At 74.5% G+C, this 57,671-nt stretch carries 37 protein-coding genes and 5 pseudogenes; 15 read left to right on the forward strand and 27 right to left on the reverse strand.

The features are described from left to right. Nucleotides 1-109, forward strand: a pseudogene (locus IEZ04_RS35820) (taurine dioxygenase); the annotation flags it as partial. Nucleotides 110-223: 114 nt separating this feature from the next. Further along, the gene (locus IEZ04_RS21025) at nt 224-424 is read left to right on the forward strand and encodes a type 2 periplasmic-binding domain-containing protein (RefSeq protein WP_189218485.1); all 201 of its coding nucleotides are present in this window, start codon (nt 224-226) and stop codon (nt 422-424) included. A gap of 27 nt (nt 425-451) precedes the next feature. Here the strand turns inward: IEZ04_RS21025 and IEZ04_RS35625 are convergent, their stop codons facing one another. Beyond that, entirely contained in the window at nt 452-580 is a 129-nt protein-coding gene (locus IEZ04_RS35625) for a hypothetical protein (RefSeq protein ID WP_268245680.1), read from the reverse strand. A gap of 190 nt (nt 581-770) precedes the next feature. Here IEZ04_RS35625 and IEZ04_RS34925 point away from each other — a divergent pair. Next, nucleotides 771-995: pseudogene (locus IEZ04_RS34925) on the forward strand (hypothetical protein); the annotation flags it as partial. Between the two features lie 271 nt (nt 996-1,266). Here IEZ04_RS34925 and IEZ04_RS21035 read toward each other — a convergent pair. The 4 genes and pseudogenes from IEZ04_RS21035 to IEZ04_RS21050 form a co-directional block, all read right to left on the reverse strand. After that, nucleotides 1,267-1,530: a hypothetical protein gene (locus IEZ04_RS21035; protein ID WP_189218486.1), complete on the reverse strand. Its 264-nt coding sequence runs from the start codon at nt 1,528-1,530 to the stop codon at nt 1,267-1,269. A gap of 58 nt (nt 1,531-1,588) precedes the next feature. Further along, a complete protein-coding gene (locus IEZ04_RS21040; RefSeq protein WP_189218487.1) occupies nt 1,589-3,268 on the reverse strand; it encodes a sodium:solute symporter family protein in 1,680 nt (559 codons plus the stop codon). Further along, nucleotides 3,265-3,936, reverse strand: a pseudogene (locus tag IEZ04_RS21045) (nucleoside/nucleotide kinase family protein); the annotation flags it as partial. The gene IEZ04_RS21040 and the pseudogene IEZ04_RS21045, both read right to left, overlap by 4 nt. Before the next feature lie 79 nt (nt 3,937-4,015). Next, nucleotides 4,016-4,918: a sugar phosphate isomerase/epimerase family protein gene (locus IEZ04_RS21050; RefSeq protein ID WP_189218489.1), complete on the reverse strand. Its 903-nt coding sequence runs from the start codon at nt 4,916-4,918 to the stop codon at nt 4,016-4,018. A gap of 192 nt (nt 4,919-5,110) precedes the next feature. Between IEZ04_RS21050 and IEZ04_RS21055 the strand changes: the two genes are divergently transcribed. Beyond that, nucleotides 5,111-6,325 (forward strand): ROK family transcriptional regulator, encoded by a 1,215-nt coding sequence (locus IEZ04_RS21055; protein ID WP_229821150.1) that lies wholly within the window; start codon nt 5,111-5,113, stop codon nt 6,323-6,325. A gap of 269 nt (nt 6,326-6,594) precedes the next feature. On the opposite strand, the gene IEZ04_RS21060 is transcribed toward IEZ04_RS21055, so the two are convergent. The 7 genes and pseudogenes from IEZ04_RS21060 to IEZ04_RS35985 all read right to left on the reverse strand — a co-directional run bounded on the left by IEZ04_RS21060 (nt 6,595) and on the right by IEZ04_RS35985 (nt 23,817). Then, nucleotides 6,595-7,782 (reverse strand): glycosyltransferase, encoded by a 1,188-nt coding sequence (locus IEZ04_RS21060; RefSeq protein ID WP_189218491.1) that lies wholly within the window; start codon nt 7,780-7,782, stop codon nt 6,595-6,597. Next, nucleotides 7,779-8,612 (reverse strand): alpha/beta fold hydrolase, encoded by an 834-nt coding sequence (locus tag IEZ04_RS21065; protein ID WP_189218492.1) that lies wholly within the window; start codon nt 8,610-8,612, stop codon nt 7,779-7,781. The genes IEZ04_RS21060 and IEZ04_RS21065 overlap by 4 nt, the downstream gene beginning before the upstream one ends. A 4-nt stretch (nt 8,613-8,616) precedes the next feature. Next, nucleotides 8,617-8,943, reverse strand: a complete 327-nt coding sequence (locus IEZ04_RS21070) for an acyl carrier protein (RefSeq protein WP_189218493.1) — start codon at nt 8,941-8,943, stop codon at nt 8,617-8,619. Further along, the gene (locus IEZ04_RS21075; protein ID WP_189218494.1) at nt 8,940-13,568 is read right to left on the reverse strand and encodes a type I polyketide synthase; all 4,629 of its coding nucleotides are present in this window, start codon (nt 13,566-13,568) and stop codon (nt 8,940-8,942) included. The genes IEZ04_RS21070 and IEZ04_RS21075 overlap by 4 nt, the downstream gene beginning before the upstream one ends. A 20-nt stretch (nt 13,569-13,588) precedes the next feature. After that, nucleotides 13,589-20,674, reverse strand: a complete 7,086-nt coding sequence (locus IEZ04_RS21080) for a type I polyketide synthase (RefSeq protein WP_189218495.1) — start codon at nt 20,672-20,674, stop codon at nt 13,589-13,591. Nucleotides 20,675-21,039: 365 nt separating this feature from the next. Then, entirely contained in the window at nt 21,040-22,881 is a 1,842-nt protein-coding gene (gene asnB / locus IEZ04_RS21085) for an asparagine synthase (glutamine-hydrolyzing) (protein WP_189218496.1), read from the reverse strand. Between the two features lie 382 nt (nt 22,882-23,263). After that, nucleotides 23,264-23,817: pseudogene (locus IEZ04_RS35985) on the reverse strand (SDR family oxidoreductase). Between IEZ04_RS35985 and IEZ04_RS36245 the strand changes: the two are divergent. From IEZ04_RS36245 to IEZ04_RS21110, 5 genes are all read left to right on the forward strand, one after another. Further along, entirely contained in the window at nt 23,768-23,938 is a 171-nt protein-coding gene (locus tag IEZ04_RS36245; RefSeq protein WP_229821185.1) for a hypothetical protein, read from the forward strand. The pseudogene IEZ04_RS35985 and the gene IEZ04_RS36245 overlap by 50 nt on opposite strands. 351 nt (nt 23,939-24,289) lie before the next feature. After that, a complete protein-coding gene (locus tag IEZ04_RS21095; RefSeq protein WP_189218497.1) occupies nt 24,290-35,692 on the forward strand; it encodes a non-ribosomal peptide synthetase in 11,403 nt (3,800 codons plus the stop codon). Further along, nucleotides 35,689-37,581, forward strand: a complete 1,893-nt coding sequence (locus IEZ04_RS21100) for a class I adenylate-forming enzyme family protein (protein WP_189218498.1) — start codon at nt 35,689-35,691, stop codon at nt 37,579-37,581. The genes IEZ04_RS21095 and IEZ04_RS21100 overlap by 4 nt, the downstream gene beginning before the upstream one ends. Before the next feature lie 76 nt (nt 37,582-37,657). Continuing rightward, nucleotides 37,658-38,434, forward strand: coding sequence for a hypothetical protein (locus tag IEZ04_RS21105; RefSeq protein WP_229821151.1), 777 nt, complete (start codon nt 37,658-37,660; stop codon nt 38,432-38,434). Between the two features lie 39 nt (nt 38,435-38,473). Next, a complete protein-coding gene (locus IEZ04_RS21110) occupies nt 38,474-38,728 on the forward strand; it encodes an MbtH family protein (RefSeq protein WP_189218499.1) in 255 nt (84 codons plus the stop codon). Between the two features lie 46 nt (nt 38,729-38,774). Here IEZ04_RS21110 and IEZ04_RS21115 read toward each other — a convergent pair whose 3' ends face one another. Next, nucleotides 38,775-40,031, reverse strand: a complete 1,257-nt coding sequence (locus IEZ04_RS21115) for an MFS transporter (protein ID WP_189218500.1) — start codon at nt 40,029-40,031, stop codon at nt 38,775-38,777. A gap of 168 nt (nt 40,032-40,199) precedes the next feature. Between IEZ04_RS21115 and IEZ04_RS21120 the strand changes: the two genes are divergently transcribed. From IEZ04_RS21120 to IEZ04_RS21135, 4 genes are read left to right on the forward strand one after another with little or no spacing between them, the layout of a single operon-like run. After that, entirely contained in the window at nt 40,200-40,937 is a 738-nt protein-coding gene (locus IEZ04_RS21120) for a class I SAM-dependent methyltransferase (protein ID WP_189218501.1), read from the forward strand. Further along, the gene (locus IEZ04_RS21125) at nt 40,934-41,743 is read left to right on the forward strand and encodes a Rossmann-like domain-containing protein (protein ID WP_189218502.1); all 810 of its coding nucleotides are present in this window, start codon (nt 40,934-40,936) and stop codon (nt 41,741-41,743) included. Before IEZ04_RS21120 ends, IEZ04_RS21125 begins: the two co-directional genes overlap by 4 nt. Before the next feature lie 23 nt (nt 41,744-41,766). After that, on the forward strand, nt 41,767-42,780 hold the full coding sequence (locus IEZ04_RS21130; protein WP_229821152.1) for a GHMP family kinase ATP-binding protein: 1,014 nt from the start codon (nt 41,767-41,769) through the stop codon (nt 42,778-42,780). Then, entirely contained in the window at nt 42,738-43,748 is a 1,011-nt protein-coding gene (locus tag IEZ04_RS21135) for a pyridoxal-phosphate dependent enzyme (RefSeq protein ID WP_189218504.1), read from the forward strand. The genes IEZ04_RS21130 and IEZ04_RS21135 overlap by 43 nt, the downstream gene beginning before the upstream one ends. A 52-nt stretch (nt 43,749-43,800) precedes the next feature. On the opposite strand, the gene IEZ04_RS21140 is transcribed toward IEZ04_RS21135, so the two are convergent. The 7 genes and pseudogenes from IEZ04_RS21140 to IEZ04_RS21170 form a co-directional block, all read right to left on the reverse strand. Next, nucleotides 43,801-44,826, reverse strand: coding sequence for an ABC transporter substrate-binding protein (locus IEZ04_RS21140; protein ID WP_189218505.1), 1,026 nt, complete (start codon nt 44,824-44,826; stop codon nt 43,801-43,803). Next, nucleotides 44,817-45,629: an ABC transporter ATP-binding protein gene (locus tag IEZ04_RS21145; RefSeq protein ID WP_189218506.1), complete on the reverse strand. Its 813-nt coding sequence runs from the start codon at nt 45,627-45,629 to the stop codon at nt 44,817-44,819. The genes IEZ04_RS21140 and IEZ04_RS21145 overlap by 10 nt, the downstream gene beginning before the upstream one ends. Before the next feature lies 1 nt (nt 45,630). Further along, nucleotides 45,631-46,779, reverse strand: coding sequence for a FecCD family ABC transporter permease (locus IEZ04_RS21150; RefSeq protein WP_189218507.1), 1,149 nt, complete (start codon nt 46,777-46,779; stop codon nt 45,631-45,633). 211 nt (nt 46,780-46,990) lie between these two features. Next, nucleotides 46,991-47,290 (reverse strand): hypothetical protein, encoded by a 300-nt coding sequence (locus IEZ04_RS21155; RefSeq protein ID WP_189218508.1) that lies wholly within the window; start codon nt 47,288-47,290, stop codon nt 46,991-46,993. 174 nt (nt 47,291-47,464) lie between these two features. After that, nucleotides 47,465-48,097 (reverse strand): SpoIIE family protein phosphatase, encoded by a 633-nt coding sequence (locus IEZ04_RS35990; protein ID WP_189218641.1) that lies wholly within the window; start codon nt 48,095-48,097, stop codon nt 47,465-47,467. A gap of 134 nt (nt 48,098-48,231) precedes the next feature. Beyond that, nucleotides 48,232-48,591, reverse strand: a pseudogene (locus IEZ04_RS35995) (SpoIIE family protein phosphatase); the annotation flags it as partial. Between the two features lie 22 nt (nt 48,592-48,613). Then, nucleotides 48,614-49,189 carry a TerD family protein gene (locus IEZ04_RS21170; protein WP_189218509.1) on the reverse strand — a complete coding sequence of 192 codons (576 nt, stop codon included), beginning with the start codon at nt 49,187-49,189 and terminating at the stop codon, nt 48,614-48,616. Nucleotides 49,190-49,307: 118 nt separating this feature from the next. Between IEZ04_RS21170 and IEZ04_RS21175 the strand changes: the two genes are divergently transcribed. Beyond that, entirely contained in the window at nt 49,308-49,535 is a 228-nt protein-coding gene (locus IEZ04_RS21175) for a hypothetical protein (protein ID WP_189218642.1), read from the forward strand. A gap of 17 nt (nt 49,536-49,552) precedes the next feature. On the opposite strand, the gene tatA is transcribed toward IEZ04_RS21175, so the two are convergent. Further along, complete coding sequence (gene tatA / locus IEZ04_RS21180) at nt 49,553-49,753, reverse strand: Sec-independent protein translocase subunit TatA (protein ID WP_189218510.1); 201 nt, start codon at nt 49,751-49,753, stop codon at nt 49,553-49,555. A gap of 141 nt (nt 49,754-49,894) precedes the next feature. Here tatA and IEZ04_RS21185 point away from each other — a divergent pair, with 141 nt between their 5' ends. Next, nucleotides 49,895-51,439 (forward strand): LCP family protein, encoded by a 1,545-nt coding sequence (locus IEZ04_RS21185; RefSeq protein ID WP_189218511.1) that lies wholly within the window; start codon nt 49,895-49,897, stop codon nt 51,437-51,439. 25 nt (nt 51,440-51,464) lie between these two features. Here the strand turns inward: IEZ04_RS21185 and mgtA are convergent, their stop codons facing one another. The 6 genes from mgtA to IEZ04_RS21215 all read right to left on the reverse strand — a co-directional run bounded on the left by mgtA (nt 51,465) and on the right by IEZ04_RS21215 (nt 57,530). Continuing rightward, nucleotides 51,465-54,122, reverse strand: coding sequence for a magnesium-translocating P-type ATPase (gene mgtA, locus IEZ04_RS21190; protein WP_189218512.1), 2,658 nt, complete (start codon nt 54,120-54,122; stop codon nt 51,465-51,467). After that, nucleotides 54,115-54,480, reverse strand: coding sequence for an ArsR/SmtB family transcription factor (locus tag IEZ04_RS21195; protein WP_189218513.1), 366 nt, complete (start codon nt 54,478-54,480; stop codon nt 54,115-54,117). Before IEZ04_RS21195 ends, mgtA begins: the two co-directional genes overlap by 8 nt. Before the next feature lie 213 nt (nt 54,481-54,693). After that, nucleotides 54,694-55,197 carry an NUDIX hydrolase gene (locus IEZ04_RS21200; RefSeq protein ID WP_189218514.1) on the reverse strand — a complete coding sequence of 168 codons (504 nt, stop codon included), beginning with the start codon at nt 55,195-55,197 and terminating at the stop codon, nt 54,694-54,696. After that, the gene (locus IEZ04_RS21205; RefSeq protein ID WP_189218515.1) at nt 55,194-56,453 is read right to left on the reverse strand and encodes an MAB_1171c family putative transporter; all 1,260 of its coding nucleotides are present in this window, start codon (nt 56,451-56,453) and stop codon (nt 55,194-55,196) included. The genes IEZ04_RS21200 and IEZ04_RS21205 overlap by 4 nt, the downstream gene beginning before the upstream one ends. Next, a complete protein-coding gene (locus IEZ04_RS21210) occupies nt 56,450-57,037 on the reverse strand; it encodes a toxin (RefSeq protein ID WP_229821154.1) in 588 nt (195 codons plus the stop codon). The genes IEZ04_RS21205 and IEZ04_RS21210 overlap by 4 nt, the downstream gene beginning before the upstream one ends. A gap of 22 nt (nt 57,038-57,059) precedes the next feature. After that, nucleotides 57,060-57,530 (reverse strand): hypothetical protein, encoded by a 471-nt coding sequence (locus tag IEZ04_RS21215; RefSeq protein WP_189218516.1) that lies wholly within the window; start codon nt 57,528-57,530, stop codon nt 57,060-57,062. Nucleotides 57,531-57,671: the final 141 nt, after the last annotated feature.

The following is a 57,671-nucleotide window of genomic DNA, read 5'->3' on the forward strand; positions in this document are numbered from 1 at the left end:
CAGCACGTCCCACTACGCCAACCGCGACTACGGCGAACAGCACCGCGTCATGCACCGCATCACCCTCCGCGGGGACACCCCCGTGGGCCCCGTGCCGGCCGCCCGCTGACACGCCTCCGCCCCGGTGAAGCGGTCCGGGCGATGGTCCACGCGCGGCGACAGCTCCGTGCCGTCCTGGCGCGCCACCACGGACAGCGGATGGTGCGTGCCGTCGTGGACCTCGATGTCCCGGACCGACCGGATCACCCTGACCCGGCGCCGCCTCTTCGACCCGCTGGGACCGGCCCTCGGCCTGCGCGAGGTACCACTGGCCACGGAGTCACCGAAGCCGGCACTGGCCATGTTCCGGCATCCGCGCACCGAGCGCTCCCCGGAACGCCAGTGGCCGCGTGAGCGGTTGAGGCGGGTGGCGGCGGAATCGTGAGGCGCGAGCCGGAGCCGCCACCTCGCGTCAGGCCGCCGCAGCGGCGGCGTGCCGCGAGCGCAGGTAGGTGTACAGCTCCCGCGCGAAGTGCGCGACGATCGCCTCGGCGAACGCCATTCCGACCCGCGCGAGCACGCCCACCACGAAACCGCCCATGGTTCCTCTTCTCCGTTCCGGCTCTCCGGTGCCCGCCTCTCCGGCGGCCCGGGTGCCGCTCGTTTTCCGAATCTCCCTGGGTGATGCCCTCGTAGACGTCCTCGGCACCACCTCCGGGCGACGAGCGGATGAACAGGCCGGGTGGGCGCGTCGGTCCGGGGCCGGCTCGGACGACTGAAAAGGCCCGCACGTGCCACGCGTCCCCGGAGGTGACCTCGCCGGACCGGTCCGCGACAGCGGACAACGGTGCTGCCGGCTGTGCCCGGCGACAGAATCGAGGTCCGCCCATGCTCACGGCCATCGCCACGGCGGCCGGCGCGCCGCTCACCGTCACCGAACGCGAGGTATCCGAGCAGGGACGGGCGAGGTCCTCGTCGGGATCACCGCGTGCGGTGTCTGTCACACGGATCTGGATCTGCTGCGGGGCCACTGGCCCGGCGCCCGTTTCCCGGTCGTGCCCGGACAGAGATCACGGGCGTGGTGGCCGCGGCCGGTCCCGGCGTGTCGTCGACCGTGCCGCCGCGGACGACGTCGCCGCCGTACGGGGAGGAGGGGAGAGACCGGCTCGCCACCCCACCGCCTGCCTCCCGCACGGCAACCTGTTCCCCAGTCACTCAAGCGGCGCCGGCCCGGCGCGCCGCTCGCCGCGGGGACGTACCCGCGGCGAGCCGGCGGGGCCTCCCGGTTCAGCGGCCGGTGCCGTCGCCGCCCTCGTCGGGGCCCGGTGCCGCGTGCTCCGCCGTCAGCGGGCGCAGGCGTGCCCACAGGCCGAAGGCGGCGGCCACCACGAGCAGGGCGATGCCGATCCAGAGGTTCACGCGCAGCCCGTCGGCCTTGGCGAGGTCGGCCTCGGAGTCGGTGACGCCGACCAGGGTGAGGACGACGCCGTAGAGACCGAGCAGGCCGGCGATGAGGATGCGCACGTCGAACCCGGCGCGTCGGCTGGTCATGCGGACCGCCTCCTTCGGACGAGGGGGTGCTGGTGGACGGTACGGGCGGTGCCGGTGCTCATACCGCCGTCACCAGCCAGACGCTCAGGGCGAGGGTGCAGACGAGGACGACGGAGCCGAGCACCACCGGGGAGCGCCACCAGGGCTGGCGCCGCCCCGCCTCGTGGGCGTCCGGCGAGTCGGGGTCGGGCAGGCCCCACACCAGGCCGCGCAGTTCGGACTCCGGCTTGGGCCGGGTGAACAGGGTGACGGCGACGGTGACGATCACGTCCACGACGAACGCGAAGCCGGCCCCGTAGAAGTTGGCCATCTGGGCGTTCATCTCGGCGCTCATGTCGCCGCCCGGGTAGAAGAACGCGAGGTGGCCCGCGGTGAAGTGGGCGGCGGCCGCGGCGGCGGTGCCCGAGAGCATGCCCCAGAAGCCGGCCCACGGTGTCACCCGCCGCCAGAACATCGCCAGCAGGAAGGTGGCGAACAGGGGCGAGTTGAAGAACGAGAACAACATCTGCAGGTAGTTCTGGATGTTGCTGTAGTTCGAGGCGATGAAGGCCGTACCGACCGAGAGGGCGATGGCGGCGACCGTCGCGACGCGGCCCGCGTTCAGGTAGTAGCGGTCGCTGCGGCCCTTGACGACGTACGGCCGCCAGATGTCGTACGTGAACACGGTGTTGAAGCCGGAGATGTTGGCGGCCATGCCCGCCATGAACGCCGCGAGGAGGCCGGTGAGGGCGATGCCGAGGACGCCGTTGGGCAGGTAGCGCTGCATCAGTTCGGGGATGACGTCGTTGTACGTCGGTCCGCCGTCCTGTCCCAGCTGGGGGATCAGCAGCAGGGCGGCCATGCCGGGCACCACGGTGACCAGCGGCAGCAGCATCTTGGGGAAGGCCGCGATGATGGGGGTGCGGCGGGCGGCGTTGAGGTCCTTGGCCGCGAGCGAGCGCTGCACCTCGGCGAAGTTGGTGGTCCAGTAGCCGAAGGCGAGGACGAAGCCCTCGCCCATGGCGAGGCCGATCCAGTCGCCGAGCGGGTTGGACCACCCGCCGACCTCCGTGCCCTGCCAGGTCTTGAGCAGGTTGTCGTCGATGCCGGCGATGCCGTCGCGCAGTCCGTCGAAGCCGCCGACCATGTGCAGCGCGATCCACACGATCGGGACGAGTCCGGCGAGGATGACGAAGAACTGCAGCACCTCGCCGTAGATCGCGCCGGCCAGTCCGCCGAGCGTGATGTAGACGAGGACGAAGACGGCCGACAGGACGATGGACAGCCACAGCGGCCAGCCGATCAGCAGCTTGATGATCAGCGCGAGCGCGAAGAGGTTGACACCGGCCAGCATCACCTGGGCGACCGCGAAGACGACGCTGTTGAGCAGGTGGGTCTGGCTGTTGAAGCGGCGCCGCAGGTACTCGGAGACGCTGTGCACGCGCGAGGAGTAGTAGAACGGCATCATCACGACGCCGAGGAACACCATCGCGGGGATCGCGCCCAGCCAGTAGAAGTGGACGGCGGCCGCGCCGTACTGGGCGCCGTTGGCCGCGCCGCCGATGATCTCCAGCGCGCCGAGGTTGGCGGAGATGAACGCCAGGCCCGTGATCCAGGCAGGCATGGAGCGGCCCGCGAGGAAGAAGTCGCCGCTGGTGGTGACGGCGCGCTTGGTGTAGACGCCGATCGCGATGATGGCGGCGAAGTAGACGGCGAGCAGGAACCAGTCGACGAGGTCGAGGTCCAGGGTGCCGGTCACGGGCCCACCTCCGCCGCGCCGGGAACGGGCGCCTCGCCGGGCGCGAACCGGACGACGAGGTCGGCGCGGCCGGCGCCGGCCGCGACCCGGCGGGCGTTGGCCTCGTCGGAGCCGAGGACGAAGGCGCGGGCGTGTTCGGGGCTCTTGCCGAACAGCTCGTGGCGGGCGACCAGACGGCGCACCCGTTCGTCCGGGTCGAGCTCCACCCACCAGCAGGCGTCCAGCAGCGGGCGCACCGGGCGCCAGGCGGGTTCGTCGAGCAGCAGGTAGTTGCCCTCGGTGATGACCAGGGGGACGTCGGGGGGCACCGGTACGGCGCCGGCCAGCGGCTGCTCCAGGGTGCGGTCGAAGCCGGGCGCGTAGACGGTGTGCGGGCCGTCGGGTCCCGGGTCGCGCAGCCGGCGCAGCAGGGCCGTGTAGCCGTGCGCGTCGAAGGTGTCGGGGGCGCCCTTGCGGTCGGCGCGGCCGAGCCGGGCCAGTTCGACGTCGGCGAGGTGGAAGCCGTCCATGGGGACGAGGACGGCGCGTCCGGGGCCGAGGGCGTCGACGAGGTGGCGGGCGAGGGTCGTCTTGCCCGCGCCGGGGGGACCGGCGATACCGAGGATGTGGCGCTCACCCGTCGCGGCCAGCGCCTCGGCGCGGGTGAGGAGTTCCTGGGGAGTCATGGTGGGCGTGCTTCTTCGTGGTCGTGGCCGTGGGCCGTGCGGACGGCCGCGCCGGCCGGTGGTGGGAGGCGGCGCGGACCGGTCAGCCGGCCAGGCCCGCGCGTGCCGCCTTCAGCTGGCCGGCCATGAAGGAGCGGGCGTGGGCGGCCAGGTCGGGCCCGTCGGACCACAGGTTGCGCCACACGGCCAGGTCGTTGGAGAGACCGGGGGCGACGACGGCCGAGGAGAAGGACTCGAAGGTGATCGGGCCGGTGTAGCCGATGGTGCCGAGCGCGTGGAAGAACTGCTGGAAGTCGATGGTGCCGGAACCGAGGTAGCCGCGGTGCGAGTCGCCGACGTGGACGTAGCCGAGGCGGTCGCCGCAGTCGAGGACGGGGCGGGTGAAGTCCTGCTCCTCGATGTTCATGTGGTAGGTGTCCAGGTGGACCTTGACGTTGTCCGCGCCGACCTCGTCGATCAGGTCGAGGGCCTGGCGGGCGGTGTTGACCAGGTTGGACTCGTAGCGGTTGACGACCTCCATGCCGAGGGTGATGCCGCGGTCGGCGGCCTGTGCGGCGAGCCGCCGCAGCGCCCGCACCGCGTGCTCGCGGCCGCGCGCGGTCGGCGGGCCCGCGTACTTGCCGAGGGCGCTGTACAGCACGCCGCAGAAGTAGCCCGCGCCGAGGTCGCCGGCCAGGTGGAGGGCGCGGCTGAGCAGTTCCTCGCCGCGCCGGGCCGTGTCCGGGTCGTCGGAGGAGACGTCGGCGTCGAAGGCGAGGCCGCGCGAGCAGGCGACGTCCAGACCGTGTTCGGCGAGGGCGGCGCGAGTGGCCCGGACGTCGACCACGTCCATGTCGTGCAGGGAGATCTCGACCAGGTCGTACCCGGCGGCCCTGCTCTGCCGGGCGGCGAGCCGGGCGCCTTCCGGGGTCCAGTCGCCGGTCCACACGAGGGCGTGCACGCCGAGGGGGTTGTCCGGGGTCTGCGGAGTGGTGGTGCTGCTCATGGAACGCTTCTTCCTCACCATCGAGTGCTTTCTTGCTTCACTATGCAACAACTTCTGCGTAGCAGTAAAGCAAAAGATGCCGTCGCCTCCCGCAGATGGCGCGGTAAGGTAAGGGCGCCGCCCCTGGCGAACCCGGAGGGACGGCCACGCGTCACCCGTCAGCAGGAGTCGGTCAGGAGGCAGGAAGGCCCGGTGTCACCGAACGCGCGCATCCCCGAGGGCGCCCCTCACCCCACCGGCCCCGGCGCCGTACTGGACCTGATCCGCAGCGGACGGGCCACGACCCGCGCCGAGCTGATGGCCGCCACCGGCCTGTCCCGTTCGACCATGGCCACCCGCCTCGAGGCGCTGACCGAGGCGGGCTACGTGGAGGAGGCCGGCACCGGAGGCGCCACGGGGGGCCGCCGCGCGCAGTCCTTCCGGCTGCGCCGGGACGGCGGCGTGCTGCTCGTCGCCGACATCGGCGGCGCCCATGTCCGCACCGCCGTGACCGACCTGGCCGGCCGCGTCCTCGACGGCCGCGAGCGCACCGACGACGTCGGGCTCGGACCGGCCCCGGTCCTGGACCGCGTCGCGGACGACTTCCGCGACCTGCTCGCCGCCGCCGGGCACACCGCCGACCGGGTGCGCGGCATCGGCATCGGTGTGCCGGGGCCGGTGGAGGCGGAGACCGGCCGCATCGTCAGTCCCCCGATCATGACCGGCTGGGACGGCTACCGCGTCCCCGACTACTTCGCCGGCCGCTACGACTGCCCCGTCCTCACCGACAACGACACCAACCTGATGGCGCTCGGCGAGTACCGCACCGCCCACGCCGGCGAGGAACACCTCGTCTTCATCAAACTGGGCACCGGCATCGGCGCGGGACTGGTGCTCGGCCGCCGGCTGCACCGCGGTGCCGGCGGCGCGGCCGGCGACATCGGGCACAGCCCCGCCCCCGGCGTCGACGAGAACGCCCCCGACGCGCTCGTGTGCCGCTGCGGGCTCACCGGCTGCCTGGAGGCCTACGCCTCCGGCTGGGCCCTCGTCCGCGACCTGCGGGAACTGGGCCACCGGGTCGACACGACCGCCGGGGTCGTGAGCCTGATCCGGGACGGGCACCCGGACGCCGTCCGCCTCGTGCGGCAGTCCGGCCGGCTCATCGGCCGCGCCCTGGCCGACACCGTGAGCCTCCTCAACCCCTCCAGTCTCGTCATCGGCGGCGAACTGGCCTACGCCGGCGACCACCTGCTGGCCGGCGTCCGCGAGATCACCTACCGCCGCTCCCTGCCCCTGGCCACCCGCGAACTCACCGTCACCACCTCCCGCCTCCGGTCCCGCGCGGGTACGGTCGGCGCGGCCGGCGCGGTCACGGACGTGCTCTACGCACCCGCCACGGTCGACGCGGCGCTGTCCCGCAACCCGTAGGGGGCACCCCGCCCACCCGCCGGACCGGGCCGGGCACCGCGACGGTTGCCCGCCTGCTCCGCGGCGTCGGCGGCGCGGACGAGGAGGAACGAGCCGAGGGGGACGAACCGGTACGGCCGGGCCGCCGGAGCAGCGCTCGCAGCGGGTGGTCACCGGGAGACGGCGGACCGTCGGGCGCGGGCGGGGGCCCGGGCCTCCTGTGGCTGCGGGCGAAGCCGGTCGGGCTGTGTACAGCAGGCGTTCCACGGTGGCCCGGGGATGCCACGCGCTCAGCGGCCCGCGGAGGCCGCCGGGCGCGGGGGGACGAGCTGTTCGAGGAGGTCGGCGGCGGCGTGCCGGCCGCCCGCGGCGCGCAGCGACCTGCCGATGGCCGCCGCGGCGGTACGGTGCCCGCCGGCGTCGTCCAGGATCGTGGTCAGCGCCTCGGCGAGCCCGGCCGCGTCCACCCGCCCGAAGCGCACCCGGACGCCGGCGCCCGCCTCGACCACCTGGCGGGCCACGATCGGCTGGTCGTCGCGGATCGGGGCGAGGACCATCGGCAGCCCGTGCCAGAGGCTCTCGCAGACGGTGTTGTGACCGCCGTGGCCGATCACCGCCCGCGCACGGCCGAGGAGTTGGATCTGAGGCACGTACGGGCGGACCAGGACGCCGGCCGGCGGGGCGGTGAGGTGGCCGCCGGGGTCCGCGACGACGCCCTGCACACGGTCGGCGAGCAGGGCGAGCGCCTTCGCGGCCTCGTGGAGGAAGCGGGCTCCGGCGTCGGTGTTGGCGGTGCCGAGCGAGACGAGGACCAGCTCGCGGGAGGGGTCCAGGGTGTCCCAGGGGAAGCCGGTGTCCCGCGGCCGGTCGGTGACGACCGGGCCGACCAGGTGCACCCGGTCCGAGGGCAGGGGCGCGTCGCCGAGGAGCTCCCGGCCGGTGAAGGCCAGGGTGCCGTACGGGGAGAAGCGCGGATCGTACGCGGCGGCCGGGTCCCCTGTCGCCTCCCGCAGCGAGGTCAGCCGGCCGGTCAGCCAGGCGGCCACCTTGGGCAGTCCGTCCAGCGGGCCGACGAGCTCCGCCGAGGTGCTGGCCGAGGTGAGGTACGGCACGCCGAGGCGTTCGCAGACCAGGGCGCCGGCCACCGCGTGCTGGTCGGTGACGACGGCGTCCGGGCGGAAGGCCCGCACCGCGTCCTCCACGGCGGGCGCCATCGCCTCGGCGAGCGGGACGAGGAAGTCCTCCCAGAGGAAACGGAAGGCGGCCGGTCCCGTCAGGCCCGGCGGGCGGACCGGGGCGCCGGTCCCGGGCAGGGCGGCCGGGTGGACCGCGGCGGCGGGCCCGGCCACGGCGCGGACGCGGTCGGCGCACCCGCACCACAGGGTCTCGTGGCCGCGCCGGGTCAGCTCGGCCGCCACTCCGACCAGCGGGCCGATGTGCCCGGTCAGGGGCGGGACGACGAGCAGGAAGCGGCTCATCCCACCGCCCCGGCCGGGGTGCGGGACCGGCGCGCGTGGTGCTCGCGCACCCAGTCCAGGACGAGGTCGCGGATGCGGGCGGGCTGCTCGACGAGGACCGAGTGGCCCTGGCCGGGAAGGACCGCGGTGCGGCACTCCGTCAGCCTGGCCTCCAGCTCCGGCGCCTGGGCGGCGAGTCCCGAGTCGCCGCCGAAGAGGGCGAACAGCGGGCGGCGCAGCGCCGACAGGTCGTCCGCGATGAGCCGCCCCGCCGGGACGTCCTCGGCCAGCGTGGTGGTCGCGAGGATGCGTCCCGCCGCACGGGAGAGACGGGCGGTGTGCGCCCCGTGGCGCTCCCTGATCCAGTCGATGGCCTCCTCGTGGACCAGCTCGCGGCGGGCGTGCGCGAGGCCGTCCCCGATGCGGCCGGCCCACGCGGCCACCGGCGGCTCCCCCTCGATCATGGTGACGGTGGCGGTGCGGCCCGGGTGCCAGGCGGCGAACCCCGCGGCGACGGTGCCGCCGAAGGAGTTGCCGGCCAGGTGCACCGGGCGGTGCTCGCCGAGGCCGTCCAGGAGCAGTGCCAGGTCCTCGACGAAGTTCTCCAGGCGGTAGCCGGTGGCGGGCCGGTCGGTGCGGCCGTGCCCGCGCAGGTCGTACATCACCGTGTCCATGCCCGCCGCGGAGAGCGCGGGGCCCAGGGTGAAGTAGTGACTGGCGAGGGAGTCGGTGAGCAGGCCGTGCACGAGGACGACCACCGGGGGTTCGCCCTCGGGGACCGCGCCGCCCACCGCGCCCGCGGCCAGCTGCTGCACGTGGGTGGTGATGTCGCCGGTGCGTATCTTCGCCATCCGCTCAGCCCTCCGCGGCGGTCGCGCGGAGCGAGGCGGTGACGTGGTCGGCGAGCTGTCCCACGGTCAGCGCGATGATCTCGTCGAGTTCCAGGTCCGCGATGAAGAGGGCGAGGTTGACGCGGTCTCCGTAGATTTCGCGCAGGGTGCCCGAGAGGGTGACCAGGTCGATGCTCTCCAGCTCCAGCTCGTCGTGGAAGAGGGTGTCGCGGCCGATCTCGGCGTCCTCGAGGCCCGCGTCGGGCAGCTCGCGCAGCACCGTGACGATCCGCGCGAGCACGGTGTTCCCGTCGGCGTCGCGGGGCGTGGTGGTCGTCGCCTCAGTGGTCATGCCGGTCCTCCTGTGTGGCCGACTGGCTCGGCGTCGCCCTCGGTCCAGGCGACGACGTAGATCCGTTCGGGCAGCCCCGCGGGGGCCGCCGCCTGACGGCAGCGCACCTCCCGGACACGACCCGCGTGTTCGACCCGCAGCAGGTCCGGGCGGGCGGAGATGACGCGGTAGTCCCGGGGCCGTCCGCCCAGTCCGGTGCCGCGCTCCTTGGCGACGGCTTCCTTGGCCGCCCAGAAACGGGTGAACCACACGTCTTCGCCCTCGTCGCCCGCGGCGACGGCACGGGCGAGGAGCTCGCGCTCCTCGGAGCCGCAGGCCGCCGCGACGGCGGCGGCGGACCGGGCGGTGACCTCTTCGAGGTCGATGCCGCAGGGGCCGCGTCGGGCCAGCGCGACGGCTGCCTCGGCGCTGTGCGCGAGGGAGACGGTGAGACCGGGGCCGATGTCGCGGCCGTGTACGCCGGTGACGACCGGGCGGCCGTCGGCGTCGTTGTGCAGGGCGATCTCGGCCGGGTAGATGTCCCCCTCCCCCTCCGCCCACAGCAGGCGGCGCACCGCGTCCTTGGCGGCGATCCGGCCGAGCAGGTGGCGGCGCCTGCGGGCCGGGGACTGGCTCCCGTAGCGCTCGCGTTCGGCGCCGCCGAGCATGTTGCGCATGATCAGCTCGCGGGTGGCGGGGTCGCGCCAGCGCTCGTGGACGAGTGTCCAGCCCTCGGGGCGCGTCTCGGAGAGGGTGCAGCGGCCGGGGAAGCGGTCCACCGCGCGGATACCGGGATCGGTGTCGAAACGGCGGTCGGTCCAGCCGGTGCACTCGGCCCGGACCCGGCCCTCGTGGACGAGCTGCATGTCGGCGGTGACCGTGGTCGGGGTGACCTCGCGGATCCGGATGTGGCAGTCCAGGGCGGTGCCGGCGGCCGGTTCGGGGCCGTAGAGGCCGATACGGGCCATACCGACCGGGAAGACGGTGGTGCGCTCGGTGAGGGTGCTCATGACCCAGTAGCCGAGGAGCTGGCCGGCGTTGTCGAGCAGCGCGCCGGGCGCTCCGGGGACGGTGAGCACACCGCGTACGTGGCGTTCGCCGAGCGCGGTCAGTTCGGTGACGCCCCGGAAGCGGGGGCCGTGGAACATCCAGCGCTCGGTGTAGAGCTGCTCGGCGGTCAGCTCCGGAACGCGCTCACCGGCCGGGTCGGCCGGCCACACGGCGGGCGGCGTTCCGGGCCGTTCGGCGAGCTGGAGCACGGCGCCCGCGAAACCGGTGAGCCGGACCTCGATCCGGTCCGCCCCGAGGCGGCGCACCTCGACCGGCACCTCGGACGCGGGCACGGCCTCGATCCACCTCCGCAGCCGCACCTGGTGCACGGCCACCACCCGCTGTCCCGGCACGGCCTGCTCCGCGATGCGCATCAGGTGGTCGATGACGGTGGTCGCGGGCACGACCGGCCACCGGTCGGCGTCGTCGGGCCAGCCCGGACGCTGCCGGAAGAAGCAGTGGTCGAGGAGGTGGGGCATCTTCTCGACGTCGATGCGGAGGGTGGGGGGCACGGGGGTGAGGGGGGCCGTGGCCCGGGGACCGGCGGGCCGGGGCGGCACTGCGGCTGTGGGCCGCCGGGTACCTGGCAGCCCGTGGGCCGGGACACGAAGTCCCCGGCGCGGGGTGCGCGGGGCCCGGCGCGTCGCGTCCAGGAGTTCCCCGGCGACCGCGGCGGTGTCGGTGAGCAGCGCGGCGAGCTCCGCGGCCATGGGGTCGCCCCGGGCGGCGCGGCCGAGTCGGCCGAGGGCGTCGGAGTGCGGGGCTCCCGCAGCGGCGTCCGCCGTCGGAACGGCGAGCAGGGCGCGTCCGGTGGCGCCGGCGGTGGCGGAGAGGCTGATCAAGGCGCCGCCGAGGTCGAGCCTCGTCCCGGCGCCGCGCACCGGGCGGGCGGCCGGCCCCGCCGTGGTGGCCGGGGGGTCGAGCGGCGTGACGTCCGGAGCGGCGCCCTCGGTCCACAGGGCGGTCGTCACCCGGCGGAGCTGGGCGAGGCCGTCGCGGGAGGTGGAGTGCGCGGGGACCACCAGGCGGTCCCGGCCCTCGAGGGTGTTGTCGACGAGGGAGCCCAGCCGGCCCGCGCCCAGGGTGAGGAAGGCGCGGAAGCCCGCCGCGTACATCCGGAGGATCAGCTCGCGGAAGCGGACCGGTTCGAGGAGGTGGCGTACGAACAGGTCACGGACCGCCTCCGGTGCGGCGGGGAAGGGCGCGGCGGTGGTCGCCGACCACAGGGGCGTGTGGGGGACGTGCACGCCGTACCGGTCGGCCGCCTCGCGGATCGGGTCCAGGTACGGGGCGAGCATCGGGGTGTGGAAGCCGGAGCGGAAGGGCAGCACCTGCGCGATGACGCCCTCGGCGCGGAAGGCGCCGACCAGTCCGGCGACGGCCTCCTCGGGGCCGCAGATCATCGACTGACCGGGGGCGTTGTCGTGGCTGAGGACGACGTCCTCACGGCCGGCGAGCCGGTGCAGGACCTGGTCGGCGGCGGTGCCGAGGACGGCGTAGGCCACGCCGGGCACGCGCAGCGCGTCCGGGTCGAAGCCGGCCAGGAAGGCGTCCACCTCCTCCGGGGCGTGCACCCCGGCCGCCGCCATCGCGGTCCACTCCCCCACGCTGTGGCCCGCCACGGCGTCGGGCACCACGTCCAGGCTGCGGAGCGCGGTGTCGAGCAGGCGGCCCAGCCGGAAGACGGCGGCACCGTGCCGGCCCACGTCGCCGACCCGGGTGGCCCCGTCGTGGGACCAGTCCAGGCCGAGGCGGGCGGCGAGTTCGTCCACCCTCGGGGTGAACTCGGCCTCCAGTCCGGGGAAGACGAAGGCGGTGCGCCCGCCGGCCCGGCCGAGCACCGGGCGCGGGGTGAACCACACGTCGTTGCGGCCGCGCCAGGGTTCGCCCCTGGCGACCGCCTTGCGGGCCACCCGCAGCCGGCGGGCGGTGGGGTCGACGATGCCGAGCCGTACCGGGCGCGCGTCGGCCACGCCGATCCCCGGCAGGCCCGCGGCGAGCACCGCGCCGTCCTCGGCGGCGAGTTGAGCGGCCAGTTCCTCAGGACTCCCGGCGGCGAGGCGCAGCACGCGCTCCGGTTCGGCGACGGTCACCCGCGGGCGGCGGGCACGGGCCGCCGCCGCGGGCTGTTCGAGGACGACGTGCGCGTTGATGCCGCCGAAGCCGAAGGCGTTGACGGCGGCCCGGCGCGGGGCACCGCCGGCCGGCTCGTCCCAGGGGCGGGCCGTGGCCAGTGTGGTGAACCGCGTCTCCGCGAGTGCCGGGTTGGGGTCGTCGCAGTGCAGGGTGGGCGGGAGCGTCCCGTGGTGCAGGGCGAGCACGGCCTTGATCAGACCGGCCGCCCCGGCGGCCGGCATGGTGTGCCCGATCTGCGACTTGACCGAGCCGATGACCGCACGCCCCGCAGGATCCGCACATCCCGCGGAGCCCGCGGAGCCCGCGGAGCCCGCGGAGCCGAACACCTCGGCCACCGTCGCGAGTTCGGCGCGGTCGCCCGCGGCGGTGGCGGTGCCGTGGGCCTCCAGGAGCTGCAGCGCGTCGGCGGCGCGCGGGTCGAGCCCGGCGGCCCGCCACGCCTGGCGCACGGCACGGATCTGGCCGCCCGGGTGGGGGGTGAACAGGCTCGCGGAGCGGCCGTCACCGGCCACTCCGGTGCCGCGGAGCACCGCGTAGATCCGGTCGCCGTCGCGCTGGGCGTCCGCGAGCCGCTTGAGGACGACCACGCCGGTGCCCTCGCCGATCAGGACGCCGTCCGCGTCCCGGTGCAGCGGGCGGCTGCGCTCGCTCGGGGAGAGCGCGCCCAGCTGCGTGAAGACGCTCCACAGGGTGAGGTCGTGGCAGTGGTGCACCCCGCCCGCGAGCATCACGTCGCAGCGCCCGGAGGCGAGTTCGCGCACCGCGTGGTCGACGGCGACCAGCGAGGAGGCGCAGGCCGCGTCCACGGTGTACGCGGGTCCGCGCAGGTCGAGCCGGTTGGCGATGCGGGAGGCGACCAGGTTGGGCACCAGGCCGATCGCGGACTCCGGTTCCTCGGGCCCCAGCCGTTCGCAGAACCCGGCGCGTACCGCCTCCAGTTGCGCCTCGCCGAGCTGCGGGGCCAGCTCGCGCAGGGTGTGCACGAGCTGGTTGGCGGTGCGCACCCGCTGGTCGAGGCGGACCAGGCCCGGCGTGAGGTAGCCGCCGCGGCCGAGCACGACGCCGGCCCGTTCGCGGCGGGCGGGCAGCACCGACCCGCCTCCCGCGTCCAGGAGGGCGCGGTACGCCACGTCGAGCGCGATGAGCTGGTCCGGGTCGGTGCCGGGCACCGACTTGGGCATCATCCCGAAACGGACCGGGTCGAACTCGGCGCCGCCGTCCACGAACCCGCCGCGGCGGCAGTAGAAGCGGTCGCTGTACCGGCCGGCGGCCCGGGCGGACGGGTCGTGGAACAGCGGGTCCCAGCGGTCGGCGGGCACCTCGGTGACCGAGTCCACGCCGTGCGCGATGTTGTGCCAGTAGGTGGCCAGGTCGGGGGCGCCGGGGAGGAGGACCTCCATGCCGACGACGGCGGCCGGCTGCTGCCGCGCCCCCGGCCCGGCGGGGGGAGGTACGGGCATGGCGTCGGACGTCACCGGGCTCACCACCCGGAGGCGGTGTAGACGACGGTGTGCTCGTCCGGGGCGCCGTGGGCGAGTTCGCGCAGCAGGCTGAGCGGGCCCTCGTCCGGGTCGATCAGCCCGATGCCGCGTGCCGCGTAGGAGCGCATCAGCTCCGCGCCGACCATGCCGCCGCCGCTCTCGGCGGCCGCCCAGGGGCCCCAGTGCACGGTCAGGCCGCGCCGCTCGGCGCCGGACCAGCGGCGGCCCAGCTCCTCCAGGGCGTCGTTGGCGCTCGCGTAGTCGCTCTGGCCGCGGTTGCCGAGGGCGGCGGCGAGGGAGCCGAAGAGGACCGCGAAGCGCGGGCTCACCGGCAGCCGGTCCACCGCGTCGAGGACGGTGCGGGCACCGTCGGCCTTGGTGGCGAAGACGCGGGCGAAGGACTCCGGGCTCTTCTCCGCGATCAGCCTGTCCTCGATGATCCCGGCCGCGTGGACGATGCCGTCGAGCCGTCCGTACCGGGCGTACACCTGCTTGACGGCGGCGTCGACCGCCTCGGCGTCCAGCACGTCCACCCGCCGGTACTCGGCCTCGCCGCCCAGTTCGCGCAGGTCGGCGAGAGTGGCGCGGACCTCGCGCTCGGCGAGCAGCGCGGAGACGCGGCGCTCGGTCGCGGCGGGGGTGGTGGTGAGCTGCGCGGCGAGCAGGGCGCCGCGCAGTGCGGCGCGGTCGGTGGCCCCGGCCGTGGCCGGGTCCTCGGCCGCCGAGGGTTCCGGGGTGCGTCCGAAGAGGACCAGGCGGCAGCGGGCGGCGGAGGCGAGGGTACGGGCGAAGCGGGCGGTGATGCCCCGGGCGCCGCCCACCAGGAGGACCACCGACTCGTGGTCGAGCCCGGCGGCCTCGGCCACGGCGGCGCCGTCACCGGCCGGTCCCGCGCCGCTGGTGGCGATCGCGCCGAGCGGGGCGGGCCGCAGCCGGAGGGCGCGGCGTCGGCCGCCGGCGTCGAGGAGCACCACCGGCTCGTCCTCGGGGGCGGCGAGTTCGGCGAAGAGGGCGCGGGCGGCCTCGGCGGCGCCCGCGCCGTCCGGGAGTTCGGCCAGGGTGGCGCGGATCCCGGGGTACTCGCGGGCCACCGAGCGGAAGAAGCCGCGCAGTCCGCTGGGTTCCCCGGCGCCCCGCCGGTCGGCGGCGAGCAGGCGGCGCGGGCCCGCCGCGAGGATCGACCGGTAGAGCGGGAAGGCGGCGGGCAGCACGGGGCCGCCGGCGTCCAGCGGCGTCAGGTGCACCACCGTCTCGGCGCCCGCGGCGGGCAGTTCGCCCTCGGGGCCGCCGGAGCCGCCGGGACCGCCGGGGCGTTCGGGACCGCCGGGGCCGTCCGGAAGAAGTTCGGCCTCGATGCCGGCCTCCGCCAGCAGCGCGGCCAGCTCGTCGGCGGTCTCGCCGCCGCCTATCAGCTGTACCCGGCCGCCGGGCTCGGGCGTTGCGGTGACCGGCTCCAGGACGCGTTCGGCGAAGACCAGCCGCCGCGGGGCGGTGATCACGGGCTGCGGTCCGTCGACGGCGGTGGAACCGGACGCGGGAGCGGGGCCGGAGACCCGGGAGGCATCGGGGACCGGAGCGGGACCCGAGACGGCAGCGGTGCCGCGGACCGGAGCGGAACCGGAGACCGGAGCGGAACCCAGGACGGCAGCGGTGCCACGCACCGGAGCGGAACCGGAGACCGGAGCGGAACCCAGGACGGCAGCGGTGCCACGCACCGGAGCGGAACCGGAGACCGGAGCGAGGGCCGCGGCGGGCGCGGGGCCCGAGCCGAGGGCGGCTTCGAGGAGTTGGCCGAGCTCGGCGACGGTACGGGCGCCGCTGAGCGCCTCGATCTCGGCCCCGGCGGTGTCCGGCACGAGGCGGGCGCCGAGCTCACCGGCGATCTCGGTGCGTTTGATGGAGTCGATGCCGAGGTCGGCCTCCAGGTCCAGGTCCGGCTCCAGCATGTCCACCGGGTAGCCGGTGCGCTCGGCGACCACGTCGAGGACGGTGTCCAGGACCGGGAGGCCCGGGGCGGCGGGCACGGTCGGCGCGGTGGCCGGCGACGGCATGGTGACCGGGGCGCTGTGCGCCGCCGCGGGGGCCGTATGCGCCGCAGGTGTCACCTGCGCGGTCATCTGCTCCGTACCGGCGGGCGGTTCGGGCGGCGCTCCCAGGTAGGAGAGGAGGACGTCGCGCTGGGCGGACACCATCTCCCGGCTGCCGCGGAGGAATTCCGCGATCAGCGCTTCGGGACCGGCGGCCGGTACGGAGGGGTGCTGGGGGTCGGACACGGTGGACTCCGTCACGGGTCGGGCGGGACGCAGTGCGTGTGGGGGGAAGGTGCCGTCGGCGCGGCGCAGCAGATGGCCGTCGACGGTGAAGCCGGCCCGCCGGACGGCGGTGGCGGTGGCCGGGTCGGCGGTGTCACGGCCGGTGAACAGGGGCCGGGTGCGCAGCTCGGCGCCGCCGACGGCGAGCCGGGCGAGCGCGGTGAGGAAGCCGGGCAGTCCGGCGTCGCGGCCGTCCTCCAGGGGGACGGTGCGGTGGGGCCGGTCCCCCAGCACGTCGGCCACCAGCCGGCTCAGCACCCGACCGGGTCCGGCCTCGACGAAGACCCTGGCCCCGGCCGCGTACATCGCCTCGATCTGCTCGGCGAAGCGGACCGGTGAGCCGATCTGGGCGGCGAGTTCGGCGCGGATGCCCTCGGCGTCCCGCGGGTAGGGGGCCGCGGTGCGGTTGGCCCAGACCGGGAAGGCCGGGGCGGGCAGGTCGAGGGCGGCGAGGTGGGCGCCGAAGTCCTCGTCCGCGCCGGCGAGCAGCGGACTGTGGAAGGCGCAGGCCACATCGAGCGGCCGGGCGGTGCACCCGGCGTCCCTCAGGTGCGTGACCGCCGCGGCGACCGCCTCGCCCGGGCCCGAGACGACCGTCTGGGCGGGCGAGTTGTGGTTGGCGGCCACCACGTCGCGGTCCAGCCCCGCGAGCCGCAGCACCTCCTCGACGCGTTCGGCGGGGGCGCCGATCGCGGCCATGGTGCCCGCGTCGCCCTTTGGGACCCGGCCGAGTACGGCCCGGGCGCGGGCGGCGCTGGCGGCGAGCAGTTCGTCGGGGGTGAGCACGCCGGCCGCGGCGAGCGCGGCGAGTTCGCCGTAGCTGTGCCCGCCGGCCATCGCGGGGCGCACGCCGAGACGGCCGAGCAGTTCGGTGACGGCGAGCGCGGTGATGCCGAGGGCGGGCTGTGCCACGGCGGTGTCGGTGATCCGGGCCCGGGCGCGGGCGGCGGTCCCGTCGTCGAACGCGGCGGGCGGGAAGAGCATGTCGGCCCAGCGGGCGCCGAGGTGGAGGTGGCGGTGGAGCTCGGGGAAGGCGACGAACAGCGGCGCGAGCATTCCGGGGCGCTGGCTGCCCTGGCCGGGGAAGAGCAGCGCGAGCCGTCCGTCGCGGACCTCCCGCGGTACGGCGCGCGCGAGATGGATGCCGTCGGCGGGGGCGTCCTCGCCCTCGGCGGCGCGGCGCAGCAGCCCGGGCAGCTCCTGCAGGGTGGGGGCGACGACCGCGACGCGTACGGGCTCGCCGCGTGCCCCGGCCCGGTCGGCGCGCTGCGCGGCGTGCCGGGCGAAGTCGCGCAGCCGGCTGCGGCCGCCGTCCCGCTCGATCAGGGTCAGGAGGGCGCGGACCGCCTCGGCGGCGGCCTCCTCGTCACGGCCGCGGAAGGTGAACAGCTCGGCCGGCCAGACGTCGAGGGCGTGCGCGGCGGGCGCCTGGTCGTAAGCGCGCAGGACGACGTGGAAGTTGGTGCCGCCGAAGCCGAAGGCGCTGACGCCCGCGATCCGGCCGGCCGGTCCGGCGGTCCAGGGGGCGGCGGAGGTGTGGAAGACGAAGGGGCCGGCCGTCGCGTCCCGGGCCGGGCCGGGGTCGCTCAGGTGCAGGGTGGGCGGCTTGACGCCGTGGTACAGCGCGAGGGTGGTCTTGATCAGCCCGGCGAGTCCCGCGGCGCACTTGGTGTGCCCTATCTGTGATTTGACCGATCCGATGGCGCAGGAGCCGGGGGCCGCACCGTGCTCGGCGAACACCTCCGTCAGGGTGGCGAGTTCGGTGCGGTCGCCGACGACGGTGCCGGTGCCGTGGGCCTCGATCAGACCGACCTCGGCCGGGGAGACCCGGGCGTTCGCGTAGGCGCGGGTCAGGGCGGCGCGCTGGCCCCCGGGTGCGGGCGCGGTCAGGCCGAGGGCGCGGCCGTCGCCGGCGCTGCCGACGCCGTCGATGACGGCGTAGATCCGGTCGCCGTCGCGTTCGGCGTCGGCCAGGCGCTTGAGCGCCACGCAGGCGACGCCCTCGCCGAGGGCGATGCCGTCGGCGCTCGCGTCGAAGGGGGCGGAGCGGCCGGAGGGCGAGAGCGCGTGCACCGAGGAGAAGAGCAGGTAGTCGTTGATGCCGTTGTGCAGGTCGGCGCCGCCGCACAGCACCAGGTCGCTGGTGCCGGTGGTGAGTTCCTTGCAGGCGGCGTCCACGGCGGTGAGCGAGGAGGCGCAGGCCGCGTCGACGGTGTAGTTGGCACCGCCGAGGTCGAGCCGGTTGGCGATGCGCCCGGCGATGACGTTGGCGAGCATGCCGGGGAAGGAGTCCTCGGTCAGCTCCGGCAGCTGCTCCGCCAGCTCCGGCGGCAGGGCGCCCAGGTAGGCGGGCAGTACGGCGCGCAGGGTGGTGGCGTTGGCGAGGTCGCTGCCCGCCTCGGCGCCGAAGATCACCGAGGTGCGGCGGTGGTCGGCGTCCGGTCTCTCGTACCCGGCGTCGGCGAGCGCGCGGCGGGCCGCCTCCAGGGCGAGCAGCTGTACGGGTTCGATGCTGGGCAGCGAGGCGGGCGGGATGCCGTGGCGCAGGGGGTCGAAGGGGATGCGCGGCAGGAAACCGCCCCAGCGGGACGGGGTGTGTCCGCCGTCGCCGTCCGGGGCGTAGTAGAGCTCCTGGTCCCAGCGGTCGGCGGGCACCTCGGTGACGCTGTCGGTGCCGGCGACCACGTTGGCCCAGAACTCGCCGAGGTCGTGGGCGCCGGGGAACATCGCGGCCATGCCGACCACGGCGATGCGCAGCGGCGCGGGTGCCTCCTCTGCGGCGGGGACGCCCGCGGCGGCGCGCTCGGCGAGGTGGGCGGCGGCGCCCTCGGTGACGTCCCGGTGCAGGGCGGCGATCGTGGTGGTCCTCGTGCGCAGCACGCTGACCTCGCCGGCCATGAACATGCCCGCGGCGCTCTGGCGGTCCTCGTCCACCGTGCGCAGTGCGTCGCCGACCCGCTCGACGCCCTTGGCGGCGATACGGAGCCGGCCGACGGTGAAGCGCTCCAGGCGGTCCCGGATCTCGCGGTCCGGCACGCCCCGGGCGGTGAGTTCCGCGCGCAGCGCGGCGAAGTCGCGGGTGACGTCGCCGGCGGCGCAGCGGGTGGCGTGGCCGGGCGCGGTCTCCAGGAGATCGGTGCGCTCGGCGGCGAGGACCCGCCGCTGGAAGAGCGGCCGGATGGCGCCCGTGCCGACCGCCTCGGCGGTGAACAGATAGGCGGTCCCCATCAGTACGCCGAAGCCCGCGCCCGCCTCGGTCAGCGGGGCGGCGACGGTCGCGGCCATGGCGGCGGACCGGGCGTCGTGGACACCGCCCGCGAAGAGCACGGTCAGCTCCGCGGCCGCCGCGGGACCCTGTTCGGTGAGCCACTCGCACAGCACCTCGGTCTGCGCCTCCCAAAGGGGGAAGCTGTTGCGGGGGCCGATGTGACCGCCGCACTCGGCGCCCTCGAGGACGAACCGGCGGGCGCCCGCGGCGAGGAACTGCCGCAGCAGCCCGGGCGAGGGCACGTGCAGGAACGCCGGGATGCCCTCCGCCTCCAGGGCGGCGGCCTGCGCGGGACGGCCGCCCGCGATGATCGCGTGGCTGGGCCGCAGTTCCCGTACGACGGCGAGCTGGGCCTCCTTGACCCGCTCGTCCGCGAAGCCGAGGACGCCCACGCCCCAGGGGGTGCCGTCGGGCAGTGTGTCCCGGGTGCGCTCCAGCATGGCGCGGGTGCGCGCGCCGTCGGCGAGGGCCAGGGCGAGGAAGGGCAGCGCGCCCTCGGCGGCCACCTCGGCGGCGAAGGCGGGTTCGTCGCTGACCCGGGTCATCGGGCCCTGGGCGACCGGGAGGCGGGTGCCGAGCGCGCGGGCCCCGGCGGAGCCCTCGGTGAGTGCGGCGGCCGCGGTGGCGGCGTCGGCACCGGTACGCGTCATGGCGTCGCGGATCCTGCGGACCGCCTCGGCGACGGTGGTGGAGCGGGCGGCGAAGGAGGCGGCGAGGTGGCCGTCCTGGCCGACGGGCAGGAGGCGCCGCGCGGGGTCGGCGGCGGTGAGGGCGCGGAGCGCGGCGGCCCGGTCGGCGGGCGGCTCGGGGGCCTGCGGCCCGCGGCGGCGCAGGAGGCGCACCCCGTCGACGAGGACGCTCTCGGAGCCGTCGAGCGAGCCGAGCGCCTCGGCGGTTTCGGCGTCCGGTTCGGCCTCGTCGAGCAGCGCGAGCTGGATGTCGAGCACGACGCCCGCGGCGCCGCCGGCCACGGCCGCGGCGGCGGTGCGCGGGCCGATGCCGCCCCAGGCCCAGACCGGGACGGTGATCTCCGGGTCGGCGAGCACCTTCTGCAGCAGGACGAAGGTGCTCAGCTCGCCGGCCCGGCCGCCGCACTCGCTGCCGCGCAGCAGCAGTCCCGCGGCGCCGTCGCGGACCGCGGCGGCGGCCCCGGCCGGTCCGGTGACCTCGACGAGGACCCGGCGGCCCGGGAAGTCGGCGGTGTTCCGCTCGGGGTCGGCGAGCAGGACGGTGCCCGCGCTCGCGGGCAGGCCCGCGAGGTCCTCGGGGCCGAGTGGGCAGCCGGGACGGACGCGCACTCCGAAGGGGCGGCCGGCGGACCAGCGGGCGGTGCGGTCCAGGAGGCCGGCGGCCTCACGCGGCCGCCCGGGCAGTTCGAGCACGCCGAGGGCGCCTGCCCGGCCGGCCGCGGCGGTGAGACGCGGCGAGGGGCGGTGCAGCGGATTCACCGCGATGACGGCGTCCGTCGGGGGCTGCGACGGCACGGGGGAGGTGAGCGTCCGCATGGGAGTCTCCGGTGTGGGGCGTGGTGCGTGACAGTCGACTGCCGCCGTGACGGGCGGTCGACCCGTGACTGAGCGTGACTCCAGGCGTCACCGCACGCACGTCCTCCGACGAGGAACCCGGAGACGCACGCGCAGCATCTTGTCCTTCCGGTCTTTGCTGCAACACCGGGCGTCTTCGCAGTGCGGACAACTCCGTTCCGCCATACGGCAGTGACGCGGTTTTTCCGTTTGCCTTACGTTTGCCTTACGGAAGCATGTGGCGGATCACAGGAGCATGCGGGCAGCCACGCAACCGTCATACCCTCGCGCACTCTCCGTGATGCGCGAGGGTATGACGGTTCCCCCGGCCCCGCCCACGGACCGGGTCAGCGGAGCGAGATCTCCGGTCGGTAGAGGTCCAGCCAGACCGCCAGGTCGAGGGTCCGCTCCAGACCGCGCCGCGCGGCCTGTGTGTTCATCGGGGTGTCGCGCTCCGCCGCCCGCCGGACCCGGTACCGGTCGACGAGGCCGAACACCGGGTGGTCGGGCCGGGACAGCAGCTCCCGGGTCTGCTCCTGGAGGGCGGCGGCGTACTTCGGGTCCTGCGTGGACGGGTAGGGGCTCTTGACCCGGTCGTAGACGGACCGCGGCAGTACGTCCGCGGTGGCCTCCCTGAGCAGGCTCTTCTCCCGGCCGTCGAAGGACTTCAGGGACCAGGGCGCGTTGTAGACGTAACCGACGAGCCGGTGGTCGCAGAAGGGCACCCGGACCTCCAGGCCGACGGCCATGCTGGCGCGGTCCTTGCGGTCGAGCAGGATGCGCACGAACCGGGTCAGGTGGAGGTGGCAGATGCGCCGCATCCGGTACTCGAAGTCGCTCTCGCCGTCCAGCCGCCGGACACCGGAGACGGCGGCGCGGTAGCCGTCGGCCACGTACGACGGCAGGTCGAGCTCCTTGGTCAGTTCGGGGCGCAGCAGGTCGGCGTCCTCACCGAAGTCCCGGCCGGACCGCACCAGCCACGGGAAGGTGTCGGCGTTCCGCGCCTCCTCGTCGAAGAACTGGAGGTAGCCGCCGAACACCTCGTCGGCGGACTCACCGGACAGGGCGACCGTGGAGTGTTCGCGGATCGCCCGGAACAGCAGGTACAGCGAGGCGTCCATGTCCCCGAACCCCATGGGCAGGTCGCGCGCCCTGACGGTCCTCGCCCGCACCTCGGGGTCGGCCAGGGCCTGGGAGTCCAGGACGATGTCCTGGTGGTCGGTGCCAGCCGAGCGGGCCACGTCGTGCACGAACGGGGTGTCGGGTGTGCCGCGCAGCTCGTCGGCGACGAAGTTCTCCGTCTGCCCGACGAAGTCCACGGCGAAGCTGCGGACCTTCTCGCCGTGCTCGGCGAGCTGCCGGGCGGCGATCGCGGTCATGGCGGAGGAGTCGAGTCCGCCGGAGAGCAGGGTGCAGCGCGGGACGTCCGCGACGAGCTGCCGGCGCACGATGTCGTCCAGCAGCGAACGGACCGTCGCGACGGTGGTGTCGCGGTCGTCGGTGTGCGGCAGGGTCTCCAGCTCCCAGTAGCGCCGGGTACGCAGGCCCTGGCGGTCCACGGTGACGACGGTGCCGGGCTCGACCTCGCGCATGCCGTCCCACACGGCGTGGCCCGGCGTCTTGATCATGGTGAAGAGTTCCCGCAGGCCGTCGAGCGTGACCCGGCGGCGGGCCAGCGGGTTGGCGAGGACCGCCTTGGGCTCGGAGCCGAAGAGCACGCCGTCGGAGGTCGGGGCGTAGTAGAAGGGCTTGATGCCCATGCGGTCGCGGATCATGACGAGCTTGTCCGCGCGGCCGTCCCAGACCGCGAAGGCGTACATGCCGTTGAGGCGCTCGGCGACGGCCTCGCCCCATTCGAGGTAGCCGCGCAGGACGACCTCGGTGTCGGAGTCGGTGGTGAAGCGGTGGCCGCGCTGGCCGAGTTCACCGCGCAGCTCGGTGAAGTTGTAGGCCTCGCCCGAGTAGACGAGCGCGACCGTGCCCCGCGGGGTGTCGGCCGTCATCGGCTGACGGCCGCCGGGCAGGTCGATGATCGCCAGCCTGCGGTGTCCGAGCGCGGCGGGCCCCTCGGCCCAGGTGCCGCGGTCGTCCGGGCCGCGGCAGGCCATCGTCTCGGTCATCGCGTCGAGTGTCGCGGTCTCGGCGCGCAGATCGCGGTCGAAGGAGACCCAGCCGGTGATGCCGCACATGCGTACCTCCTGCGTCCGGTCCGCCTCGGGGCCCGCCCAGGAGCCGCCGAGCAAACCAGTTGTATCGAGCACCTAACATCTCGAGCCTCCGCCGGAGGACCCGCCCGGGTCAACGCGGCCGTAACATCGAAACGCCGGCGCGACCCCCGGCTTTTCGGCCGGACTTTGCATGTGCGATAACCGCTGATGACCGCGCACCTGCCGCGCTCCCGGCAGAGAACGGCATCGACCGCGCGAGATCGGCCACGGTCAAAAACTTCACCAACGCCGAGCAAACCCATCCGGTATGCCCATTTTGCCATATTTCCCGTATACGACAGCCTGCACACGACACGACCGGCGCACCTGCTCGCCGGCGGCCGGCGAGCAGCACGGAGGGGGGTCAGAGCATGGAACCGCCGCCGTCGACGGCGAGTTCGGCGCCGGTGGTGAAGGTGGCCTCGAAGGCGAGGAAGGCCACGGCCCTGGCGACCTCGGCGGAGGTGTCCAGGCGCAGCACGGGGTTCTCCGCGGCCGTCTGCACCTTCGCCCGCTCCGCGGCCTCCCGGGGCATCGGCGCCTCCAGGATGCCGGAGTCGATCGGGCCGGGGCCGACCGCGTCGACGCGGATCCCCGCGGGAGCAGCTCGCGGGCCGGACCGCGGGGCATCGAGCGCCCGGCCGCCTCGGCGGCGGCGTAGGCGCCGAGCGCGGGCAGGCCCAGCACGTTCGCGACGGAGGTGGTCAGCACCACGGCGCCACCCTCGGCCAGCAGCGGAGCGGGCTTGTGCACCGTGAAGTACGCACCCTTGGCGTCGACGGCCGTCAACTGGTCGCAGAGCTCCTCACCGGCGGCCTCGAACGGCGCGAAGCCGTTGACGCCGGCGTTGGCGAACAGGGCGTCGACCGTGCCGAATCGGGATCTGCGCAGCCGCCGTCCCGACGCCCGCGTCCGCACCCTCCACCTGGACTGTGACGAGGCGCGCGCCCTGCCCGGGGGCCGGGTCGACGCGCCGGCCGTCCGCACGCCGCTGCCGGTCCCGGACGTCGGCCTGAAGATGACCGTCCTCCACGCCTGACGCACACCCGGGCCGACGGGATCCCGTGCCACGGGCTTCACCGTCTCACCGACGACCGTCCTCGACGGCCTTTCACACATTCCACGAGTGCAGCCACTGCCGTGAAATCACCGTGGCCTGTGCTTTACCCGGCCAGGTGAGGAGCGTTCCGCTCGGACCGGCAGAGCGTCTTGCCCACCAGGGTTCCTGACCCCGCGTCACATAATCGTGACATTGCTCATATTGCCCGCCCTTTACTCTCCCATTGCCTTCCGTGTTTCGATGGAACGGTCGATTCCCGGTACCGACCCGCCACATCCGACGGCAGTCGCCGACGCAACGTCGGCATGACCGATGGGGATGCTTCTTCTCATGCCCGAAAACGGCAAGGCCCTGCAGCTCTCCGACGCCCAGCTCGGCATCTGGCTCGCGGAACGCGCCGGTCTCGCCCGGCCCGGCGCCTACCAGCAGGCGGAGTACCTCGTCCTCGACGGCGCCGTCGACACCGGCCTCCTGGCCGCCGCGGTCACCCGGACCGCGGCCGACTGCGAGGCGGTCAACGTCCGTGTCTCCGGGACGGCTGACTCCTCGCCCGTGCAACGGCTCGTGCCCGGTACGGAGCACACCGCCGAGGTGGTCGACCTCCGGGAGGCACCCGATCCGGACGCCGCCGCACTGGAGTGGATGCGGGCCCGGACGGCCGCGGCCGGGGGCAGCGACGACGGGCCGTTGTTCCTCGGCGCCGTGCTGCGCGTCGCCGACGACCGCTCGCTGCTCTTCCACCGCGTCCACCACATCGCCCTGGACGGCGCGGGCATGGCGCTGTTCGCCGAGCGCGTCGCCGAGGTCTACGGCTGTCTGCTGGACGGCCGTGCCGTTCCGGGGAGCGGCTGGGGCGGACTCGATTCCCTGGTGCGCGCCGAGGCCGCCTACCGGGACTCCGCCGAACACGCCGCGGACCGGGACTGGTGGCGGGACCGGCTGGCGGGGCGGCCGGACTTCCTCAGCCTGGGCACGCGTCCGGCCCCGGCCTCGGACCGTTCGCTGCGGCTGACCAGAACGCTGTCCGAGGAGGAGTTCGCGAGGCTGCGGGCCGGTGCGGAACGGCTCGGGCACCGCTGGACCCGGCTGCTCACCGCGGTGACCGCGGTCTACCTGCACGCCGTGACCGGCAGCCGCGACGTCGTACTGAGCCTGCCGGTCGCCGGCCGTGCGCCCGGACTCGCCCGGGCCGTGCCCGCGATGACGGCCAACGTCCTCCCGCTGCGGCTGCACGCCGACCCGGCGGCCACCGTCGGTGAGCTGCTCGACCAGGTCGCCGGGGAACTGCGGCTGGTGCGCCGGCACCAGCGGTACCGGGGTGAACACCTGCGACGCGAGCTGGGACCTTCGCAAGGCACCGAGGGCGACGGTGGCCGGAGGTTCTTCGGTCCGGTGCTGAACATCCAGCGGTTCGGCCGGCCGCTGCGGTTCGGCCGGGTGACGGCGACCGTCCACAACCTGCAGGCGCCGCCGTCGGAGGACCTCTCGATCGTCGCGTACGACCGCGGGGACGGCGGGCTGCGCCTCGACTTCGACGCCAATCCCGCCAACCACAGCGAGGAGTTGCTGCGCGACGTCGCCGGCCGGTTCCTCCACGTGCTGCGGCAGATGACGGAGGCCGGCCGGGACACCCCGCTGGCACGGCTGGCGGCGACCACCTCGGGCGAGCGCCGGCACAGCGCGGCGCTGGGCACGGGCCGCGCCGTGCCGGTCCCGCGCACCGGTACGGCCGTCGGCCGGTTCGCCGAGCGGGTGCGCCGCTCCCCCGACGCGTACGCGGTGCGCTCGGCCGCGACCGGTGAGCGGCTGACCTACCGCGAACTCGACGCGCGCAGCACGGCGCTGGCGGCCGAGGTCGCCGCGGCGGGCGCGGGCCCGGAGCGGACCGTCGCGCTGCTGCTCGACCGGTCGGTGGACCTGGTCGTCGCGGCGCTCGGCGTGCTGAAGGCCGGCGCGGCGTACGTCCCCCTGCAGCGCGAGGACGCGCCCGCCCGGCAGGAGGCCGTGCTGTCCGACGCGGGCGCCCGGCTGCTGATCACCGAGCGCGGGACCGAGGGCGATCCGGTCGTCGCGCGGGCGCGTGACCTCGGTGTGCGGCGACTGGACGTCCACGCGCGCGGCACCGCGGAGGCCGTGACACCCGGGATCGCGCCGGAGACGCTGGCGTGCGTCATGTTCACCTCCGGGTCCACGGGGCGGCCCAAGGGGGTCGCGATCACCCAGGGCGACCTCGCCGGGCTCGCCGCCGACCGGTGGTGGACCGAGGGCGGCGCGGACCGGGTGCTGCTGCACTCACCGCACGCCTTCGACGCGTTCAGCCTGGAGCTGTGGGTGCCGTTGCTGACCGGTGGCGAGGTGGTCGTCGCCCCGCCGGGACGGCTGGACCCGGCCGCACTGTCCCGGATCACCGCCGACACCGGCGTCACCGGACTGTGGCTGACCGCCGGGCTGTTCGACGCCGTCGCCGCGGACGACCCCGGCTGCCTCGGCGGGCTGCGGCAGATCTGGACCGGCGGCGACGTGGTGTCCCCCGCCGCGGTGCGCGCCGTACGCGCCGCGCTGCCGGAGCTGACCGTCGTCAACGGCTACGGGCCGACCGAGACCACGGTCTTCGCGACCAGGTTCGCCGTGGCGGAGCCGCCGGAGGACACCGGGCCCGTTCCCATCGGTGCGCCGCTGGACGGCAAGCGGGTGCTGCTGCTCGACGACGCGCTGCGGCCGGTACCGCCCGGCGTGGTGGGAGAGCTGTACGTGGGGGGCGCCGGTGTGGCACGCGGCTACCTCGGCCGGGCCGCCGCGACCGCCGAGCGCTTCGTGGCCGATCCGTACGGGCCGCCGGGCGCCCGTGTGTACCGTACGGGCGACCTCGCCCGCTGGAACCGCGACGGACGGCTGGAGTTCGTCGGGCGCGGCGACGGACAGGTCAAGCTGCGCGGCTACCGGATCGAGACGGGCGAGGTGGACGCCGCGCTGCTGGCCGAGCCCGGCGTGCGGCAGGCCGCGACGGTCCTGCGCGAGGACCGGCCAGGGGTGCGGCGACTGGTGTCCTACGTGGCCACGTCGGGCGGCACGACGGCGCTGCTCGACGCCCTGGCGGACCGGCTGCCCCCGTACATGGTGCCGTCCGCCGTGGTGGCGGTGGACCGGCTGCCGCTGACCCGCAACGGCAAGCTCGACCGGGCGGCGCTGCCCGCACCGGACACCGGGACCGCCGCGGGCGCCGGGAGCACCGACGCGGCCGGCAGCCCCCGCACCGCCGCGGAGCGCCGGCTGGCCGAGCTGTTCGGCCGGATCCTCGGCCTGGACAGCGTTCCCCTCGACCGGGACTTCTTCCGGCTCGGCGGCGACAGCATCAAGGCGATCCAGCTCGCCGGCGCGGCGCAGCGGGCCGGGCTGTCCGTCACCACGCCGGACGTGTTCCGCACCCCCACCGTCTCCGCCCTGGCCGCCGCCGTCGGCGCCGACGCGGGGACGGACCGGGAGCACCGGGTGGCGCTGGGCGACGCGGACGACCCCACGGTCCCGCTGACGCCCGTCATGCACTGGCTGCGCGGGCGCGGCGGCACGGTCGACGGCTTCGTCCAGTCGCTGACGGTGCGCACCCCGGCGGGCATCACCGCGGCGCAGGTCCGCGCGGTGGTGCAGGCGCTGGTCGACCACCACGGCATGCTGCGGCTCTCGCTCACCGTCGTGGACGGGCTGTGGATGCTCACGGTGCTGCCCCGGGCCACGGTCGAGCTGAACCACCCGGACACCGTGCTCACCCCCGGACAGGGGCGCGTCGTGCACGCGAGCTGGCGCGACGCCGGGCCGGCGGAGCGGGGCGAGCTCACCCTCACCGTGCACCACCTCGCCGTCGACGGTGTCTCCTGGCGCATCCTCCAGGAGGACCTGCGGGTTGCCTGGGAGGCCGTACGGCTGGGACGCGTCCCGCGGCTGCAGCCGACGGGGACCTCCTTCCCCCAGTGGGCGAGGGCACTGGTCCAGCACGCGCACCACCCGTCCGTGCTCGCGGAGTTCCCCCGGTGGCGGGACGCGCCCGAGGACCCCCCGGTCGCCGGCCGTGCGCTGGACGGCGCGGTGGACACCGAGGACACCCGCCGCCGGCACTCCGTCACCCTGCCCGCCGCGCTCACCGGGCGTCTGGTGACCGACGCGACCGCGGCCTTCGACTGCTCGGTGCACGACCTGCTGCTGACCGCGTTCGCCCTGGCCGCCGCCGACTGGCGGGAGGGACCGGACACGCTCCTCGTGGACCTGGAGGGGCACGGCCGCGAGGAGTTCGCCGGCAACCTGGACCTGTCCCGTACGGTCGGCTGGTTCACCACGCTGTTCCCCGTGGTGCTCGATCCGGGGTGCTCCTGGGCGGACGCCCGTACCGACCCGACCGTGCTGGACGGGGCGGTGGCCATGGTGCGGTCCTGTGTGCGGGACGGCTCGCGCGCGGGGCTGGCCCACGGGCTGCTGCGCCACCTCAACCCGCAGAGCGGGCCGGTGCTGGCCGCCCGGCCGGCGCCGCAGTTCGCGTTCAACTACCTGGGCCGCTTCGACGTGGGAGGCGACGAGGACTGGGCCGTGCGGGCCGACGCCGCGGGGCTCGGCGCGCCCACCGGCGGCGGTCTGGCGATGAGCCACCCCGTGGAACTGGACGCCCTGGTCGCCGACTCCCCGGACGGTCCCCGGCTGGTGGCGCACTGGTCCTGGCCGGGCGGGCTGCTCGACGAGGCACGGGTGGCCGGCCTCGCGCGGCGGTGGTTCGAGGTGCTGGAGGCGCTGACACGGCGAGCGCGCGCCCGGGCGACCGGTGAGCTGCCCCTGCCCCCGCTCGCGCAGGGGCTGCTGTTCCACTCCCTCTACGACCACGACGGCGCCGACCCGTACCTCGTCCAGTTCGTCCTCGAACTCGGCGGCACCCTGGACGCCGTGGCGCTGCGCGACGCGCTGCACCGCCTGCTGCGGCGCCACCCCCAGCTCTCCGCGGGCGTCCGGCAGAACCCGTCCGGGCGCCCCGTGCAGGTCGTCGTCCCGGACGCCGCCGTGGAGTGGCGGGAGCTGCCCGCGCACGAGGACCTCGAACGCTTCCTGGAGCACGACCGCAGACGGCGTTTCGACCTCGCCACCCCTCCCCTGGTCCGCGCGGCCCTGCTCCCCCACCGGGACGGTGGGCGGCACACGTTCGTGCTGACCACGCACCATCTCCTGCTGGACGGCTGGTCCATGCCGATCCTGATCAGGGAGCTGTTCGCGCTGTACGCCGGTCACCCGCTGCCGCCCGCGCCGCCGTACCGCGACTTCCTCGACTGGCTGGCCACCAGGGACTCCCGCGCGGACGAGGCCGCCTGGCGCGCGCTGCTGTCCTCCGTGGACGGTCCGACGCTGGTCGGCGGGCCGGGACGGCGCGGTTCGGCCGCGGCCCGCAGCCGGCTCACGGCCGAGCCGGCCGAGGCCACGAGCGCGCGGATCGACGCCGTGGCACGGCGGTACGGGCTGACGGCCAACATCGTCGTGCAACTGGCGTGGGCGGTCCTGATCGGCGCGCTGACCGGGCGGGACGACGTGGTGTTCGGCGCGACGGTCTCCGGCCGGCCGGCGGAACTGCCCGGTGCGGAACGCATCGTCGGCCTGCTGATCAACACCGTTCCGGTGCGGGTCCGTCTCGATCCGCGCCGGTCGGTCGCCGAGATCCTCGGGGAGCTGCGCGCCCAGCAGTCGGCCCTGCTGGACCACCAGCACGCCGACCTGACCCGGCTGCAGTCGATCGCCGGGCACGCCGAACTGTTCGACACGGTCGTGGTGTTCGAGAACTACCCGGTCGGGGAGGACGGACTGCGCGGCCTCGTGCCCGGTCTGGAACTGCGGGAGATGCAGGGGCGGGACGGCACGCACTACCCGCTGACGCTCGTCGCCGTACCGGGCGGCCGGCTGCGGCTGCGCCTGGACTACAGCACCGACCTGTTCGGCGAGGAGGCGGCCCGCCGTCTGCTCGACCGTCTCGGCGCCCTGCTGGACCGCATCACCGGGCGTCCCGAGGCGCGGCTGGGGCAGCTCGACCTGCTGCTGCCCGACGAGCGGGAGACCCCGGCTCAGGCCGCGGCGGAGCCCGCGCCGGGCACTCCGTCCACACTTCCCGCGCTGTTCGAGGCGCAGGTGCGCCGGCGGCCGGCGGCCCCGGCCCTCACCTGCGGGACCACCACGCTGTCGTACCAGGAGCTCAACGCGCGGGCGAACCGCCTCGCCCGGCTGCTCGTCGCACGCGGCGCCGGGCCGGAACGCCTGGTGGCCCTCGTGCTCGAACGCTCCGTCGACCTGGTGGTCGCGGTGCTGGCCGTACTGAAGTCGGGGGCCAGCTATCTGCCCCTGGACCCGGCGCACCCCGAGGAGCGGGTGCGGCAGGTGCTGGCCGCGGCCGGACCCGTACTCGTCGTGACGGGCGCGCCGCTCCCGGTGCCGCACCCGCAGCTCGTGCTCGACGGCACCGACGACCCGGCCGGCTCCCGCCCGCCCGCCCCGGCCGACGACCTCGGTGTGGCCGTGGACCCGCACAGCACCGCCTACGTGATCTACACGTCCGGCTCCACCGGGACCCCCAAGGGTGTCGTGGTGTCGCACCACAACGTCGTGCGGCTGCTCGCGGTGACCGACGCCCGGTTCGGTTTCGGTGCCGACGACGTGCACACGCTGTTCCACTCGTACGCCTTCGACGTGTCGGTGTGGGAGCTGTGGACGGCGCTGGGCCGCGGCGGCCGCCTGGTGGTCGTACCGGACGACGTCGCCAGGTCGCCGCGGGAGCTCCTCGCACTGCTCGCCCGGGAGCGGGTCACCGCGCTGAGCCAGACCCCGTCGGCGTTCTACCAGCTGATGCGGGCCGAGGCGGAGGCGGAACCGGGCGGGCTGCCCGCGCTGCGGGTCGTCGTGTTCGCCGGTGAGGCGCTGGAGCCGTCCCGCATCCGCTCCTGGCACGGCCCCGGCCGCCCGCGGCTCGTCAACATGTACGGGATCACCGAGACCACCGTGCACTCGACGTACGCCGAGCTGACCGACCCCGACGAGACCGCCGGTGTCATCGGCACCGCGCTGCCCGATCTGCGGCTGCGCCTGCTGGACCACGCGCTGCGGCCGGTGCCGCCGGGCTGCCCCGGCGAGATCCACGTGGCGGGCCCCGGAGTGACCCGGGGGTATCTGGGGCGGCCCGGGCTCACCGCGAGCCGTTTCGTCGCCGACCCCTTCGGCGCGCCCGGCGCCCGGATGTACCGCTCCGGTGACCTCGCGCGGCAGCGGGCCGACGGCACGCTCGAGTACCTGGGCCGCACGGACCAGCAGGTGAAGATCCGCGGCTACCGGATCGAACCCGGGGAGATCGAGCGGGTCCTCGAACGGCACCCCGACGTGGAGCGGGCCGTGGTGCTCGCCGACACCGACGCCGACGGAGGCAGACTGCTCTGCTACACCGTGATGACCGGGGACACGACACCCGCCGGGTTGCGCGAGTACGCCCGCACGGTGCTGCCCGCGCACATGGTGCCCGCCTTCGTCCTGCCGGTCGACGAGATCCCGCTGACCGGCAACGGCAAGCTGGACCGCAGGGCGCTGCCGCGCCCGGAGACCGCGCTGCCGGTGAGCCGCCCGCCCGCGGACGAGCGGGAACGGCTGCTGTGCGCGCTGTTCGCCGAGACGCTGGGTATTCCGGAGGTCGGCGCGGAGGACAGTTTCTTCGACCTGGGCGGGCACTCGCTGCTGGCCACCCGGCTGATCAACCGGGTGCGCGCGGAGACCGGTCACGAGCTGGGCATCCGCACGCTGTTCGACGCGCCCGTCGTCGCCGACCTGGCGCGGCACCTGCCGGAGAAGCCGGCCGGCGCGCCGCGCGCCGGGCTCGTCGTGCCGGCCCGCCCGGAGCGGATCCCGCTCTCCCCCGCGCAGCGCAGACTGTGGTTCTTCAACCGGTTCGCCGGGCCCAACTCCGTGTACAACATGTCCTTCGCGGTCCGGCTGACCGGCCCCCTGTCGGCCGGGGAGCTGCGCGCGGCCCTCGGCGACGTGCTCGTCCGGCACGAGAGTCTGCGCACCACCGTCATGGAGGCCGACGGCGAGCCGTACCAGCACATCGGCACGGCGGAGGAGCTGTCGTTCGAGGCGGTGACCACCTCGGAGACCGAGCTGCCCGGCCTGCTCGCCGACGCGGCCGCGCACGTCTTCGACCTCGGCACCGAACTCCCGGTCCGGGTCACGCTCTTCGAGACCGCGCCCGACCGGCACGTCCTGCTCATCCTGCTGCACCACATCGCCGCGGACGGCTGGTCGCTGGCCCCGTTGGCCCGCGACCTGTCCACCGCCTACCGGGCGCGCGTCGCGGGCGGGGCCCCGCGGTGGCCCGGCCGGCCCGTGCGTTACGCCGACTACGCGCTCCGGCAGCGCGAACGCGACCTCCGCGAACAGATCGCGTACTGGACGGAGAAGCTGCGCGGCGTCCCGGAGGTGCTGCCGCTGCCCACCGACCACCCCAGACCGCCGGTGTCCGCGCACCGCGGGGAGACCGTCGGGTTCTCGCTGGACGCCGGGCTGCACGCGCGGCTGACCCGGCTCGCCCGGTCCACCGGGACCAGCCTGTTCATGGTGGTGCACGCCGCCGTCGCGACCCTGCTGTCACGGCTCGGCGCCGGTGCGGACGTCCCCGTCGGCACACCGGTGGCGGGGCGCCACGACGCGTCGCTGGACGACACGGTGGGCTGCTTCGTCAACACGGTGGTACTCCGCACCGACCTCGGCGGCAACCCGACGTTCACCGAGCTGCTGGAGCGGGTGCGCGCCACCGACCTCGACGCCTTCGCCCACCAGGAGGTGCCGTTCGAGCAGGTGGTCGAGGCGGTCAACCCGCCGCGCTCGCTCTCCGCCCACCCCGTGTTCCAGGTGATGCTGGCCTTCCAGGACACCCCGTCCGCCGACTTCGACCTGCCCGGACTGCGGGTCGAACCGGTCGCCTCGCACGGCGGCGCCTCCCGTATGGACCTGCTGTTCAGCCTGTGGCAGCGGCACACGGAGCACGGGTCGGAGGACGGTGTCGACGGCGAGCTGGAGTACGACACCGAACTGTTCACCCCCACCTCCGCCCGTCTGCTGCTCGTCCGGCTGGAACGGCTGCTGCACGCGGTGGCGGCGGAACCGCACCGCAGGATCGCCGACCTCCCGGTCCTCGTCCCCGGCGAGCACGAGCAGCTGACCGCCCGCTGGAACGACACCGCGCACGACGTGCCCGGCACCACCGTCGGCGCACTGTTCGAGGCACAGGCGCTCCGCACCCCCGACGCACCCGCCGTGCTGCACGGGGACACCGTGCTCGGCTACCGGGAGCTGGCCGCGCGGGCGGACCGCGTCGCGACGGAGCTCCGCGCCCGCGGGGCCGGTCCCGGCAGCCTGGTCGCCGTACAGCTCGGGCGGGGCCCCGACCTGCCCGCCGCGTTCCTCGCGGTCCAGTCGCTCGGCGCCGCGTACCTGCCGGTCGACCCCGCGCTGCCGCCGCGGCGGATCGCGGCCCTGCTGGCGGACGCCCGTCCACTGCTGGTGCTGAGGTCCGGCGACGACGGGCTCACCGTCGCCGCCGGACCGGCGGAACCGGCGCCCGTGCCCGAGGACACGGCGTACGTGACGTACACCTCGGGCTCCACCGGACGGCCGAAGGGCGTCGTCGTCCCGCATGCCGCGCTGACGAACCTGGTGCTCGCCCTGCGCGAGGGGCTCGCGGTCGGCGCGGCGGACCGGGTGCTGGCCGCCGCGCCCGCGAGCTTCGACATGTCCGTGCCCGAGCTGTACGTCCCGCTGGTCACCGGGGCCGCGACGGTGATCGCCGACCGGGACGCGCTGCGCGACCCCGACGAGCTGGCCGCGCTGCTCGACCGGCACGGGGTCACCGTGATGCAGGCGACCCCGTCGCTGTGGCAGGCCCTCGTGGCCCGGCGCCCGGACCGGCTGCGGCACGTCCGCGCGGTCGTCGGTGGCGAGGCGGTACCGGCACGGACGGCCGGGGAACTGGCCGGTCTCACCGCGTCGCTGCTGGCCTGCTACGGCCCGACCGAGACCACGGTGTGGTCCACCGTGCACCCGGTCACCGGCCCCGTGGCGACGGCCACGGTGCCGCTCGGACGTCCGCTGTGGAACACACGGTGTTACGTGCTGGACGCCGGGCTGCGGCCGGTGCCGCCGGGTGTGACCGGCGAGCTGTACGTGGCCGGCGCGGGCGTGGCCACGGGCTATCTGCACCGGCCCGGACCGACCGCGACCCGGTTCGTCGCCGACCCCTTCGGCCCGGCGGGACACCGGATGTACCGCACCGGCGACCTCGCGTCCTGGACCGCCGACGGGGCCTTGCGCTTCCACGGCCGGACCGACGACCAGGTGAAGATCCGCGGTCACCGCGTCGAGCCCGGCGAGATCGAGGCCGTACTGACGATGCACGAGGACGTCGACGCGGCCGCGGTGGCCGTGCACGACCGCGGCGCCGACGACCGCCGGCTGGTCGGCTACGTCGTCCCCGCGGACGCCGACCTGCGCTCGGTGGGCGCGCACCTGGCCCGGCACCTGCCGGACTACATGGTGCCCGCACGTCTGCTCGCGCTGGACCGGCTCCCCCTCGGCGCCAACGGGAAGCTGCTGCGCGACCGGCTGCCCGTGCCGGACTGGGCCGCCGCGGTCGACGCGCGGCCGCCGGGGAACCTGCGCGAGGACCTGATGTGCCGGCTCTTCGCCGAGGTGCTGGACATGCCCCGGGTCGGTCCGCACGACCACTTCTTCGAACTGGGCGGGCACTCGCTGCTGGCGGCCCGGCTGACCGACCGGATACGGACCGTTCTCGGCCTGGAACCCACGATCCGCGACGTCTTCGAGACGGCCACGCCCGCCGCGCTGAGCCGGCTGCTGGACCGGGACCGCGCGCCGTCGCACGACGCTTCCGCGCACCTCGTGCCCTTCCGGACCGGCGGCACGGCGGCACCGGTGTTCTGCGTCCACCCGCTCAGCGGGATCAGCTGGCTGTACTCGGGGCTGCTGCGGCACATCGACCGCGACCACCCGGTGTACGGCATCCAGGCCGAGGGCCCCGGCGGGGTGACCGATCTGCCCGGCTCCGTCGAGGAGACGGCCGAGCGGTACCTGGAGCTGCTGCGGTCGGTCCGTCCGGGCGGGCCGTACCACCTGGTCGGCTGGTCCTTCGGCGGACTGGTGGCGCACGCGATGGCGGTCCGGCTGCGTGAACTCGGCGAGCCGGCCGGGGCCCTGTTCCTGGTGGACACGGTCGCGGGCACCGCGGCCGGACCGGGACGGCCCGTCGACGACCGGCGCGTCCTGCGGGTGCTGCTGACGGCCGCGGGCCTCGACGACCGGCGGTTCACCGATGCCGACCTGGACTTCGGCACCGTCTCGGCCCTGCTGCACCGGGAGGGGAGCCTGTTCGCCCGGTTCACCCCGGACGACATCGACCGTGTCATCACGGTGTCGCGCCACAACGACAGGCTCGCGCGGGCCTACCGGCCGCCCCGTTGTCCCGGCGACACCACGTACATCGAGGCGGCCGCGGACGCCGACGCGCCGCGCCGCGTCCCGCACCACGAGCTGTGGCGGCCCTTCGTCGGAGGTGTCCTGACGGTCGGTCACGTCGGGGCGCTGCACCACCAGGTGATGCAGCCGCAGCACGTGGACGAGGTCGGGGGCCTGCTCCGTGACTGCCTGAGGAGACTGCGTTGACCAGCACAGACGCCGGCACCGGCACCGACTCCGACGGCGGCTTCGGCTCCGGTGCTCTCGCCGGACTGCCGCCGGGCGCCCGGGTGGTGGTCCGGCTGCCCACCGGCCCCCGGCTGGCGGACACCCTGCTCACCTGCTTCGACCTGCGGCTCGTCGCGGTCCCGCTGCACCCGCGCGCCACCGGCCGGGAGGTGGCGGACATCGCCGGACGCGTCTCCGCGACGGCCCTGGTGGACGTCCACGGTGTGCACCGCACCGGCCTGCCCGACGTGCACGCGGACACGGCTGCGGACGACCTCGCCCTCATCATGTTCACCTCGGGCTCCACCGGCCCGCAGAAAGGGGTCATGCTCGGCCGGCGGGCCGTACAGGGCAACGCCACCAGAACGGCGGCACTGCACGGCATCGCGCCGGACCGGCCGCACGGCACCTGCCTGCCGCTGTACCACTGCAACGCGCTCGTCATGTCCCTGATCGGCACCTACCTCACCGGCGCGCCGCTGACCCTGCAGGCCGCCTTCGACCCGGCCGGCTACTTCGCCGCGCTGGACGCCGCCGGGGCCAGGACCGCCTCCATCGTGCCCGCCCTGCTGGCGGACCTGCTGGAGGCCGGCCCCGACTGGCCGGACGGCCTGGAGTACCTGATCACCGCGGCCGCCCCGCTGACCAGCGACCTCGCCCGCCGCTTCCACCGCCGGTACGGCCCCCGCCTGCGGCAGGGCTACGGGCTGACCGAGGCCGTCAACTTCAGCTTCACCATGCCCCTGCTCGACGACGCCGGCTTCCGCGACCAGTACCTGGAACACACGCCGCCGGTCGGGGCACCGCTGCCGGACACCGAACTGCGGCTGGAGGCCGGTGAGGTGTGGATCAGGACGCCGGACCTGATGACCGGTTACTGGCAGGATCCGCGCACCACCGCCGCCACCGTCACGGAGGACGGCTGGCTGCGCACCGGCGACCTGGGCGAACTCCGCGACGGCCTGCTGGTCCTGCGCGGCCGCGCCGGTGAGCGCATCAACCGGGGCGGCGAGAAGCACTACCCGCTCGACGTCGAACGCGGCTGGCGCCGGGCGGGCCTCACCGGCCGGTTCGCGGCGGTCGCGGTGGACGAACCCGCGCTCGGCCAGGACATCGGGCTGGTCGCCACCGACCAGCCGGTCTCCGCCGTGCGCGACCTGTACGAGCGGGCGCCGCTGCGCCCCGCGGTGGTCCAGTTCGGCGGGTTCCGGGCGACGTCCACCGGCAAGCCGCAGCGCAGGGCGATGGGCCGGGTCCTCGGCGCGCGCCGGGCCGCCCCCGCCCGGTACGAACGGCTGCTGCGCCGCGCGGCGGCCACCGCACAGGAGCTGCTGCGCTCGGGCGCCGAGGACCCCGCCCTGCGGGCGCTGGCCGCGCAGGCCGACGGCCGCCCCGTACCGGGTACGGGCGGCGAGGAGGCCGTGTTCGGCGCCTTCGACTTCCTGCGGGAGCACTGGCACCGCGCGGCCGAGGCGGAGCTGTCCCCGGCCAGGGAACGGTGGCTGCGCACACTGCTCACCGAGTGGCCCCTGGCGCTCCACACCGAACTCGCCGCGGACGTGGCGGCCCGCCACGGGTTCGACGGGCCGCCGGTGTCCCTGGGGACCGAGGCCCGCTTCGGCGACGGCTCGCTGCTCGTGCTCCCGCACGGGCCCGCGGCCGACGGCCCCGGCTGGCCGCTGGGCCCGCTGCTGTCCTTCCTCGGCGGTGCCGTGCCGGGCGTCCGGACGGACCGCTGGGCGTGGCTGGCCCGGCGGCGCGAGGGCGGGAGCGCGACCGCGGGCTGCTCGGTGCTGCGCGCCGGACGCCACGACCTGGGCGGCGTGCTGTGGGCACGGCGCCCGGATTCCGCACCGTACGAACACTGATGCCACACCCGACACGGACACCGGCACCGACGCCGACGCCGACGCCGACATCTGACGACCTTTCGGGAGCGACCGGATGAGCCACGACACCACCGAGACGACGACCGGCCGCATGAAGCGGTCCCCCGACCACGAGGACGAGATCCTCGACCTCCGCCGGCACCGGGACCCGGGCCGCAACCGGCTCACCCCGGTGGTGCGACTGCCGCCGGACGTCGCCATGACCGTGGTCGAGGCCCTCGCCGGGCTGGTCCGGTCGGCACACCGCGAGGAGCGGGCGCACCCCACCCCGGCCGGGGAGCTGAAGCAGGCGCAGGAGTTCGAGGAAGGGGACGTCTTCATGCTGGAGCCGCCCTTCGAGGGCTACTTCGCCGACCGCTACCTGATGGACTTCTACGACACCACCGAGCGCGACATCTGTTCCCGCATGCACCTGCACACCGGGCTGCGGTTCGTCCGCATGATGACCGGCCCGGACACCACGATCCGGGTGTCCAGCCTGTCCCCGATCACCGTGCGGCCCGCGGCGCCGGGCTGGACCGGGCCGCTGACCGCCTTCACCGACGCGCTGCCCGGCACACCGCCGGGGGTGCACCGGGACCGGCACAACGTGATCGTGCCGCCGAACTCCTGGGTGGACATGCAGATACCGCGCGGCGTCTCGCACCAGTTCAACGCGGTGGGCCCGAACGCGGTGATCGACTCGGTGCACCCGGAGGAGTCCATCGAGACCCTGCGCGAGGGGATGTCGGGCTACCGGATGATGGCGCAGACCATCTTCCTCGCCAAGGACAGGAGCCCGGCCGCCACCTGCGCGGGCGTCACGGCGCCGGACGACGGCACGGCCCGCTGACCCCACGAATCACCCGCTGTGACCACGGAGTTGACTCGCATGACGAACCCCTTCGACGACCCGAACGGCACGTACCTCGTCCTGGTGAACGAGGAGAACCAGCACTCGCTGTGGCCGGAGTTCGCACCGGTGCCCGACGGATGGCACGTGGCGCGTCCGGCCGGTTCCCGGGACGCCTGTCTCTCCTTCATCGAGGAGAACTGGACGGACATGCGCCCGGCGAGCCTGGCCCGCGCCATGGACCGGACGGCCGGTGACGGACAGCCGGTGCCGGACGGACAGCCTGTGACGTGACGGCGGCCCCGGTGGAGCGGCCCGCGCCGGGTGCGCACCACCAAAACTACCGGGGATCCTCGCGGGAGAAGTGCCGGGCGCCGGGCGCGAGCGCGGCGGCGGCCGGCGCCGCGAAGCAGACCGCCGCGCAGACCGCGAGGACCGACCGGGGTCCGAAGGCGTCGATGGCCGGGGCGATGAGGGCCAGGCCGACGGGTGCGAGGCCGTAGGAGAACAGGAAGTCCAGCGAGGAGACCCGGGCGAGCTTGTCGGGGGCGACCTCGCGCTGGGTGGCGGTGAACCAGGGCACGTTGAACAGTTCGATGCCGATCCCGGCGACGGCGTAGGCGGCCAGCACCACGCCGGGGTGGACGGGGAACACCAGGCTGAGGGGGGCGAACCCGTAGGCGGCGAGCCCTGCCAGCGCGGCCCGCCCCGGGGAACGGGGACGCAGGCGGGCGACGATCAGGGCCCCCGCGAGAGCTCCGACGGTGTAGGCGGTCAGCGCGCCGGCGAGCACCGCCTCGGTGCCGTACTCGTCCCGGCTGACCAGGGGCAGGGCGACACCGGTGGCGGAGTAGCCGGTGGCGATGACGGCCGTCAGCGCGGCCAGGCCGGCGAGGAACCACGGGTGCCTGCGGGCCTCACGGATGCCGTCGGCGAACTCGGTCAGCAGCCGGGACCTGCCGGTGACCGCACCGGCGGAGCCCTCCCCGGCACCCGCGTCGGCCCGGGCGGCGGCACGGTCGGCGGCACTCTTCCCGGCACCGCGTCCGGGGACGAGTGCGGCGACGAGCCAGAGCAGGCCGATGCCCAGCAGCAGCGCCCGGACGCCGAGGAACACGGCGAGCAGGGCGGTCAGCGAGGGGCCCGCGAGGGTGGTGACCCGGACCGCCAGGGTCATGGCGGCGTTCGCCTGCTGCCTGCGGTCCTCGTCGACGACCTCGGCGGTCAGCGCCTGGAAGGCCGGCCGGCAGGCGCCCTGTCCCGCACCGGCCACGGCGGCGGCCGCCGCCGTCAGCCAGACCGAACGGCCGAGCCCGGCGGCGAGCAGAGGGGCCGCGGCGCCCGCGGACAGCCCCGCCCACAGCACGACGCCCCGGCGGGAGTGCCGGTCCGCCAGCACGCCCGCCACGGGCACCGCCGCGAGGAATCCCACGGTGCGGGCGGCGAGCAGCAGACCGAGGTCGACGGCGGTGAGTGTGCGGTCGAGCACGGCGAGGCCGAGGACGAACGGCAGCGCCCAGGTGGCCAGACCCGACGCCGTGGCCCCCGACCACAGCCGCAGGAAGGCCGCGTCCAGCAGGACGGACCGCCGCTTCACGGGAGGGGGTTCGAGTACTGCGGTGGATGCGGATGGTGTCGACACGTGGGACAACTCCCGTCGCTCGTGGGCTCGCTGATACCGGCGACGACTAGATTAATGAAAATCATTATCGCTAGAGTAGCCGTCGGCACACACGCTTGCGACGTACGAGACCAAGGAGCCCTAGTGGACCGGACGGCCACCGGACCTGCCCTGCTCGACCAGCTTCCGCCGCCCCTGCCCGCCGAACAGATCATCGCCCTCAACCGGCCCGGCGCCGACCTGCACACCACCCGCACCTACATATGGAACGGCTGGACCTTCGACGTCCCGCCCGGCGTCTTCATACCTGGCGGCACCAGCCGCATCATCCACGAGCGGCTGCTCGACGGCCGCATCGAGGTGCGGGGCCGCCGCTACGCCGCCATGGGCGTCGGCCTCGGCGTCGAGGCCGTGGCGGCCGGAGTCCGCGGCGCCCGGGAGATCTACGCGATCGACGTCCACCCGGAGAGCGTGGCGACCACCGTCCGCCACTACCGGCGCCTGGTCGGCGAGTCCCCGGACACCACGCTCGTGCCCGTCGTCGGCGACGTCTTCGCGGGACTGCCGGACGGGGTACGGCTGGACACCGTCACCTTCAACCCGCCCGCCGTCAGCCGGACCGTCAGCGACGACCCCGACGTCGTACGCAACGTCTGCGTGGGGGCGTCCCTGCTGGGCACCTTCTTCGCGCAGCTCGCACGGAGGGACCTGCTGGCCCCCGACGGCGAGGTGCGCGTCATCGTCTCCAACACCGCCGATCTGCGCGCCGTCGTCCGGCACGCCCTGGACCACGGCTTCCACCCCGAGGTCGAGCACCTGCACGACTGGCGGGACGGCGTGCTCACCTTCCTGTTCCGGTTCACCCTCGGAGGGCGGGCATGAAGAACACCGACGACCTGCTGGCCGCCGTACTGGCCGGAGAACACGGCCCGTGCCCCGACGACCTGGTGGCGACCAGTGTGTTCTGGCTCCACCACGGCACCCGGCTGGCGGGCGGGGACACCACCTACCTCAACCAGTACGTCCTGGTCCGCCTGGGCGGGTCCTTCGGCGCCTGTGCCTTCGAGGCGGGTGAGTTGGATCCGGCCGTCTGCCGTGACGCCTCGGGAAGTTCCCTCGGCGCGCTGCTGCGTGCGGCCCCGCGCCCCTTGAGGATCGCGGCGCTCGACGCCTGCCTCGCCGCGTCACGGCCGCACCGGGAGGCGACGGAGGCCGAACCGGTCGTCCTGCCCGCCGGCCCGCCCGAGGTCCGCGCGAGAGCCCGGGACGCGGCCGTCGCCGGGCTGCTGGACATCCGGGAGGGGGCCGAGGTCGCCCTGATCGGCGTGGTCAACCCGCTCGTCGCGGCGATCCGCGAACGCGGCGGCAGACCCCTGCCGTGCGACCTCAACCTGCGCGCCACCCAGTGGGGCGACCCGGTCACCGACGACATGCACGAGGTGCTCGAACGCGCCGAGGCCGTGGTCGCCACCGGCATGACCCTGGGCAACGGCACCTTCGACACCATCGTGACGCGCTGCCGCGAACGCGGCGTGCCCCTGGTGGTCTACGCGCAGACCGGCAGCGCGGTGGCGCGGGCCTTCCTCGGCGCGGGCGTGACCGCGCTGTCCGCGGAGCCGTTCCCCTTCTCCCAGTTCAGCGCCGAACCCACCACCCTGTACCGCTACCGCGCCGCGAGCCGCTCATGACGGCCGGCACCCGTGAGAGCACCGTGTCCCGTACCCCTCCGCACGACACCGTCCGCACCGGGCACGGGCACGCCGCCTGCCACCACGGCGAGATCCTGCAGGGCGTCTTCCTCGACGAGCGGCGACGCCCCTGCCACGGCCTCGTCACCCTGCCGATGACCGGCCCGGGCACGCACGCCGCCTTCGTACGCCGGCCCGGCGCCCCGCCCGACGAGGTCACGGTGGCGCCCGCCGGCCGTACGAAGGCGCGGCGCGCGGCCGTGCTCACCGTGCGGGAGTGCGCCGCCCGCCGCCGGGAGGAGCCGTGCGGCGGGGAGCTGCGGCTCAGCGGTGACGTGCCGGTGGGGCTGGGCATGGGGTCCTCCAGCAGTGACGTCATCGCCACGGTGCGGGCGGTCGCCGACTCCTACGGCCTGCGCCTGCCGCCGGGGACGATCGCCCGGCTGGCGGTGGAGGCGGAGGGGGCCTGCGACCCGCTGATGCTCGACCGCCGTCCGCTGCTCTTCGCCCAGCGCGAGGGACGCGTCCTGGAAGTCATGGGCGCCGCCCTGCCGCCCGCCGTCGTCGTGGGCTGCACCCTGGGCGGCGGCGCCCCCGTGGACACGCTGTCCCTGCCCGGACGCGCCCACCACGAACGGGACCTGGCCGCCTACGAGCGTCTGCGCCGCATGCTCCGCCGGGCCGTCGCCGACGCCGACCCCGAACTGCTCGGCCGGGTCGCCACGGACAGCGCCCGCCTCAACCAGCGCACCCACCCCCAGGAGGAGTTCGCCCGTCTCACCGCGATCGCCGGGCACGCGGGCGCCACGGGCGTGCAGATCGCCCACAGCGGCAATGTCGCCGGCATCCTCTTCGCCCCCGCCGCTCCCGGTCTCGACCGCCGGCTGCGCCGCTGCCTGCACGCCCTGGCCGCCGACGGCATCCCGTTCACCAGGACCTTCACCACCTTCCCGAGCCGGCGCCCCCACCGGCTTCCCCCGCGAGGAGTCCCCGCATGGACGAGCACATCTCCGAAGCGATCGGCCGACCGGACCTGATACGTCTCGACGACGGACTCGTCTGTCTGCGCTTCGAGACCATGAAGGTCGTCTCCGCCCTGGCGGCGGTACGGCACCTGCTCGACACCGGCGCCGTACGGCGCGGTGACACCCTCGTCGACAGCTCCAGCGGCATCTACGCCTACGGGCTCGCCCTCGCCTGTCACCGCTACGGCATGCGCTGTCACATCGTCGGCTCCACCACCGTCGACCACACCCTGCGCACACAACTCGCGGTACTGGGCGCCCACCTGGAGCAGATGGAGCCGAGCAGCGACCTGAAACTCGACCAGAAACGCCGGGTCGCCCGCGTCCAGGAGATCCTGCGCGAACACCCCGGCTACCACTGGATGCGCCAGTACCACGACGACATCCACTACCTCGGCTACCGGGCCGTCGCCGACCGCGTCCACGAGGAGACCGGCGCCGGCGGGCTGACCCTCGTCGGCGGCGTCGGCTCCGGGGCGTCCACCGGCGCCCTCGCCCACTGTCTGCGGCGCCACAGACCCGGCACCCGGCTCGTCGGCGTCCAGCCGTACGGCAGCGTCACCTTCGGCAGCGAGCACGTCACCGACCCGGACATCATCATCGCCGGGATCGGCAGCTCCATACCGTTCGGCAACGTCCGCCACGACCTGTACGACACGCTGCACTGGGTCGCCTTCGACGCCGCCCTCACCGGCAGCGTCGACCTGCTGCGCCGGCACGCGGTGTTCGCCGGCCTGTCCACCGGCGCCGCCTACCTGACCGCCCGCTGGGAGCGCGGGCGGAGTCCCGGCCGGACGGTCGTGTTCATCGCCGCCGACACCGGCCACCGGTACGTGGACACCGTCTTCGCCCGGCACCGGGACGCGGCCCGTATCGAGGACCTCGCGCCGCGCGAGGTCATGACGCCGGACGAGCTCGTCCTGCCGTGGTCCCGCATGGACTGGAACCGCTCCCCGGCGCCGTCCGGGGCCTCGCTGTAGGCACCGGCCGACGGGCCCACTGGGTGACCGGTGGGCCCGGGCGCCGCCGCGCTCAGTCCTTCAGCGTGCGCAGGTACTCGGCGAACTTCTCCAGGCCGTCGATGTTGCGCGGCCCGCTGATGCCCTCGTTGTAGTCGAGGACGAAGAAGTTGTTCTTCTCGACGGCGGGCAGCCTGCTGGTGCGCGGCGACTTCCGCAGGAAGTCGATCTTCTCCTGGGCGGGCTGGTCACCGTAGTCGAGGATGATGACGACCTCGGGCTCGGCCTCGGTGACGGCCTCCCAGCTCACCTGTGTCCACCGCTCGTCGAGGCCGCCGAAGACGTTCCTGCCGCCGGCCGTCCCGATGATGTCGTTCGGCGGGACCTGGCTGCCGGCGGTGAACGGCTGGTCCGTGCCCGAGTCGTAGAGGAAGACCGGCACCGGGTCGCCCTCGGGGGCCCGCGCGGCCACGGCCTCCGCCCGCCGCCGGAGACCTTCCACGACCTCCTCGGCCCGCTCCTCCACCCCGAAGATCTTCCCGAGCCGCTCGAGGTCGGAGTAGAGGGCTTCGAAGGGGGTGACCCTCTGGGGGTGCCCTGGGTAGTTGAAGCAGCTCTCGGTGTGCATGAAGCTCTGGATGCCGAGCTTGTCGAGGATCTCGGGTGTGATGCCGCGCTGGTCGCTGAAGCCCGAGTTCCAGCCGGCGACGACGAGGTCGGCGCGGGCGTCCACGACGAGTTCCTTGTTGAGGAGGTCGTCACTGAGCATCTCGACCCGGGCGTACTCGGCCGCCCACGGCGACTCGGTGACGGGCGGGTTCGCCGGGGGCATGACATAGCCCAGGACGTGGTCGGTCAGGCCGAGGCTGAAGAGCTTGTCGGCGCTGCCGCCCTCGTAGGCGACGGCTCGCCGCGGTGTCGTGTAGGTGACCGGCTCGCCGCACCGGTCGACGGTGACCTTCCTCGGCGGCGCGGACGCCCCGGCCTCCGCGTCCGGGCCGACCTCGGCGCCGCAGCCGCCGATCAGCAGGACGGCCGCCAGCGCGGACCCGAGTGCGGTTCCTCTTCGTGCGGCGTTCGGGATGCGGGTCACGGGCATGATGCGGCTCTTCCGTTCGGCGGAGCGGGGGAGGGAGAAGGGGACAGCGAGTACAGCAGCTGCGGATCGCCGGTCAGGGGGTGCGGCACGACGTCGGCGTCGACGCCGAACACCTCGCGGACCAGTTCCGCGGTCAGGATGTCCTTGGGCGTGCCGGTGGCCACCAGGCGCCCCTGGGAGAGGACCGCCAGCCGGTCGCACGCGGCGGCGGCCAGGTTGAGGTCGTGCAGCACGACCAGGACCGTGAGACCCGAACCGCGCAGCAGGGAGAGCAGTTCCACCTGGTGCCGTATGTCGAGGTGGTTGGTCGGTTCGTCCAGCACGAGGACCCGGGGCTCCTGGACCATCGCCCGGGCGACCAGGACGCGTTGACGCTCGCCGCCCGACAGGGTGAGGACGCCCCGCCGGGCGAGGTGGTGGACGTCCATCCGCCGCATCGCCCGTTCGCACAGCTCCCGTTCGCGGCGGCCGAGCGGCTGGTTGCCCCGCAGGTGCGGGGTGCGCCCCAGCGCGACGACCTCCTCCACGGTGAAGTCGAGGTCGACGGTTCCGTCCTGGGTGAGGGCCGCGACGGCGCGCGAGCTCTGACGCATCGTCAGTCGCGACAGGTCGTCACCTCCCACCCGTACGACGCCGGAGGTGGGACGCAACGCCCGGTACACACACCTGAGGGCGGTCGATTTCCCGCTCCCGTTGGGCCCGACCAGGCCCACCACCTGCCCGTCGGCCACCTGGAGGGACAGGTCCCGCACCAGTGCCCTGCCGTCGGTCACCACCGACAGCGCGTCGAGTTCGAGGTCCATGTCAGCCTCCTCCGAACAGGTAGGCTCTGCGCCGCATCAGGAGGATGAACACCGGCACTCCGACGAGCGCGGTGATGACTCCCAGGGGCAGCTCGCGCGGGGCGACGAGGGTCCGGGAGACCAGGTCGGCCCACACCATGAAGACCGCACCGGCCAGGGGGGCGACGGCCAGGACCCGGGCGTGGCCGGCGCCGACCGCCATACGCACCAGGTGCGGCACGACCAGTCCGACGAAGCCGATGGCACCGCTGGTGGCGACCATGGCACCGGTGACCAGCGACGCGACCACGAGAAGCTCCTTGCGGTGCCGGTCCGGGTCGACACCCAGACTCGCGGCGGTCTCGTCGCCGAGGGCCATGACGTCCAGTACGCGGCTGCGCCGGTGCAGCAGCACCACGCCCAGCAGCACGACCGCGGTGACCACGGGGAGCGCGCCCCAGGTGGCGGCGCCGAAGCTGCCCATCGTCCAGTACAGGACCGTGCTGGTGGCCTCGCTGTCGGGGGCCAGGTAGACGATCACGCTCATCAGCGCCTGGAACCCCAGCGACATGGCCACCCCGGTCAGCACGAGGCGCAGCGGCGACAGGCCACCCCGGCCGGCCGCGGCGGCGTACACCAGCAGGGACGCCGCCAGCGCGCCGACGAAGGCGCCGACGGACATCGCGTGGACGCCCAGTGCCGCCAGTCCGCCCGTGACCGTGACGGCGACCGCGCCCACGGAGGCGCCCGAGGAGACGCCCAGCACGAAGGGGTCGGCCAGGGCGTTGCGCACCATCGCCTGGACGGCGACGCCGACGGCGCTCAGCCCCGCTCCCACCAATGCCGCCAGCAGGACGCGCGGGGTGCGGATCTGCCAGACGATCTGATAGGCGGTCACCTCGTCCGCCGCGATACGGCCGCCGCTGAGCGCGGCCCACAAGTACCGGGCGGTGTCACCCGGTGCGATCACGGCGGAGCCCATGCCGATGGCCAGGAGGACGGACACGGCGAGGAGTACGGCCAGCAGAGCGCACGTCAGCGCCGTTCCCGTACGGGAGCCGGGCCGGCCGCGGGCATCCGCCGGGCCGGCAGGGTGCGTCGGCCCGTCCGGCGCCGAGCCGTCGACGCCGTCGACGGCTTCCGACGGCGGGGTGGTCGCGGGCGGGGACATGTGACCGGCCTCTCGAACTCGGGGAACGGCGTGCGTTCCGCCTCTGCGGCCACAATCTCCCATCAGCTGAAAATGATTGTCAAGTTATTTGATTGTCGTGCGGGACCGCCGTGTACGGGACCGCCGTGTACGGGACCGCCGCGTACGGGACCGCCGCCCGAGGACCACGACGGGACGGGCCCGCGCACGGACCGGCGCGGGCCCGCCGTCGTCAGTGGTCGTCCCAGTGCCCCTCATGGGCGGCGTGGCGGTGCCCCTCGTGGACGTAGTCCATGTGGTCTCCGTGCGGCACCGCGACATGACCGCACCCGACGCGGTGTTCGTGACGGTGGGGTTCGTGGGCGGTGTGACCGGCGGTCTCGCATTCGTCGGTGTGGTCCCCGTGCATCCGGTGCAGGTGCCCGTCGTGGACGTAGTCGACGTGGTCGCTGTGCGGCACTTCCACGTGACCGCAGCCTTCGCCGTGCCGGTGCGGGTGGTCGGCGTGCGGAGTGTGCGCGGTGGCGGTCATGGCGCCTCCTTCTGCCTGTTCCCTTCTCCTTTCCAGTCTGCCGCTCCTCCACCCCGGCCGGCATCCCGCCCGCAGCTACGCTACAGAATTCCCCCAGTGCTGCGGCAGGAAAGGGCGGGCCGGATGTTCTCCGGGAATTCGGTGAGGTGCGACGGGCTGACGGTCTGACCGGAATCAGTCCTTACCAGGGAACGGAAGCGGGTATTCCCTGAGTCGAGTAGTCGGCTTTTCCACAGAACTCGAAGAACAGGGAGACTGGCCTGATGAGCAACATTCCTGCACCTCAGACCTGCGGCATGGACTGCACCTGCGGCCCGGCGTGCGGGTGTGGCTGTCAGAGCGGCAATCCGTGCAACTGCGGCGGCTAGGAGCGGCGCCCCCGGAAGGGCCGGCCGCATCGGTGGTCGGCCCTTTGCCCGTCGAGCGGTCGTATGTGACTTCAGTCCGTACTGAACCGCGGCTGCCCGTTTGTATTCCGAGGCACTTCTCGAACGGCGAACGGTGTGCAATCAGCGCATCAGAACGGCGTGGAGCGGGGCCGGCCGGGCCTGCCGACCGGGGCGGTGCGGGCGGCGGGGTCCGGCTGGAGGAGGAGCAGGTGAGGTCGTCGGCCTGAGTGGTGCGTCCGGTGTGCCCGTGGAGCAGTTGCAGGAGGCGGTCGAGGGCTTCGTCGAGGGCGGGCGCGTTCAGCGCGGCCAGGGCGTGCCGGTCGAGGGGGAAGAACGTGTCATCGGCGGCGCGGGCCTCGGCGAGGCCGTCGGTGTGCGGCAACAACCGTTGATGCGGGGTGAGTTGCGCGCGGTGCATCCGGGGGTCGGGGGCCAGTCCCAGGGGCGGTGACGGGTGGGGCGGCGCCGGCGGGGCGAGACGGCGGCCGACCCGCAGGGGGGCGGGTGGCCGCAGTTGACCAGCCGGACCTCGCCCGGGCGCAGGTCGGCGAGGAGGAGGGGGACGAAGTCCTCCGCTTCCAGGTGGGCGTGCAGACGTGTGTCGAGGGTGCGGGCGAGACGGACGAGGTCGGCCTCGTCCGGCGCGGCGTCGCGGAAGGCGGCACGGAGGACGGAGGCCAGCCGTGCGGCGGCTGGGCCGTGCCCCTTCACGTCGGCCAGGATCAGGTCACCGAGGGCGACCCGACGGTGCTGGTGTCGAGCCCGATCACGATCGTCCTGTACCTCGTGCTCGCACTCGGCGTCACCGGTCTGCTGGTCCAGCGCGCCCGGAACCGCCGCCGGACCGCGGCTCAGCAGCCCGTCCCGTCCTGACCCGCCGGGCCGGCCCGCGTCGCGGGCCGGCCCGGTCACGAATGGTGCGCGGAGCCGGGTGTCAGACGTCGACGCCGTAGTCGGCGGCGATGCCGCGCAGGCCGGAGGCGTACCCCTGGCCGACCGCGCGGAACTTCCACTCGCCGCCGTACCGGTACAGCTCGCCGAAGACCATCGCGGTCTCCGTGGAGGCGTCCTCGGAGAGGTCGTAGCGGGCGATCTCCCGGTCGTCCGCCTGGTTCACCACCCGGATGAAGGCGTTGCGCACCTGGCCGAAGCTCTGTCCGCGCGCGTCGGCCTCGTGGATGGAGACCGGGAACACGATCTTCGCGACCTCGGCCGGCACCGCGGCCAGGTCCACCTCGATCGACTCGTCGTCGCCCTCGCCCTCACCGGTCAGGTTGTCACCGGTGTGCTCCACCGAGCCGTCCGGGCTCCGCAGGTTGTTGTAGAAGACGAAGTGCCGGTCGGAGACGACCTTGCCGGACGCGTCGCAGAGCAGGGCGGAGGCGTCCAGGTCGTGGTCGGCGCCGGTGGTGGTGCGCACGTCCCAGCCGAGGCCGACCCGGACGGCGCTCAGGCCCGGCGCCTCCTTGCTCAGCGACACGTTGCCACCCTTGGCCAGGGTGATTCCCATGGTTCGTCCTCCCGACTGTCCCGACTGTGAGCTGCCCGCGGGGACACTTGGCCCCGGAAGCGACATCGACCCTACCGCCACAGTTGCGCACTTGCGCAACCCATAAGCTGTGCTGGTGATGAACACCGATGCGATGAAGCGGGAGACCGCGGTGCTCGACGGAGGGCCCGCGGACGGAGCGCGCACGAAGGTCACCGGCCGCCCCTGGGTGCTCCAGGTGACCTGCCCGTGCCCGACGGACACCACACCGGACGGTGTGCGCGTGGAGGCGGTGTACGTCTACCGCCGCGACCCGCACGTGGAGACCGAACCGCTGCGGTACGGCTTCGACGTGGCCAGCCCCTGACGGCGGCCGCGCGGAACTCAGCGCGCCGGGTCGCCGCCGTCACCGGGGCGGCCCGGTGCCGCGTCGTCCTCCTTCATGGCCCGGGCCTCGCTCCTGAGGATGCGCACCGACCTGCCCAGCCCGCGCGCCGCCTCCGGCAGCTTCTTCGACCCGAACAGCACGATGACCACGATCGCCACGATCAGCAGGTGCCAGGGCTCCAGTCCGTTGCGCAGCATTTCGCCGCCCCTTCGCTCCGGGCGGCGGCACACCCCGCGGGCCCGTCCGCCACCATGATGGTTGCTATATTGCGCAACTGTACAACTGTGGGGAGGGTCGGTTCGTCCCCTCCGTACGAGTCGGACGGATGAGGGGCGCCCATGACCACCACCAGCGATCCAGCCACCCCCACGCGCCGCCGGCGCCGGGCGGCACCTCCGCGCCGTGGCGGAGCGCGCGGCGGCCGCACCGCACGGCGCGGCAGGCGCGGCCCTCTGCGCACGGTGCTTCTCGTCGCGCTGGCCGTCACGGTGCTCGGCACCGCCGGCCTCGGCTGGATCTACCTCAGGCTCAGCGGCAACGTCACCACCTTCGACGGCGACGGCCTGTCCAGGAACCGTCCCGACGCCGCCTCCTCCAAGGGTGAGAACGTCCTGGTCATCGGCTCGGACGCGCGGACCGACGGCAACGACGCGCTCGGCGGCGGCAGCAAGGACGACGTCGGCCGCTCCGACACCGCGTTCCTCCTGCACGTCCACGCCGACCACCAGCACGCCACAGCCGTCTCCGTGCCCCGCGACACCCTGGTCACCATCCCGCCGTGCCGGCTGCCCGACGGGTCCTGGACCCGGACCCGGACCGGTGCGCAGTTCAACGCGGCCTTCTCGGTCGGGCAGCGCCCCGAGGGCAACCCCGCCTGCACCCAGAACACGGTGGAGGAGCTCACCGGGCTCCGCGTCGACCACACCGTCGTCGTCGACTTCAAGGGCTTCGCGGCGCTGACGGAGGTCGTGGGCGGGGTGCGGGTCTGCGTGCCCGGCGACGTGTACGAGCAGGACCTCGACCCCAACCGCCGCACGCGCGGCAAGCTGCTGTTCCACCAGGGCGAGCAGACCGTCTCCGGTCAGGACGCACTGAACTACGTCCGCATCCGGCACGGCATCGGCGACGGCTCCGACATCGGCCGCATCAAACGCCAGCAGGCCTTCGTCGCCAGCCTGCTCGCGAAGATCAGGAGCGACGGGCTCACACCGGCCAGGCTGCTGCCGCTCGCCGACGCCGCCACCAGGTCGATGACCGTCGATCCGGGGCTGGGCACGGCGGACAAGCTGATCTCCTTCGCCATGTCGCTGAAGGACATCGACCTGCACGACACCAAGTTCGTCACGCTCCCCTGGCGGTACGAGGGCAACCGCATCGCCGTCGTCCAGCCCGACGCCGACCAGCTGTGGGCCGCGCTCAGGGCCGACCGCACCGTCGACGGAACGGACGCCGGCGGCGGGAGGACCGCGACGGCGTCCGCCTCCGCGTCGCCCGACGCGCGGGGGGATGTCTCCGGCGACGGCATCGAGGTCGCCGTCTACAACGGCACCACCCGGCCGGGGCTGGCCTCCCGCGCCGCGTCGTCGCTCACCGGGCACGGCTTCACCGTCACCGGCACCGCGAACGCGAGCAGCCAGGACCACGCCACCACCGTGATCGAGTACGGCGCGGGCCGGGAGTCCGAGGCGAGGACGGTCGCCCGGCTCTTCCCCGGAGCCGGTCTCCGGTCCGTCGGCGGCACCGGTCTCGGCGTGGTCCTGGGCGAGTCCTACGCCGCGGACGACGACTCCGCCTCGCCGGCTCCGACCGCCCTGCCCACCTCGGTCGCGGACGGTGCCCGCTCCGCCGACGACGACCTGTGCGCCGACCTGTCGTACGGATGACGCCGTGCCGTGGGGACGACGCCGGTCACGCCGCCCCGCGCGCCACGCGGCGTCGCTCGTAGCGCGCCCCGGCGGCCCGGAGCATCGCGGCGTAGAGCACGAGCACGGCCGCGAACAGCGGGTAGTACGCGGCGGGCAGCGCGGTCAGGCCGAGTACCGGGCCCACGGGTGAGAGCGGCAGCAGCAGGCCGACGGCGGCCAGCGCGGCCGCGGCCCAGCCGATCGGGCCCGGCGTACGGCCCTCGGCACCGCGCCGTCCGGTGCGCAGCAGCACCATCACCAGGGCCTGGGTGAGCAGGTTCTCGGTGAACCAGCCGGAGTGGAACACCGCCTCGTCGTCCAGGGCGTCGGGGCCGTGCAGGGCGTAACCGAGGACGGCGAGGGTGGCCAGGTCGGCGGCGGCGTTGAGCACACCGAACCCGGTGATGAAGCGCAGCAGGCCGCGGGGGTTCAGCACGGTCGGGCGGCGCAGCACCGCCGGGTGCGGGCGGTCGTGGGCGAAGGCGAGCTGGGCCGCGTCGAAGCTCAGGTTCTGCGCCAGGACCTGGGCCGGGAGCATGGGCAGGAACGGCAGGAGGAGACCGGCCGCCAGCATCGCGATGACGTTGCCGAGGTTGGACGACAGGGTGACGCGCAGGTAGGTGGCGATGTTGCCGCCGGAGTGCCGTCCCGCGGTGAGGGCGGCGTCGATCGCGGTGAGGTCCTTCTCGGCGAGGACCACGTCGGCGCTCTCCCTGACGACGGTCACGGCTCCGCGGGGGGCGATGCCCACGTCGGCGGCGCGCAGCGCGGGCAGGTCGTTGACGCCGTCGCCGAGGAAGCCGACGGTGTGCCCGCCGGACCGCAGCGCGGCGGTGATCCTGGCCTTGTGCTCGGGGGCGCAGCGGGCGAAGACGGTCGTGCGGCGGGTCGCCTCGGTCAGTTCGGCGTCGCTCAGGCCGTCGATCCTGTCGGCGGTGAGGACCTCGTCGGGACCGACGGGAACACCGAGGTCACGGCAGGCGCGTACGGCGATGCCCGGGTGGTCGCCGGTGAGGACCTTGACCGTGATGCCCCGGTCGGCGAAGGCCGCCAGGGCGTCGGCGGCGCTGGGGGCGAGCCCGTCGCGGAGGGTGACGAGCCCCCGGAAGGTCAGACCGCGTTCGTCGGCCGGGGTGCGGTCACGGACGCCGGCGGGACGTTCGGCGGTGGCGACGGCCAGCACGCGCAGGCCGCCGCCCGCGTGCCCGGCGGCGCGGGCCAGCAGCAGTTCACGCCGGTCCTCGGTCAGCGCGCAGCGTTCCAGGACGGCCTCGACGGCTCCCTTGACGACCAGTGTGCGCGTGCCCGGCCGGCCCGGCGTACGGACGACCGCGGTGGCCAGGCGGCGCACCGGGTCGAAGGGCAGGGCGGCCGTCCCGTCGTACGCCAGGAGGTCGTCCGCGTCGGCCGCGTCGAGGATCGCCTCGTCCAGGGGGTCGGGAGCGGGCGGATCGGCGAGCTGGAGGGTCCACCAGGCGTTCACGGCGGCCCACCGGAGCACGCCGGGGTCGTCCTCGCCCTCCGGGCCGAGGGCGCGGTGGACGACGGGGCGGTCCTGGGTGAGGGTGCCGGTCTTGTCCAGGCACAGGACGTCGACGGCGCCCAGGTCGTGCAGTGCCGGGAGCCGTCTGACGATCACTCCGTGGGCGCGGGCCAGGAACGACGCGCCGCGGGCCAGGCAGGTGGTGACGACGACCGGCAGCATCTCCGGAGTCAGTCCGACCGCGACCGCCACGGCGAAGGGCAGCGTCTCCAGCCCGCGCCCGCGCAGCGCGGCGCCCGCCATCAGCACCAGCGGCGGCATCAGCAGCACGAACCGGATCAGGATCCAGGAGATGCCGCGCACCGAGCGGTCGAAGGCGCTCGCCTCGCGCCGTGCGGCGGGTCGCCCGTGTGCCGCCGCGAACCGGGTCCGCGCGCCGGTGGCGACGACGACCGCCGTGCCGCTGCCGGAGGCGACACTGCTGCCCTGGAAACAGAGCTGGGGGCGGTCGGCCGCGCCGCCGGAGCCGGTACCCGGCGGGTCGGCCGCGTCCTTCGCGACGGGCGCCGACTCACCGGTGAGCGGCGCCTGGTGCACGGTCAGTCCGTGCGCGCGCAGCAGCCGTACGTCGGCCGGGACCAGGTCGCCCGGGCCGAGGCGGATCACGTCGCCGGGGACCAGTTCGTCCACGGGGATCTCCCGGCTCACCGGCGCGGCGTCCTTCCCGGCGCGGCGCAGCACGGTGGCGGTGGTGGGGACGAGGCCGCGCAGGGCGGCCATGGACCGGCCGGCCCGGTGCTCCCCGGAGGCGCGCAGCGCACAGCTGACCACGACGAGCAGCAGGGTCACGCAGGCGGTGCCCCAGGAGGCGACGGCCGCCGACACCAGCCCGAGGCAGAGCAGTACCGCCGTGAACGGGTCCTTGAGGCCCCGAGCGAAGAAGAACACCCAGGACGGATCGCGGCGCGCCGGGAGGACGTTGGGCCCGTACCGTGCCAGCCGCTCCTCGGCCTGCGCCGCGGTCAGTCCCCGCGGGCCGGTGCCCAGCTGCCGCAGCACCTGCAGCACGGTCGGCACGTCCGGCCCCGTACGGCCGGCCGGGACTTCTCCCGGCCCCGGCACGGCCCCGCGGACGAGTGCTCCGGCCCCGTGCCCCGGCGCCGTGGCGCTCCTACGCACCGGTGGTCCCGCGCAGCCGGCGCACCGGGGCGGACGCCTCCTCGGCCCGCACGGCGAGCTGGCCCACCATCAGCCGCACCACGGTCACGATGTCGGGGTCGTCCACGAAGTAGACCTGGCGCCGTCCTTCGCGGCGGGAGCGCACCAGGCCGGCCAGCTTCAGCTTCGTCAGGTGCTGGCTGACCGCGGGCAGCGCCCCGCCCACCCGGTCCGCGAGGTGGCTCACGTCGCTCTCGCCCTGCGCCAGCGCCCACATGATGTGCAGCCGTGCCGACGAGGCCAGCAGACCGAACGCGGCGGCCGCCTCGGCCAGCACCTCGGCAGGCGGATCCCCGAATTCACCGGCGTCTGCCGCCACAGTCCTCTCCGTTCCGCGCCGGTCATCGCCGCCGTACCCGCGCCGCTCCAGTCTAGGTGCCCTGCCCCCGACGCCTTCTCCGGCCGGGGACGGCCGCCGCTGCCGCCGCTCGCGGCGGGCTGCCCGAAGGGCCCCGGGCGGTGCACCCGGGGCCCTTCGGTGTGCGGACCGGCGCCTGCCCCACCCCCGTGGGGGCTGGAGCCGGCCCGCGGCTCATCGGCCGGACGCGTGGTGCCGCGTCGCGGACGCCGTGGTCGCCGGGCTCACCGTCAGGGGCCCGAGACCGCCGCCGAAGACGCTCAGCCCGCCCGGTGCGGCGAGGTACCCGCGCAGGCCCGCGGCGGCATAGTCCATGAGCGGCGCCGGCATCCCGGTGAGGGGGAACCAGCGGAGCTCCGCGCACTTGTCGGGCTCCCGGTTGACCGGGGTGCCCGTCCAGGTGCCGGCCTCGAAGAAGACGCCGAGGTGGTCGGTGGTGCCGTGCCGGGCGTGGACGGTCTGTCCGACGACCAGGTCGGCCGGGGCGAGGGTGATGCCGAGTTCCTCGTGGGCCTCGCGCACGGCGGCGTCCACGACGGACTCCCCGGGGTCGACCTTGCCGCAGGGCAGCGCCCACTCGCCGCTCCCGTACGCGGCGCCGCTCCGCAGGGCGAGCAGGACGTCCCCGCCCCGCCGGAGGATTATGTGGACGTCGAGGTCGGCGGACGCGGCGCTCATACGGCGGCCTCCCGGGGGTCGGTGACGAGTTCGCGGACGGCCGCGTCGGCGTGGCGGTAGTGGGCGGCGACCTGCTGCAGCCAGAGGACCTCACCGTCGTAGTCGCCGCCGGACGCCGAGGTGAAGGGGGCGGGGACACGGCCGGGGGCGTCGCCGCGCGTCCTGTGCGTGAGGGCCGCCCTCGTCCAGCAGGCCTCTGCCGCCGCCGCGGTGTTCCCGTCGGCGGTGTGCTGCCGCGCGTACTCCGCGGCGCGGTCGAAGAGGTCGGCCGGGGCGTAGTACTGCAGCTCCGCGAGGGCGTCGCGGATCTCGGTGACCCAGCGGGCCAGCCGGTCGTCGACGGGCTGGTCCGGGCGGAAGACGTCGCGGACGTGGTCGACCGGCCCGGACAGCGGGCCCAGCCTCGTCCGTACGGGCTTGACCATGATCTTCGCGGGGACGGCGACGGCGAGGTCGCGCCACAGCGGCCGCAGGCGGGAGAGGGCGGTGAACGCGCGGACACGGTCGACGAGCGTCCGGCCGGCCGGCACCGACAGGCCGAGCAGCAGCAGCGGGAACAGGGCGGTCGACACGGCCTCGGTGACGGTCTCCTGCAGTTCGGCGATGTGGTCGGCCGGGGTGACGGCCGTTGCGTAGAAGACGTACGCGGTACGGAGCAGGGCGTACAGGACGCCCAGGCCCATGGAGGCGCACATCATGCCGAGCGCGACGCGCATGAGGGTGCTCGTCGTGCGGCGGACGGCGCTGCCCCACTGGTAGGCGGCGACGGCCGAGGCGCCCGCCATGTAGAGGTAGACGAGCGTCATGTAGGCGGTCATGCCGGGCTGGCCGGCGTGGCCGGTGACGAAGTGCTCGGTGGGCTCGTCGCGGTCGATGGCGAACGCGAACAGCAGGACCAGGGCGACGGCGGTGGCGACGGACGTCTTCAGCGCCACCCTGGACACGGCCCGGGAGACGCGGACGTAGCGCTCGCCGGAGGACTCGTCCTGGCTGCCGTACACCGCGAGGACATAGCTGAGCAGGGAGTAGATCCCGCCGATCGCGATGACGTGCTTGACGACACTGGACAGGTCGTTGACGCCGCTGTGGTCGAGGCCGTAGTCCACGAGCGGTGTCTTCAGCGTCCAGACCGCGGCGAAGGCGACGACCATGCCCCACAGGGCGCGGCGGCGGTGGTCGCCCCAGAGGGCCGAGGGCAGACGCCACAGGGCGCCCGCCCAGAACAGGACGGCGACGACGTAGGGTGCGGCGCTCACGGGTTCCTCCTCCAGCGCCTGCGTGGGGCAAGGGGGTGGGACAGGCTCTCCGTCAGCCGGCCGACCAGGTCGTCGGTGGCCCGGCTGTCGCGAGCGGCGCGGTCACGGATGATGCCCGCGGAGATCTCGGTGGCGAGTTCCTGCTCCGACTCGTAGTCGGTGCGGGCCGCCATGGGGACGTCGCGGAGGAAGCGGCCTATCAGGTTCGTCCCCAGGTGCGGGGTCATCCGCCGGAACTCCTCGGGGCTGACGGTGCCACCGTGGTCGAACCACTCGTGGACGAGTTCGTGCAGGAGGACGTGTTCCTGGTGGAACGGTGTGCCGCGCAGGGGGAACAGGACGAGGCTCACCTCGCCGCCCAGCTTGACGCGGAGGCCGCAGGCGGAGCCGGGCGCGGTGAGCGCGGGCGGCATGGGCCGCAGGACGATACGCCGGCCGAGCCGGTCTTCCATCGCACGGACCAGCGCGGGGATGCCGAACGGCTTCGGGACGGGGAAGCCGTCCAGGTCTTGCTCGCACTGCTTGCGCAGCCGTCGCAGGGAGGACATGGACACCTCGGTGGGGATGGCGCGGGATTCGGACACGCTGTACGGCTACGACGGACACCTACGGCGTTGTGGTGTCGTCGTCGGTGAGCTCCGCGGTCACCTCGCTGAGGTAGGCGAGGAGTTCGGCCGACAGCCCCGTGGTCACCCCCCGGCCGGCGATGCCCTGGACGTCCCCGCGGTGGACGGCGCGCAGGAAGTTCAGCGACTCGATGACCCGTTGCGCCACCTCTCGCTGGTCCTCGAAGAACAGCGGGTCCACGTCGAAGAACTGGGCGACCGCGTCGATGATCGGCTGCCCCGGGACGTACGGCTCGCCGGTGTCCGGGCTGGTCTCGCCCGACCGCATCTTGCCCAGGGTGACGTGCGAGATGACCTTCCGCCGGTGGAACTCGTTGACGGCGTCGGCGACGGCGCGGTCCGACGCCCGGCTCCCCCACGGTGCCTCACCCGGGGGAAAGGCGTTCCTGATCAGGTACTCGACCTTCTCGGCGAGTGTCCGCGGCTCGCGCTCGGCTGCTCCGTCACCCATCGCGCTCCTCACCGGGCCTGACGTGAACGAGTCACGCGATCACCCTACGCCACTGTTAAATCGATTTTCCACACAGGAACATCGTACGCACAAGCCCCTTCCGCCTCATCGGGCAGACGCGGGACCGCAGCGACGCGGGGC

Source organism: Streptomyces ruber (assembly GCF_014648075.1).
GTDB lineage: Bacteria > Actinomycetota > Actinomycetes > Streptomycetales > Streptomycetaceae > Streptomyces > Streptomyces ruber.

Coding starts and splice junctions, on each gene's coding strand:
- IEZ04_RS21135 (WP_189218504.1), top strand. CDS start 42,738: ATGGACGAGCACATCTCCGAAGCGATCGGCCGACCGGACCTGATACGT.
- IEZ04_RS21025 (WP_189218485.1), top strand. CDS start 224: ATGTCCCGGACCGACCGGATCACCCTGACCCGGCGCCGCCTCTTCGAC.
- IEZ04_RS21215 (WP_189218516.1), bottom strand. CDS start 57,530: ATGGGTGACGGAGCAGCCGAGCGCGAGCCGCGGACACTCGCCGAGAAG.
- IEZ04_RS21110 (WP_189218499.1), top strand. CDS start 38,474: ATGACGAACCCCTTCGACGACCCGAACGGCACGTACCTCGTCCTGGTG.
- asnB (WP_189218496.1), bottom strand. CDS start 22,881: ATGTGCGGCATCACCGGCTGGGTCTCCTTCGACCGCGATCTGCGCGCC.
- IEZ04_RS21065 (WP_189218492.1), bottom strand. CDS start 8,612: ATGGCGAAGATACGCACCGGCGACATCACCACCCACGTGCAGCAGCTG.
- IEZ04_RS21145 (WP_189218506.1), bottom strand. CDS start 45,629: ATGGACCTCGAACTCGACGCGCTGTCGGTGGTGACCGACGGCAGGGCA.
- IEZ04_RS21150 (WP_189218507.1), bottom strand. CDS start 46,779: ATGTCCCCGCCCGCGACCACCCCGCCGTCGGAAGCCGTCGACGGCGTC.
- IEZ04_RS21185 (WP_189218511.1), top strand. CDS start 49,895: ATGACCACCACCAGCGATCCAGCCACCCCCACGCGCCGCCGGCGCCGG.
- IEZ04_RS21060 (WP_189218491.1), bottom strand. CDS start 7,782: ATGAGCCGCTTCCTGCTCGTCGTCCCGCCCCTGACCGGGCACATCGGC.
- IEZ04_RS21080 (WP_189218495.1), bottom strand. CDS start 20,674: ATGCGGACGCTCACCTCCCCCGTGCCGTCGCAGCCCCCGACGGACGCC.
- IEZ04_RS21070 (WP_189218493.1), bottom strand. CDS start 8,943: ATGACCACTGAGGCGACGACCACCACGCCCCGCGACGCCGACGGGAAC.
- IEZ04_RS21140 (WP_189218505.1), bottom strand. CDS start 44,826: ATGCCCGTGACCCGCATCCCGAACGCCGCACGAAGAGGAACCGCACTC.
- IEZ04_RS21035 (WP_189218486.1), bottom strand. CDS start 1,530: ATGACCAGCCGACGCGCCGGGTTCGACGTGCGCATCCTCATCGCCGGC.
- tatA (WP_189218510.1), bottom strand. CDS start 49,753: ATGCTGCGCAACGGACTGGAGCCCTGGCACCTGCTGATCGTGGCGATC.
- IEZ04_RS21200 (WP_189218514.1), bottom strand. CDS start 55,197: ATGAGCGCCGCGTCCGCCGACCTCGACGTCCACATAATCCTCCGGCGG.
- IEZ04_RS21105 (WP_229821151.1), top strand. CDS start 37,658: ATGAGCCACGACACCACCGAGACGACGACCGGCCGCATGAAGCGGTCC.
- IEZ04_RS35990 (WP_189218641.1), bottom strand. CDS start 48,097: ATGCACCGCGCGCAACTCACCCCGCATCAACGGTTGTTGCCGCACACC.
- IEZ04_RS21125 (WP_189218502.1), top strand. CDS start 40,934: ATGAAGAACACCGACGACCTGCTGGCCGCCGTACTGGCCGGAGAACAC.
- IEZ04_RS21155 (WP_189218508.1), bottom strand. CDS start 47,290: ATGACCGCCACCGCGCACACTCCGCACGCCGACCACCCGCACCGGCAC.
- IEZ04_RS21170 (WP_189218509.1), bottom strand. CDS start 49,189: ATGGGAATCACCCTGGCCAAGGGTGGCAACGTGTCGCTGAGCAAGGAG.
- IEZ04_RS21095 (WP_189218497.1), top strand. CDS start 24,290: ATGCCCGAAAACGGCAAGGCCCTGCAGCTCTCCGACGCCCAGCTCGGC.
- IEZ04_RS21075 (WP_189218494.1), bottom strand. CDS start 13,568: ATGCCCGTACCTCCCCCCGCCGGGCCGGGGGCGCGGCAGCAGCCGGCC.
- IEZ04_RS21050 (WP_189218489.1), bottom strand. CDS start 4,918: ATGAGCAGCACCACCACTCCGCAGACCCCGGACAACCCCCTCGGCGTG.
- IEZ04_RS21175 (WP_189218642.1), top strand. CDS start 49,308: ATGAACACCGATGCGATGAAGCGGGAGACCGCGGTGCTCGACGGAGGG.
- IEZ04_RS35625 (WP_268245680.1), bottom strand. CDS start 580: ATGGGCGGTTTCGTGGTGGGCGTGCTCGCGCGGGTCGGAATGGCGTTC.